66 protein-coding genes and 1 tRNA gene are annotated in these 54,199 nt (G+C 64.2%); 47 read left to right on the forward strand and 20 right to left on the reverse strand.

The features are described from left to right. From trpB to RT424_RS02540, 3 genes are all read left to right on the forward strand, one after another. A partial coding sequence (gene trpB, locus RT424_RS02530) for a tryptophan synthase subunit beta (RefSeq protein WP_313434292.1) occupies window positions 1-1,146 on the forward strand: 1,146 nt, incomplete at its 5' end. A gap of 4 nt (window positions 1,147-1,150) precedes the next feature. Beyond that, a complete protein-coding gene (gene trpA, locus RT424_RS02535) occupies window positions 1,151-1,945 on the forward strand; it encodes a tryptophan synthase subunit alpha (protein ID WP_313434293.1) in 795 nt (264 codons plus the stop codon). 103 nt (window positions 1,946-2,048) lie between these two features. Further along, window positions 2,049-3,344: a folylpolyglutamate synthase/dihydrofolate synthase family protein gene (locus RT424_RS02540; protein ID WP_313434295.1), complete on the forward strand. Its 1,296-nt coding sequence runs from the start codon at window positions 2,049-2,051 to the stop codon at window positions 3,342-3,344. Here the strand turns inward: RT424_RS02540 and RT424_RS02545 are convergent. After that, window positions 3,341-5,008: an AmpG family muropeptide MFS transporter gene (locus tag RT424_RS02545; RefSeq protein WP_409521428.1), complete on the reverse strand. Its 1,668-nt coding sequence runs from the start codon at window positions 5,006-5,008 to the stop codon at window positions 3,341-3,343. The two genes, RT424_RS02540 and RT424_RS02545, sit on opposite strands and share 4 nt — an antisense overlap. 109 nt (window positions 5,009-5,117) lie before the next feature. On the opposite strand from RT424_RS02545, the gene RT424_RS02555 reads away from it, so the two are divergent. Both RT424_RS02555 and rsmD read left to right on the forward strand, forming a co-directional pair. Continuing rightward, complete coding sequence (locus RT424_RS02555) at window positions 5,118-6,560, forward strand: pseudouridine synthase (RefSeq protein ID WP_409521429.1); 1,443 nt, start codon at window positions 5,118-5,120, stop codon at window positions 6,558-6,560. Further along, entirely contained in the window at window positions 6,557-7,132 is a 576-nt protein-coding gene (gene rsmD, locus RT424_RS02560) for a 16S rRNA (guanine(966)-N(2))-methyltransferase RsmD (RefSeq protein ID WP_313434301.1), read from the forward strand. Before RT424_RS02555 ends, rsmD begins: the two co-directional genes overlap by 4 nt. Before the next feature lie 60 nt (window positions 7,133-7,192). On the opposite strand, the gene RT424_RS02565 is transcribed toward rsmD, so the two are convergent. Continuing rightward, complete coding sequence (locus RT424_RS02565; RefSeq protein WP_313434303.1) at window positions 7,193-7,852, reverse strand: hypothetical protein; 660 nt, start codon at window positions 7,850-7,852, stop codon at window positions 7,193-7,195. 127 nt (window positions 7,853-7,979) lie between these two features. Here RT424_RS02565 and RT424_RS02570 point away from each other — a divergent pair, with 127 nt between their 5' ends. Next, window positions 7,980-10,277 (forward strand): UvrD-helicase domain-containing protein, encoded by a 2,298-nt coding sequence (locus tag RT424_RS02570; RefSeq protein ID WP_313434305.1) that lies wholly within the window; start codon window positions 7,980-7,982, stop codon window positions 10,275-10,277. Window positions 10,278-10,283: 6 nt separating this feature from the next. Here RT424_RS02570 and RT424_RS02575 read toward each other — a convergent pair whose 3' ends face one another. The 3 genes from RT424_RS02575 to RT424_RS02585 form a co-directional block, all read right to left on the reverse strand. Then, entirely contained in the window at window positions 10,284-11,693 is a 1,410-nt protein-coding gene (locus tag RT424_RS02575; RefSeq protein WP_313434399.1) for a carboxylesterase family protein, read from the reverse strand. Window positions 11,694-11,881: 188 nt separating this feature from the next. Further along, entirely contained in the window at window positions 11,882-13,270 is a 1,389-nt protein-coding gene (locus tag RT424_RS02580) for a DEAD/DEAH box helicase (RefSeq protein ID WP_313434307.1), read from the reverse strand. Window positions 13,271-13,527: 257 nt separating this feature from the next. Continuing rightward, window positions 13,528-14,139: a hypothetical protein gene (locus RT424_RS02585; RefSeq protein ID WP_313434308.1), complete on the reverse strand. Its 612-nt coding sequence runs from the start codon at window positions 14,137-14,139 to the stop codon at window positions 13,528-13,530. Between the two features lie 147 nt (window positions 14,140-14,286). Here RT424_RS02585 and RT424_RS02590 point away from each other — a divergent pair, with 147 nt between their 5' ends. Next, entirely contained in the window at window positions 14,287-15,708 is a 1,422-nt protein-coding gene (locus tag RT424_RS02590) for an FAD-binding oxidoreductase (RefSeq protein ID WP_313434309.1), read from the forward strand. A gap of 164 nt (window positions 15,709-15,872) precedes the next feature. Next, window positions 15,873-16,643: a SapC family protein gene (locus RT424_RS02595; protein ID WP_313434311.1), complete on the forward strand. Its 771-nt coding sequence runs from the start codon at window positions 15,873-15,875 to the stop codon at window positions 16,641-16,643. Between the two features lie 311 nt (window positions 16,644-16,954). On the opposite strand, the gene RT424_RS02600 is transcribed toward RT424_RS02595, so the two are convergent. After that, window positions 16,955-17,908, reverse strand: a complete 954-nt coding sequence (locus RT424_RS02600) for an N-formylglutamate amidohydrolase (protein WP_313434313.1) — start codon at window positions 17,906-17,908, stop codon at window positions 16,955-16,957. A gap of 167 nt (window positions 17,909-18,075) precedes the next feature. Between RT424_RS02600 and cpdR the strand changes: the two genes are divergently transcribed. Together cpdR and RT424_RS02610 are read left to right on the forward strand one after the other, a co-directional pair. Next, window positions 18,076-18,450, forward strand: a complete 375-nt coding sequence (cpdR, locus tag RT424_RS02605; RefSeq protein ID WP_313434314.1) for a cell cycle two-component system response regulator CpdR — start codon at window positions 18,076-18,078, stop codon at window positions 18,448-18,450. Between the two features lie 136 nt (window positions 18,451-18,586). Further along, window positions 18,587-18,661: transfer RNA gene (locus RT424_RS02610), tRNA-Val, on the forward strand. Between the two features lie 40 nt (window positions 18,662-18,701). On the opposite strand, the gene RT424_RS02615 is transcribed toward RT424_RS02610, so the two are convergent. The 8 genes from RT424_RS02615 to RT424_RS02650 all read right to left on the reverse strand — a co-directional run bounded on the left by RT424_RS02615 (window position 18,702) and on the right by RT424_RS02650 (window position 24,007). Further along, the gene (locus RT424_RS02615; protein WP_313434316.1) at window positions 18,702-20,021 is read right to left on the reverse strand and encodes a tyrosine-type recombinase/integrase; all 1,320 of its coding nucleotides are present in this window, start codon (window positions 20,019-20,021) and stop codon (window positions 18,702-18,704) included. A 213-nt stretch (window positions 20,022-20,234) separates the two neighbouring features. Continuing rightward, complete coding sequence (locus RT424_RS02620) at window positions 20,235-20,462, reverse strand: hypothetical protein (protein WP_313434317.1); 228 nt, start codon at window positions 20,460-20,462, stop codon at window positions 20,235-20,237. After that, the gene (locus RT424_RS02625) at window positions 20,459-21,091 is read right to left on the reverse strand and encodes a hypothetical protein (protein WP_313434318.1); all 633 of its coding nucleotides are present in this window, start codon (window positions 21,089-21,091) and stop codon (window positions 20,459-20,461) included. The genes RT424_RS02620 and RT424_RS02625 overlap by 4 nt, the downstream gene beginning before the upstream one ends. After that, window positions 21,088-21,606: a hypothetical protein gene (locus RT424_RS02630; RefSeq protein ID WP_313434320.1), complete on the reverse strand. Its 519-nt coding sequence runs from the start codon at window positions 21,604-21,606 to the stop codon at window positions 21,088-21,090. Before RT424_RS02630 ends, RT424_RS02625 begins: the two co-directional genes overlap by 4 nt. Further along, on the reverse strand, window positions 21,603-22,139 hold the full coding sequence (locus tag RT424_RS02635) for a hypothetical protein (protein WP_313434321.1): 537 nt from the start codon (window positions 22,137-22,139) through the stop codon (window positions 21,603-21,605). Before RT424_RS02635 ends, RT424_RS02630 begins: the two co-directional genes overlap by 4 nt. After that, window positions 22,132-22,293: a hypothetical protein gene (locus RT424_RS02640; RefSeq protein ID WP_313434322.1), complete on the reverse strand. Its 162-nt coding sequence runs from the start codon at window positions 22,291-22,293 to the stop codon at window positions 22,132-22,134. The genes RT424_RS02635 and RT424_RS02640 overlap by 8 nt, the downstream gene beginning before the upstream one ends. Next, the gene (locus tag RT424_RS02645; RefSeq protein ID WP_313434323.1) at window positions 22,290-23,498 is read right to left on the reverse strand and encodes a hypothetical protein; all 1,209 of its coding nucleotides are present in this window, start codon (window positions 23,496-23,498) and stop codon (window positions 22,290-22,292) included. Before RT424_RS02645 ends, RT424_RS02640 begins: the two co-directional genes overlap by 4 nt. Next, on the reverse strand, window positions 23,495-24,007 hold the full coding sequence (locus tag RT424_RS02650) for a hypothetical protein (RefSeq protein ID WP_313434324.1): 513 nt from the start codon (window positions 24,005-24,007) through the stop codon (window positions 23,495-23,497). The genes RT424_RS02645 and RT424_RS02650 overlap by 4 nt, the downstream gene beginning before the upstream one ends. A 194-nt stretch (window positions 24,008-24,201) precedes the next feature. Between RT424_RS02650 and RT424_RS02655 the strand changes: the two genes are divergently transcribed. Continuing rightward, window positions 24,202-24,486 (forward strand): hypothetical protein, encoded by a 285-nt coding sequence (locus tag RT424_RS02655; RefSeq protein WP_313434326.1) that lies wholly within the window; start codon window positions 24,202-24,204, stop codon window positions 24,484-24,486. 29 nt (window positions 24,487-24,515) lie between these two features. On the opposite strand, the gene RT424_RS02660 is transcribed toward RT424_RS02655, so the two are convergent. From RT424_RS02660 to RT424_RS02670, 3 genes are all read right to left on the reverse strand, one after another. Beyond that, window positions 24,516-24,911 (reverse strand): hypothetical protein, encoded by a 396-nt coding sequence (locus tag RT424_RS02660; protein WP_313434327.1) that lies wholly within the window; start codon window positions 24,909-24,911, stop codon window positions 24,516-24,518. A 216-nt stretch (window positions 24,912-25,127) separates the two neighbouring features. Next, on the reverse strand, window positions 25,128-25,373 hold the full coding sequence (locus RT424_RS02665) for a hypothetical protein (RefSeq protein WP_313434328.1): 246 nt from the start codon (window positions 25,371-25,373) through the stop codon (window positions 25,128-25,130). A 476-nt stretch (window positions 25,374-25,849) separates the two neighbouring features. Then, window positions 25,850-26,566 (reverse strand): S24 family peptidase, encoded by a 717-nt coding sequence (locus RT424_RS02670; protein WP_313434329.1) that lies wholly within the window; start codon window positions 26,564-26,566, stop codon window positions 25,850-25,852. Between RT424_RS02670 and RT424_RS02675 the strand changes: the two genes are divergently transcribed. The 10 genes from RT424_RS02675 to RT424_RS02720 are packed head-to-tail and all read left to right on the forward strand — an operon-like array spanning window position 26,534 to window position 31,038. Next, a complete protein-coding gene (locus tag RT424_RS02675; RefSeq protein WP_313434331.1) occupies window positions 26,534-26,743 on the forward strand; it encodes a hypothetical protein in 210 nt (69 codons plus the stop codon). The two genes, RT424_RS02670 and RT424_RS02675, sit on opposite strands and share 33 nt — an antisense overlap. After that, window positions 26,740-27,045: a hypothetical protein gene (locus RT424_RS02680; RefSeq protein WP_313434332.1), complete on the forward strand. Its 306-nt coding sequence runs from the start codon at window positions 26,740-26,742 to the stop codon at window positions 27,043-27,045. Before RT424_RS02675 ends, RT424_RS02680 begins: the two co-directional genes overlap by 4 nt. Next, window positions 27,042-27,398: a hypothetical protein gene (locus RT424_RS02685; protein WP_313434333.1), complete on the forward strand. Its 357-nt coding sequence runs from the start codon at window positions 27,042-27,044 to the stop codon at window positions 27,396-27,398. Before RT424_RS02680 ends, RT424_RS02685 begins: the two co-directional genes overlap by 4 nt. Beyond that, entirely contained in the window at window positions 27,391-27,828 is a 438-nt protein-coding gene (locus tag RT424_RS02690; protein ID WP_313434334.1) for a hypothetical protein, read from the forward strand. Before RT424_RS02685 ends, RT424_RS02690 begins: the two co-directional genes overlap by 8 nt. Continuing rightward, the gene (locus tag RT424_RS02695; RefSeq protein ID WP_313434336.1) at window positions 27,818-28,048 is read left to right on the forward strand and encodes a hypothetical protein; all 231 of its coding nucleotides are present in this window, start codon (window positions 27,818-27,820) and stop codon (window positions 28,046-28,048) included. The genes RT424_RS02690 and RT424_RS02695 overlap by 11 nt, the downstream gene beginning before the upstream one ends. 9 nt (window positions 28,049-28,057) lie before the next feature. Beyond that, window positions 28,058-28,816, forward strand: coding sequence for a helix-turn-helix domain-containing protein (locus tag RT424_RS02700; RefSeq protein WP_313434338.1), 759 nt, complete (start codon window positions 28,058-28,060; stop codon window positions 28,814-28,816). Next, the gene (locus RT424_RS02705) at window positions 28,813-29,205 is read left to right on the forward strand and encodes a DUF1064 domain-containing protein (protein ID WP_313434339.1); all 393 of its coding nucleotides are present in this window, start codon (window positions 28,813-28,815) and stop codon (window positions 29,203-29,205) included. The genes RT424_RS02700 and RT424_RS02705 overlap by 4 nt, the downstream gene beginning before the upstream one ends. Then, window positions 29,202-30,131 (forward strand): helix-turn-helix domain-containing protein, encoded by a 930-nt coding sequence (locus tag RT424_RS02710; RefSeq protein WP_313434340.1) that lies wholly within the window; start codon window positions 29,202-29,204, stop codon window positions 30,129-30,131. The genes RT424_RS02705 and RT424_RS02710 overlap by 4 nt, the downstream gene beginning before the upstream one ends. Continuing rightward, entirely contained in the window at window positions 30,128-30,358 is a 231-nt protein-coding gene (locus tag RT424_RS02715; protein WP_313434342.1) for a hypothetical protein, read from the forward strand. The genes RT424_RS02710 and RT424_RS02715 overlap by 4 nt, the downstream gene beginning before the upstream one ends. Next, the gene (locus RT424_RS02720; protein WP_313434343.1) at window positions 30,358-31,038 is read left to right on the forward strand and encodes a hypothetical protein; all 681 of its coding nucleotides are present in this window, start codon (window positions 30,358-30,360) and stop codon (window positions 31,036-31,038) included. The genes RT424_RS02715 and RT424_RS02720 overlap by 1 nt, the downstream gene beginning before the upstream one ends. Here RT424_RS02720 and RT424_RS02725 read toward each other — a convergent pair. Continuing rightward, window positions 31,016-31,357: a helix-turn-helix transcriptional regulator gene (locus RT424_RS02725; RefSeq protein WP_313434344.1), complete on the reverse strand. Its 342-nt coding sequence runs from the start codon at window positions 31,355-31,357 to the stop codon at window positions 31,016-31,018. The two genes, RT424_RS02720 and RT424_RS02725, sit on opposite strands and share 23 nt — an antisense overlap. Window positions 31,358-31,368: 11 nt before the next feature. Beyond that, window positions 31,369-31,617, reverse strand: coding sequence for a type II toxin-antitoxin system RelE/ParE family toxin (locus RT424_RS02730; protein ID WP_313434346.1), 249 nt, complete (start codon window positions 31,615-31,617; stop codon window positions 31,369-31,371). Window positions 31,618-31,903: 286 nt separating this feature from the next. On the opposite strand from RT424_RS02730, the gene RT424_RS02735 reads away from it, so the two are divergent. Next, on the forward strand, window positions 31,904-32,119 hold the full coding sequence (locus tag RT424_RS02735) for an HNH endonuclease signature motif containing protein (RefSeq protein ID WP_313434401.1): 216 nt from the start codon (window positions 31,904-31,906) through the stop codon (window positions 32,117-32,119). Here RT424_RS02735 and RT424_RS02740 read toward each other — a convergent pair. After that, window positions 32,106-32,660 carry a hypothetical protein gene (locus tag RT424_RS02740; protein WP_313434347.1) on the reverse strand — a complete coding sequence of 185 codons (555 nt, stop codon included), beginning with the start codon at window positions 32,658-32,660 and terminating at the stop codon, window positions 32,106-32,108. The genes RT424_RS02735 and RT424_RS02740 overlap by 14 nt on opposite strands. A 166-nt stretch (window positions 32,661-32,826) precedes the next feature. On the opposite strand from RT424_RS02740, the gene RT424_RS02745 reads away from it, so the two are divergent. From RT424_RS02745 to RT424_RS02865, 25 genes are all read left to right on the forward strand, one after another. Then, window positions 32,827-33,252 (forward strand): hypothetical protein, encoded by a 426-nt coding sequence (locus tag RT424_RS02745; protein ID WP_313434348.1) that lies wholly within the window; start codon window positions 32,827-32,829, stop codon window positions 33,250-33,252. Continuing rightward, the gene (locus tag RT424_RS02750; protein ID WP_313434349.1) at window positions 33,197-35,059 is read left to right on the forward strand and encodes a terminase large subunit domain-containing protein; all 1,863 of its coding nucleotides are present in this window, start codon (window positions 33,197-33,199) and stop codon (window positions 35,057-35,059) included. The genes RT424_RS02745 and RT424_RS02750 overlap by 56 nt, the downstream gene beginning before the upstream one ends. Next, window positions 35,059-36,429 carry a phage portal protein gene (locus RT424_RS02755; protein ID WP_313434350.1) on the forward strand — a complete coding sequence of 457 codons (1,371 nt, stop codon included), beginning with the start codon at window positions 35,059-35,061 and terminating at the stop codon, window positions 36,427-36,429. Before RT424_RS02750 ends, RT424_RS02755 begins: the two co-directional genes overlap by 1 nt. Window position 36,430: 1 nt before the next feature. Next, a complete protein-coding gene (locus RT424_RS02760; protein WP_313434351.1) occupies window positions 36,431-37,144 on the forward strand; it encodes an HK97 family phage prohead protease in 714 nt (237 codons plus the stop codon). A gap of 13 nt (window positions 37,145-37,157) precedes the next feature. Next, window positions 37,158-38,438, forward strand: coding sequence for a phage major capsid protein (locus tag RT424_RS02765; protein ID WP_313434353.1), 1,281 nt, complete (start codon window positions 37,158-37,160; stop codon window positions 38,436-38,438). Between the two features lie 86 nt (window positions 38,439-38,524). After that, window positions 38,525-38,770 carry a hypothetical protein gene (locus RT424_RS02770; protein WP_313434355.1) on the forward strand — a complete coding sequence of 82 codons (246 nt, stop codon included), beginning with the start codon at window positions 38,525-38,527 and terminating at the stop codon, window positions 38,768-38,770. Further along, complete coding sequence (locus RT424_RS02775; RefSeq protein WP_313434356.1) at window positions 38,770-39,060, forward strand: hypothetical protein; 291 nt, start codon at window positions 38,770-38,772, stop codon at window positions 39,058-39,060. Before RT424_RS02770 ends, RT424_RS02775 begins: the two co-directional genes overlap by 1 nt. After that, window positions 39,060-39,623: a head-tail connector protein gene (locus RT424_RS02780; RefSeq protein ID WP_313434357.1), complete on the forward strand. Its 564-nt coding sequence runs from the start codon at window positions 39,060-39,062 to the stop codon at window positions 39,621-39,623. The genes RT424_RS02775 and RT424_RS02780 overlap by 1 nt, the downstream gene beginning before the upstream one ends. 2 nt (window positions 39,624-39,625) lie before the next feature. Further along, on the forward strand, window positions 39,626-39,979 hold the full coding sequence (locus tag RT424_RS02785; RefSeq protein ID WP_313434359.1) for a phage head closure protein: 354 nt from the start codon (window positions 39,626-39,628) through the stop codon (window positions 39,977-39,979). Continuing rightward, window positions 39,976-40,293, forward strand: coding sequence for a hypothetical protein (locus RT424_RS02790; RefSeq protein ID WP_313434360.1), 318 nt, complete (start codon window positions 39,976-39,978; stop codon window positions 40,291-40,293). Before RT424_RS02785 ends, RT424_RS02790 begins: the two co-directional genes overlap by 4 nt. A gap of 160 nt (window positions 40,294-40,453) precedes the next feature. Further along, on the forward strand, window positions 40,454-40,858 hold the full coding sequence (locus RT424_RS02795; protein ID WP_313434362.1) for a hypothetical protein: 405 nt from the start codon (window positions 40,454-40,456) through the stop codon (window positions 40,856-40,858). Next, on the forward strand, window positions 40,858-41,265 hold the full coding sequence (locus tag RT424_RS02800) for a hypothetical protein (RefSeq protein WP_313434363.1): 408 nt from the start codon (window positions 40,858-40,860) through the stop codon (window positions 41,263-41,265). The genes RT424_RS02795 and RT424_RS02800 overlap by 1 nt, the downstream gene beginning before the upstream one ends. Next, entirely contained in the window at window positions 41,265-41,459 is a 195-nt protein-coding gene (locus RT424_RS02805; protein WP_313434365.1) for a hypothetical protein, read from the forward strand. Before RT424_RS02800 ends, RT424_RS02805 begins: the two co-directional genes overlap by 1 nt. Window positions 41,460-41,524: 65 nt before the next feature. Next, complete coding sequence (locus RT424_RS02810) at window positions 41,525-42,001, forward strand: hypothetical protein (RefSeq protein WP_313434367.1); 477 nt, start codon at window positions 41,525-41,527, stop codon at window positions 41,999-42,001. A gap of 104 nt (window positions 42,002-42,105) precedes the next feature. Then, the gene (locus RT424_RS02815; RefSeq protein ID WP_313434368.1) at window positions 42,106-42,570 is read left to right on the forward strand and encodes a hypothetical protein; all 465 of its coding nucleotides are present in this window, start codon (window positions 42,106-42,108) and stop codon (window positions 42,568-42,570) included. A 426-nt stretch (window positions 42,571-42,996) separates the two neighbouring features. Continuing rightward, a complete protein-coding gene (locus tag RT424_RS02820; RefSeq protein ID WP_313434370.1) occupies window positions 42,997-43,413 on the forward strand; it encodes a hypothetical protein in 417 nt (138 codons plus the stop codon). A gap of 159 nt (window positions 43,414-43,572) precedes the next feature. After that, window positions 43,573-46,626: a hypothetical protein gene (locus RT424_RS02825; RefSeq protein WP_313434372.1), complete on the forward strand. Its 3,054-nt coding sequence runs from the start codon at window positions 43,573-43,575 to the stop codon at window positions 46,624-46,626. Next, window positions 46,623-50,249 carry a carbohydrate-binding protein gene (locus RT424_RS02830; protein WP_313434373.1) on the forward strand — a complete coding sequence of 1,209 codons (3,627 nt, stop codon included), beginning with the start codon at window positions 46,623-46,625 and terminating at the stop codon, window positions 50,247-50,249. Before RT424_RS02825 ends, RT424_RS02830 begins: the two co-directional genes overlap by 4 nt. A gap of 1 nt (window position 50,250) precedes the next feature. After that, window positions 50,251-50,559 (forward strand): hypothetical protein, encoded by a 309-nt coding sequence (locus RT424_RS02835; RefSeq protein WP_313434375.1) that lies wholly within the window; start codon window positions 50,251-50,253, stop codon window positions 50,557-50,559. Window positions 50,560-50,576: 17 nt separating this feature from the next. Continuing rightward, window positions 50,577-51,326 carry a hypothetical protein gene (locus RT424_RS02840; RefSeq protein WP_313434377.1) on the forward strand — a complete coding sequence of 250 codons (750 nt, stop codon included), beginning with the start codon at window positions 50,577-50,579 and terminating at the stop codon, window positions 51,324-51,326. Between the two features lie 12 nt (window positions 51,327-51,338). After that, the gene (locus tag RT424_RS02845) at window positions 51,339-52,019 is read left to right on the forward strand and encodes a DUF4376 domain-containing protein (RefSeq protein ID WP_313434378.1); all 681 of its coding nucleotides are present in this window, start codon (window positions 51,339-51,341) and stop codon (window positions 52,017-52,019) included. Between the two features lie 125 nt (window positions 52,020-52,144). Then, window positions 52,145-52,684: a glycosyl hydrolase 108 family protein gene (locus RT424_RS02850; RefSeq protein WP_313434380.1), complete on the forward strand. Its 540-nt coding sequence runs from the start codon at window positions 52,145-52,147 to the stop codon at window positions 52,682-52,684. A 22-nt stretch (window positions 52,685-52,706) separates the two neighbouring features. Beyond that, a complete protein-coding gene (locus RT424_RS02855) occupies window positions 52,707-53,072 on the forward strand; it encodes a phage holin family protein (protein WP_313434382.1) in 366 nt (121 codons plus the stop codon). After that, window positions 53,069-53,458 (forward strand): hypothetical protein, encoded by a 390-nt coding sequence (locus RT424_RS02860; RefSeq protein WP_313434384.1) that lies wholly within the window; start codon window positions 53,069-53,071, stop codon window positions 53,456-53,458. The genes RT424_RS02855 and RT424_RS02860 overlap by 4 nt, the downstream gene beginning before the upstream one ends. Before the next feature lie 64 nt (window positions 53,459-53,522). Beyond that, on the forward strand, window positions 53,523-53,669 hold the full coding sequence (locus RT424_RS02865; RefSeq protein ID WP_313434386.1) for a hypothetical protein: 147 nt from the start codon (window positions 53,523-53,525) through the stop codon (window positions 53,667-53,669). Window positions 53,670-54,199: the final 530 nt, after the last annotated feature.

The raw sequence follows: 54,199 nt of genomic DNA on the forward strand, positions 1-54,199 counted from the left end.
ATGCCGCTGATCCTCGATCTCGAGAAGGAATATCGCAAGGCGCAGCAGGATCCCGCGTTCTGGGCGGAATTCGATGCGCTGATGAAGGATTTCGTCGGTCGCCCCAGCCCGCTCTACTTCGCGCCGCGCATGACGGACTATTTCCGGGCGCTCGCTCCCGCCGGCAAGGGCCCGAAGATCTACTTCAAGCGCGAAGAGCTGAACCACACCGGCGCGCACAAGATCAATAACTGCATCGGCCAGATCCTGCTCGCGATCCGCATGGGCAAGACCAAGATCATCGCCGAAACCGGTGCGGGCCAGCACGGCGTCGCCACCGCCACCGTCGCCGCGCGCTTCGGCCTGCCCTGCAAGATCTTCATGGGCGCCAAGGACATCGAGCGCCAGAAGCCCAACGTGTTCCGCATGAAGCTGCTGGGCGCCGAAGTCGTCTCCTGCGAAAGCGGATCGCAGTCGCTGAAGGACTCGATGAACGACGCGCTGCGCTATTGGGTCGCGAACGTCCACGACACTTTCTACATCATCGGCACCGCCGCCGGCCCGCACCCCTACCCGGAACTGGTGCGCGATTTCCAGTCGATCATCGGCAAGGAAGCCCGCGAACAGATGCTGGAAAAGGAAGGCCGCCTGCCCGACATGCTGGTGGCGGCCGTGGGCGGCGGATCGAACGCGATCGGCCTGTTCCACCCCTTCCTCGACGATCCCGAAGTCCAGATGACCGGCATCGAGGCAGCGGGCCACGGCATCGACACCGACAAGCATGCCGCCTCGCTCACCGGCGGCAAGCCCGGCATCCTCCACGGCAACAAGACCTACCTGCTTCAGGACGATGACGGCCAGATCACCGAAGCGCACTCGATCTCGGCCGGGCTCGACTATCCGGGCCTCGGCCCGGAGCACTCCTGGCTGCACGAGAGCGGCCGCGTGAACTACGTGCCGATCACCGATACCCAGGCCCTGGAAGCGTTCCAGCTCTGCTGCGAACTGGAAGGCATCATCCCGGCGCTGGAAAGCGCGCACGCGCTGGCCGCGCTGCCGCAGCTGACGGCGGAAATGGACGAGGACAAGCTGCTCGTCGTCAACGTCTCGGGCCGAGGCGACAAGGACATCTTCACCGTCGCCGAAGCACTGGGCGTGGAGCTTTAAACCGATGACCCGCTTCGAAACCGCATTCGCCAAAGAAGTTAACGGAAAGAACCGGGCGGCACTCGTCTGCTTCATCACCGGGGGTGACGGCGACACGGCCGCCAATCTCGACGCGCTGGTCGAAGGCGGCGCCGACGTGATCGAGCTGGGCATGCCGTTCACCGATCCCATGGCCGACGGCCCGGCGATCCAGGAAGCGAACATCCGCAGCCTCGATTCCGGCACGAAGACCGCCGACATTTTCCGCATGGCCGGCGAATTCCGCGCCCGTCATCCGCAAGTGCCGCTGGTGCTGATGGGCTATGCCAACCCGATGATCGCGCGCGGTGCCGACTGGTTCGCGGATGAATGCGCGAAAGCCGGTGTCGACGGCGTGATCTGCGTGGATATCCCGCCCGAGGAAGACGCCGAACTCGGCCCGGCCTTGCGCGAAAAGAGCGTCTCGCTGATCCGCCTCGCCACGCCCACCACCGATGCAGCCCGTCTTCCGGCCGTGCTCGAAGGTTCCTCGGGTTTCCTCTACTACGTTTCGGTGGCCGGCGTCACCGGCATGCAGCAGGCGGCGCAGGGCTCGATCGAGGATGCCGTGGCCAGGCTCAAGGCCGCCAGTTCTATCCCGGTCGCGGTCGGCTTCGGCGTGCGCACGCCAGAGCAGGCCAGCGCGATCGCCAAAGTGGCGGACGGCGTGGTGGTCGGCTCGGCGCTGGTCGATCTGGTCAAGCAGCACGGCACCAGCGCGCCGGCGCATCTGCGCGCGCTGACTTCGGCGCTGGCGGAAGCGGTTCACGCCGCGCGCTGATCTCCCGAACATTCGCCATTGCGCAACGCGTGGCGACACAGCAATCCCGTGCATCGCGGCGGCCATTCCGGCTTGCCGCGATGTGCCTGTCCGGACGGTTGCCATGAAAGACTTCGCCACTTCCGAAGACCCGCGCGTTCAGGCCCAGCTCGACCGGCTAGCCGCGCTCTCGATCCCGCAGGGCCGCCTCGGCCTTGAGACGATCCAGGCGCTGCTCGAACGGCTGGGCGATCCGCACAAGCGCCTGCCGCCCACGTTCCACGTCGCCGGCACCAACGGCAAAGGATCGACCTGCACCTACTTGCGCTTCATGCTCGAAGCGCAGGGCCTGAAGGTCCACTCGGCCACCAAGCCGCATCTTGTGCGCTACAACGAACGCATCCGCCTCGGCGGCAAGCTGATCTCCGACGACATGCTGGCGGACCTCCTGGCCGAGGTTCTCGATGCAGGCGAGGATCTTTGCCCCAGCTTCTTCGAGGTGACGACGGCCGCGATCTTCCTCGCTTTCGCGCGCGAGCCTGCCGATGCCTGCGTGATCGAAGTGGGCCTTGGCGGACGTCTCGACGCCACCAACGTCATCGACCATCCGGCCGCCTGCGGCATCGTCACCCTCGGCATCGACCACGAAGCCTTCCTGCTGCGCCCCGAAGACGGCGCGCCCAAAGAACCGCTGGCCCGCATCGCCTTCGAGAAAGCGGGAATCGTTCGCGGCCCGGCGCCGATCGTCACACTGGCCTATCCGGAAAGCGCCATGCTCGAAATCGAGCGCGCCGCCCTTACGGCCGGAGCTTCGCTCCACGTGCGCGGGCGCGACTGGGACGCTGCGGTTGGTGATGTGATCGAATATTCGGACCGCCACGGCGAACTCGCGCTGCCGCTACCCCACCTGCCGGGCTTGCACCAGGCGGAGAACGCCGCGCTCGCCGTTGCCATCCTGCGCCATCAGGACCGGGTAGCGGTCTCTCCAGAAGCCATGGCCGAGGGAATCGGCGCTGCTCGATGGCCCGCGCGGCTCCAGCACCTTTCGGAAGGTCCGCTGACCCGCCGCGCAGGTGCGCGCGAGGTCTGGCTGGACGGCGGCCACAATCCCGACGCGGGCCTCGCTATCGCTCGCCATTTCAGTGGCCGGCGGCTTCACCTGGTGATCGGGATGCTGGCCAACAAGGATCCGCGCGCCCTTACCGCGCCTCTGGCACAAAGCATCGCCAGCATCCACGCCGTGCCGGTGCCAGGGCATGAGAGCCATGGCCCGGCCAGCTTCGGCCCGCAGGCACTGGCCGCCCAGAGTGTCGAAAGCGCGCTGGCCGCCCTTCCCGACGACGGCCTGCCCGTGCTTGTCGCCGGGTCGCTCTATCTTTCGGGCGTGGTTCTCCAGGCGAACGGCGAAGTTCCGGATTAGGCCTTCCTGCGCGCCACCCGCCACCATTCGAGCAGGCAGAGGACGATCGCGACCGTACCGATCCAGGTGACGAGCACGAACATCCGGTAGTACCCCTGCTCCTGGATGAACTGACCCAACGCGCCGCGTCCCAGCGTTCCGACCAGCAGCGTCAGCGACGACAGCAGGGCATATTGCACCGCGCTGTAACCCTTCGAGACGATGGACGAGAGCCAGGCGATATAGGCAGCCCCGGCGATGCCGGTGGCGAGGTTCTCCATGCCGATGGTGACCATCAACGTGCCGAGGCGGGGCTCGGCACCCATTCGTTCGACCAGCCAGGTTACGCCGAGCATGTCGCTGACCACGGCCATGCGGGCGCCGCCCAGGGCCAGGTCGGCATAGAGCAGGTTGGTGGCGGCGGCGAGAACGGCGCCCAGGGTAAGCGTCGCCATCCGCCCGATCATCGTGAGCAACGTGCCGCCCAGCGCCAGGCCGAGCACGATGGCGCCAACGCCGAAGAACTTCGAGGCGATGGCCACCTCGTCCTTGGTATACTTCAACTCGCCGAGATAGAACGGATAGGCGAATGTGCCCCAGATCGAATCGCAGATGCGGTAGGTCAGCACCAGCGCCAGGGCCAGCACGAGGCCCCAGCCCATGCGCCCGACCAGTTCGGTGAGCGGCAGGATCAGTGCGCGATAGAGGTGGTCCGCCGCGCGGGAGCCCGTGCCCTCGTGCGGTGCCGCTTCGACCAGAAGGTGCCGCCCGCTGCGTTGCAGATAGACGAGCACGGCGGCGATCGCGGCGGGCAGGATGATCGTGGCAATGACGATCAGCGGCCCGGTTTTCGCCACGAAGTCCACCGCATCCGGGCGCGCGCCGGGATCGCTGCCCAGCGAGCGCACCATGAACACGCCCACCGTCACCAGGGCCCAGCCCCATAGCAGGCCCACCAGCGCCAGCGCGATCGTGCGTACGCGCGGGCTGATCTGCCCTGCTTCCCGCAGTTCGAGCAGTTCGTCGCGATCTTCGGCGCTGGGTGCGGAAGCGTCGGCATCGGGTGCGAACAGGCAGATCACTCCGGCCACCACCAGGATGAGGCCCATGACCAGGAACACCGAAGTCCAGCCGATGCGCTCCGCCAGGATCAGCGCCAGCGCTCCGCCGACCAGCGCGGCGATGCGATAGCCCATCTGGAATACGGTGGAGAGCATGTCGATGGTCGCCACCTCGTCCGCGACGTCCACGCGCCAGGCGTCGATGGCGATGTCCTGCGTGGCCGATGCGAAAGCGCCGATCCCGGCGAGCAGCGAGAACAGCCCCAGCGCCGCGACCGGATCGAGCTGCGACAAAGTCACCAGAATGACGCCCAGCAGGACTTGCGCGGTGACGATCCACTGCTTGCGCCGGCCGAGGCGGCGCAGGCCGGGCAGGTCGATCCGGTCGAGCGCGGGCGACCAGAGGAACTTGAACGCATAGGCCAGCCCGATCAACGAGAACACGCCCATCGTCTCCAGGTCGACATGCGCGTCGGACAGCCAGGCGTAGAGCGTACCCAGAAGCAGCGAGTAAGGCAGACCCGCCGCGAATCCGAATACGGCCATGAAACCGGTCTTTCGATTGCCCAAAGCGCGAATCACCGTCCCCAAGCCGGGCTTCGGGGCAGCAGAGGCTTCAGACATCCAGTTTTCTCCAACGGTGACAGCTTCAGACAGACCGGGGCGACCGTAACGCGTGGTTTCCCGAAGGGAAGGCTGGATGAAGCGGCGATCAACAGGTATGGGCGGGCGAATGTCCAAACCTCCTTTCAAATCCGGCGGCCCGAAGCGGGGCGGCTCTTCCCGCGATGGCGGCTCCTCCCGTGGCCCGTCGCGCACCGGCTCCGGCACCGGTTCACGCTACGACTCAGGCGCTGGAGGTCGGCGCGGTGCCGATAAAACCGGGCGCGACGATCGCCGAGCCGAAGGCCCCGAACGTGGACGCGCCCCTCGCGACGGCCTGTCCCGCGATGCGCGTCCCGCGCGGGACGATCGCCCCACGCGCGCAGGCCGTGACGATCGACCCGCTCGCGGCGGGCGCGGTGATCGCGGCGAAATCTTCGGCCGAAACGAACGTCCCGTACGCGGCGAACGCCCCGTGCGTGGCGAACGTCCTGTGCGCGGTGAACGTGCCCGTGACGATGACCGACGCACGCGCGGCGAACGGCCCGTGCACGGCGAACGTACCCGTGACGAGCGACCCGCACGCGGCGAAGGTCCTGCACGCTCGGGCCCTGTACGCTCGGGCGGTGCAACGCGGGATCGCACGACTCGCCGGGGGCCCGGAGAATTTTCACCGCGTGGAGGCGACTATGCTCCTCGCGGCCCCCGCTCGCCGGACGCACGCCGATCGGAAGGGCGTTCCTTCGATGGCGATCGCCCCCGCCGCAAGCCGCCCCGCGCCGCGCCACAGGCCGCCGCTCCCACCCCCAAGACGCCGGGCATGCCCGAGCGCGAGGGCGAACGCATCGCCAAGCTGCTTGCGCGAGCGGGCGTGGCCAGCCGTCGCGAGGCCGAGCGCCTGATCATCGAAGGCCGCGTCAAGCTGGGCGAGGACGTTATCGAGACGCCCTCTACCGTGCTGCCCAACCTCAGGGGCGTGACCGTGGACGGCAATCCGGTGCGCGACGCGGAGGAAACCCGGCTCTTCATCTTCCACAAGCCGTCGGGGCTTCTGACTGCGGAACGTGACCCGGCCGGCCGGCCGACGATCTACACCGCCTTGCGCAATGCCCTGCCCGAAGGCAGCGGCCGGGTGATGCCGATCGGCCGTCTCGACCTCAATACCGAGGGACTGCTGCTCCTGACCAACGACGGCGAGTTCAAGCGTCAGCTCGAACTTCCCGCCACCGGCGTTCCTCGGACCTATCGTGCGCGCACCTTCGGCGACATCACGCAGGCCCAGCTTGAGGATCTGATCGAAGGCATCGAGATCGAGGGCGTGGTCTACGGCAAGATCGATGCCAATATGGAGCGCCGCACCGGGCGCAACCAGTGGATCGAAATGACCCTGACCGAAGGCAAGAACCGCGAAGTCCGCCGAGTGCTGGAACACCTGGGCCTTCAGGTCAGCCGCCTGATCCGCGTCTCCTACGGACCGTTCCGCCTGCTGGACCTGCCCAAGGGCATGGCCGTCGAAGTCTCCCCGCGCGAGCTGGACAACTTCCGTCGCACCCTGCCGGACGCGCAATCGTGAAGGGAGCGCCCACGAAGGCCGGTTTGCGTATCGTCGCCGGAGAATGGCGCGGTCGCAAGCTGGCCGCCCCCGAAGGCGAAACAACCCGCCCAACCGCCGATCGCACGCGCGAGACATTGTTCTCGATGCTGGCGAGCCGGCTGGGGAGTTTCGAGGGGCTGAAGGTCGCCGATCTCTTCGCTGGGTCTGGCGCGCTCGGGCTGGAAGCGCTGTCGCGCGGCGCCGCACATTGCCTTTTCGTGGATCAGGATCCGGCGGCGATCCGCGCAATCCGTGCGAACATCGCGAATTTGCACGCCCAGCCTGTCAGCGACGTCCGCGCCGGTTCGGTCCTGTCACTTGGCCCGGCAAAAGCCGTGCTGGACCTGGTGCTGCTCGACCCGCCCTATGATACCGGCGCGGGGTCGGTGGCGATCGACAAGCTCGCGCGTCTTGGCTGGATCGGCGAGCAGACCTGGGTCTGCCTGGAAACAGGACGTACCGAATCAGTCTCTATCCGCGGCTTCGAAGTGGAAAGCTCGCGAGACATCGGCAAGGCCCGCCTGCACATTCTTCGCCGCACGGCCGAATAAGCGGATCAGGATGGACGGAACGTCGTCCCGGACGCGGTCCGGAACGACGTTCCGTTCGAACTATTTGCCGCCACGGTTGCGGCAGTTGTCCTTCACCGTCTTACTGCAAACCGGATAGTCCTTGTTCATCGCGGTTGCCGGGGGCGGTGTCATGGCACCCTTGTAGGGGCCGCCCTGGTAGGTCTGATCGGCGGGAATTGCCGGGCGAACCGCCTGATCGGCCGATTGCGGATCCGGAACGCCCGTCGTCGGCATGCCTTCGCCCGGAGGATTGGCCTGGGTCGATGGGGTCGTGGGCGTCTTGCCGGCCATTTGCTGGGCGATCGAATTCCAGGCGATCGCCTGTTGCTCCGGCGTCATCTTGTAGATCTGGCCGCGCTGGTCGGGGGTGAGTGCCCAATAGCCTTTCTGCTGCGGTGCCGAGAGGCTCCAGTAATAGGCCTGATATTCGGGCGTCCACGAATCGTAGTCCGCTTTCTGCGCGGCAGGCCAGGTATCGTACTGCGCCTTCTGATCGGGCGTCATCGATGCCGGCGTCATCGGCCTGGCAGGCGGCGGCGGCGGTTCGGGTGGCGCGCCGGGCGGTGGAGGAGCCGGCATTTCGGCGGCGGGTGGCTCAGCGGCGGGCGGCGGGGCACCCATGGAGTCTTGTGCCTGGATGACGGACGGCAATCCGATCAGGCAAAAGGCCGCCGCGCCCGTAAGGAGATATTTGCGCATGTCACACTCTCCTGTCTTTTATCTTTTGTTTTCTCCGTGACAACGCGACTCCCAGACCGGGAGATTGTTCCGGGGCTGCGACGAACCGGCCTTGCGCCGCGACGCTCCGTTCCCTAGATGTTCGCGGGTGAACGATCTGCAATCCTCCCTGCCCGACGACCCCCAGGACCCTCTGCTGGAAGGGCTGAATCCGCCCCAGCGCGAGGCGGTCCTGACCACCGAAGGGCCGGTGCTGATGCTGGCGGGCGCCGGCACGGGGAAGACGGCGGCGCTCACGCGCAGGCTGGCCCATCTGGTGCGCAGCCGACGGGCCTGGCCCAGCGAAATCCTTTGCGTAACTTTCACCAACAAGGCCGCGCGGGAGATGCGCGAGCGCGTGGGACACCTGATCGGTCCGGCCGTAGAGGGCATGCCCTGGCTCGGCACGTTCCACGCCATCGCCGCCAAGATGCTGCGGCGGCATGCCGAACTGGTGGGTCTCCAGCCCAACTATACGATCATCGACACGGACGATCAGTTGCGCCTGCTCAAGCAGCTTATCCAGGCCGAAGGGCTGGACGAGAAGCGCTGGCCCGCCCGCCAGCTTGCGGGTTGCATAGACCGCTGGAAGAACCGCGGCCTCAACCCCGCCGACCTCGATGCCGGTGAGAACGAGGCCTATGCCAATGGGCGGGGGCAGAAGTTCTACCAGCTCTACCAGGATCGCCTGAAAGCCGTGAACGCCTGCGATTTCGGTGATCTCCTGCTGCACATGCTGAATATCCTGCGCAACCATCGGGAAGTGCTCGAACAGTACCAGCAGCGCTTTAAATACGTCATGGTGGACGAATATCAGGACACCAACCAGGTCCAGTACCTGTGGCTGCGGCTGATCGCGCAGGAGCGCAAGAACATCTGCGTGGTGGGAGACGACGACCAGTCGATCTATTCCTGGCGCGGGGCCGAAGTGGCCAACATCCTCAAGTTCGAAAAGGACTTCCCCGGCGCCAAGGTGATCCGGCTGGAGCAGAACTATCGATCCACGCCGCAGATTCTGGCCGCCGCCTCCGGGCTGATCGGGGAGAACACGCAGCGCCTCGGCAAGACGCTGTGGACCGAGCGTCACCCCGGTGACAAAGTCCGCGTCATCGGCGTCTGGGACGCGCCTGAAGAGGCGCGCCGCGTGGGCGACGACATAGAGCGGCTGGAACGCGAAGGCGCCCCGCTCGACCAGATCGCCATTCTCGTGCGCGCCCAGTACCAGACCCGCGAGTTCGAAGACCGTTTCATCTCGATCGGCATGAAGTACCGCATCGTCGGCGGCTTCCGCTTCTACGAGCGGGCCGAAATCCGCGACGCCCTCGCCTACTTGCGCGTGATCGCACAACCGGCGGACGATCTCGCGTTCGAGCGTATCTACAATGCCCCCAAGCGCGGTCTGGGCGCCAAGGCGCTGGAAGCACTGCATACGCTTGCCCGGCGGCGCGGCATTCCCCTCGCCATGGCCGCGATCGAGATCGCCGACACCGACGAACTGCCTGCCCGCGCCCGCAACACCTTCCTGGCGCTGATGCGCGATTTCGCGCGCTGGCGTGACCTGTCGGGCACGGAAAACCCGGCGGACCTTCTGCGCACCGTGCTCGACGAGAGCGGCTATACCGATGCGCTCCAGGCCGAAAAGACGCCCGAGGCGAGCGGTCGGCTGGAAAACCTGGTCGAGCTTGCGCGCGCCATGGAGGAATACGAAACGCTGGGCGACTTCCTCGAACATGTCAGCCTGGTCATGGACAACGACGCGGCATCCGACGAGGAAAAGGTCACGATCATGACCATGCACGCGGCCAAGGGGCTGGAGTTCGAACACGTGTTCCTGCCGGGCTGGGAGGAAGGCGTGTTTCCCTCGCAGCGAGCAATGGACGAAGGCGGGCTCGCCAGCCTGGAGGAAGAACGCCGGCTCGCCTATGTCGCCATCACGCGGGCGCGGCGCAAGTGCACGATCCTCCACGCCGCCAACCGCCGCATCTACGGCCAATGGACCAGCTCCATCCCCTCGCGCTTCATCGCCGAACTTCCGGACGATCACGTGGAGAGCGAAACTACGCTCTCGGGCGGCGCCTCGTTGTGGCGGGCGCAGTGGACCGAAATGGCCGATCCTTTCGCCGAAGTCGCCCGCGCCCAGCCGGCACGCACGGTCACGCGCGGTCCGGGTTGGCAACGCGCCGCCGCGCGTGAATTCGATCCGACTCCGCGCAAGATCGCCGAATCGACCCGCAGCGCCGCCAGCTTCGCCGCCAAGCCCCGCACCGATGTGGAGATCGGCAGCCGCGTCTTCCACGAGAAGTTCGGCTACGGCGCCGTGCTTTCGCAGGAGGGGAACAAGCTGGAGATCGACTTCGAACAGGCCGGGCGCAAGCGGGTGCTCGACAGTTTCGTCAAGCCGGCCTGACGCCCGCTATAGTCCTGCCTTGGCCGGAGCGGCCCTGATCTGCCCGATCCAAGGATCAGGCCCGAACCTCGCCATTCCATCCGGCGCAAAGTCCAGGATCTCTTCGCCATCGCCGGAGCGCGCCTGCCATGCGGGCAGCTTGCCGCCATTCGGATTCCCGGTGCGGGCGAAGTTCACGAGATAGGCGCTGATCGTGCGGCCCATCGCATTGTCGCGATCGCTGGTTTTGGCCGCGTACTTCACGGCCTGCGTGTCGAAGAAAAACGGTATGTCGGTGGCGTGCCCCGCTCCCTTGCCCCTTCCCGTGCCCGATGCGAGCGCCGAAGCCACGTAGGAAAAGCGATACTCGTAGACCGGTACACCGGCCTCCGCGATCAGAGCGGCAAGCTGGCGTGCTCCGGCGACCATGCCGCCGCTCACCCCGCCGATATCGTCGCTGGTGGCGCCGATCATTATCGGAACGCGATGAAAGTGCTTCGTTTCATAGGCTTTCCGCTGATCCACCGCCACGCGTCCATCGGCAAACGGGCTGGCGAAGTTGCGGGGCTGGCCGGTTGGCGTGAAAAGAGCCGCGAGATTGAGCCCATCGGTAACCTGCTCAGGCGTCAGCGCGCGCAACTTGGCCAGGGCCTGCGGATCATCGCAAGCGATGCCTTTGCCGTCGGCAAACCGAACGCCGATCGCTTCGGCAGCCGCCAGGTCGGGATCGCCAAGGCTCGTCCCGTTCCCGCCCGACATCACCACCGCCTTGGCGAACAGGCCATCCGCTTCGGGCGAGGTCACCAGGTTGTGCACGGACATGCCGCCCGCGCTTTCGCCGATGATCGTGACATTGTCCGGATCGCCTCCGAACGCAGCGATGTTGCGCTTCACCCAGCGCAAGGCGGCAAGCTGGTCCATGTAACCGTAGTTTCCGGTCAATCCGCCATCCTCGGCGGCGCGCGTCAGGGCCGGGTGTGCGAAAGTGCCGAAGCGGCCGACCCGGTAATTGAAGCTGACGAAAAGCACGCCCTGCCGCGCCAGTTCCGCGCCCGAATAAGTCGGCGGCGAAGCGCCTCCATTCACGAAGCCCCCGCCATAGATCCACGCCACGACCGGCAGCTTCGCCTTTGCCCCGGCCGGGCGCCAGACATTGGCATAGAGACAGTCCTCGGCGGGCGGGGTGCCCAGCGGTGCGGCATCGCCGTCGAAGGGTTTCTGCATGCAGTCATGCCCGTAGGCCGTGGCCGCCTTCGTTCCCTGCCAGGACACGACGGGCTGAGGCGCCCGCCAGCGCAGGGCACCAACCGGCGGGGCGGCGAAGGGAATGCCCTTCCAGCTTGCCACGCCGTTTTCAACCGAACCCGCAAGTTGCCCGCCTTCGACGCGCACTTGCGTTCCTGCATCAGCCACGACGGCGCAGGAAGCGGTAAGCATGCCGCCTAGAGCCAGTATGTGCATGATCTTCATGGAAACCCCGCTGTCGATACGCTTCGAGCGGCGGTTCTGGCACGCCGCCACGCGCATAGGCAAGCGGCATCATGCGCCGGACGATCGGCGCGATTTTCCGAAAAATGAAGGTGGAGCCGAGCCAGCGATGGAGCGCTGGGCTCGGCGGCCGGTCGTCAGGCCAGCGCCGAAACGTGCAGGAACTCGGGAACGGGGCCATTCCAGCCATCGTCGGCAGGTTCCGGCTCGCGGCGGCGGGAACGGCTGCCTTCGGAACGACGCTCGCGCCGCTGTTCCTCACCCCGGCTTTCACGACGAGGTGCCCGCTTCTCGGCGACGGCCTCGGCAACGGCGGGCTGCTCTTCGCGAGTTGCCGGCTCCGCACGGGTACGCTCGCGCTTTTCGCGGCGCGGTTTTTCTTCCCTGGCCGGCGCCTCGACAGCGCCTTCGCTCGGCATCTGATAGACGGGAATCTTGCCGCCGGTCAGCTTCTCGACATTATCGATCGCCTCGGCATCTTCCGGCGCGACGAACGTAAAGGCCCGGCCGGAAGCGCCGCCACGGCCGGTACGACCGATGCGGTGCACGTAATCGTCCGGGTGCCAGGGCGTGTCGAAGTTGAAGACGTGGCTCACGCCCTTCACGTCGAGCCCGCGGGCGGCAACGTCAGACGCGACCAGGATGTTGATCGAACCGTCCTTGAAGCGCTGCAATTCGGCCAGGCGGGCGGGCTGGTCCATGTCGCCATGGATTTCCCCGGCGGCAAAACCATGCTGCTTCAGGCTCTTGGCCAGTTCGCGAACGGTGGTCTTGCGGTTGGCGAAGACGATCGCGGTCGAAACCTCGTCGTTACGCAGCAGGTGGCGCAGAACTTCGCGCTTCTTGCGGCTTTGCACCGCGACCTTGTGCTGGACGATGTTGGTGTTCGTGGTCGCCGGGCGCGCAACCTCGAGATATTTCGGATTCGACAGGAACCGATCCGCCAGCTTCTTGATCACCGGCGGCATCGTCGCGGAGAACAGCAGCGTCTGCCGATTGGTGGGCAGCTTCGCGCAGATCGTCTCGATATCGGGAATGAAGCCCATGTCGAGCATGCGGTCCGCCTCGTCGATGACGAGCAGTTCGCAGCCGGTCAGCAGGATCTTGCCGCGTTCGAACAAGTCCATCAGGCGACCCGGCGTGGCGATCAATACGTCCACGCCTTCCTGCAAGGCCTTGACCTGATCGCCCATCTGCACGCCGCCGATCAGCAGCGCCATCTTCAGGTCGTGGTTCTTGCCGTACTTCTCGAAGTTCTCGGCGACCTGCGCCGCAAGTTCGCGCGTCGGTTCGAGAATGAGGGAGCGCGGCATCAGCGCGCGGCGGCGGCCATGCGCCAGAATGTCGATCATCGGCAGCACGAAGCTGGCCGTCTTGCCGGTGCCGGTCTGGGCGATGCCGATCAGATCCTTCATCATCAGGACCGGCGGGATGGCTTGTGCCTGGATGGGAGTCGGCTCGCTGTAGCCAGCGGTTTCCACCGCTTGCAGCAATTCGTCAGACAGGCCGAGATCGGCAAAGTTCATAGACAGACAGGTCTCATAGGCAGGAAGCTTGCGAAAATGCGCGGGTACTTCGATAATCCGGGGTACTTCGATTACGTCGCGGCGCGGCAGCGAACTTCCGAATCAACGGATTCGCGCGCATGCCGATAGTACACCTGCGCGCCGCCTAGGCGGGAACTGCCGCAGAAGTCAAGGAAATCCACCCAAGACGGCCCGAAACCCAGGTTTGAGCATGATCCTCAAGGCGCGCGGAGTGATAAAACCGTTCTTGCGCCTACCTAACGGCCGGCCGCCACGAGCTGACGTATGCGCGTGAGCTTGCAACTCGTTCCGCTTCGCGACAGCAGTTCGTCGCGATCGATGCAAAGCTGTCCGTCTGCGGTACGGGAAAGCAGAAATCCCGAATAGAAGGCCCCTGCCCGGCAGCCCCGCTCCAGCTCGGCGCCGACGACGCGCCGATCGCGCATGAACAGCAAGAGCCTTGCCTGGCCGTCGGGTTGGACACCGGCGATCCCCGACATGGGCAGGCATTTGCCGATCTTGCGCTCTGAATAGCGTGGCCTTTCACCCCCGCCGCCCGGCATTCCGACCAGCATGTCCGGCGGCGCGGGCATCTGCGCGCGCGGACTGATCCGGATCGTCATGCGCTGCTCGATCCTCACCTGCCATGCAGCATCCGGCTCCACATGCTCGAAAGCCTGGACGGCAAACGGCCAGGCACTTGGTGAGGCAGGCACTTCGTCGGGCCAGGCATAGCCCTGCACCTCGACGGCCGGGGAAGCCACCTGTGCTTCCGCGCGGTCCTGCTGCTTCGTGCGAGCGCCGTCCCCCAGGCCCACCGCGGGTAGCAGCAGCGTGAAAGGATAGAGCAGTACGGAAGCGAGATTCATGAAAAGGACCGGTCCTCGGGCGCGCGCGTCAGGCCGCCATAGAGCAAGAGCTTGAACCAGCGCTTAACTCGACGCAACGCAAGACCTGATCGATATCTTCCGAAGAGTGCTGGTGAATCCTTCTCGCGCCTGTGTCATATCGCGGCGATGACCAATACCGACACCTTTCTCGCCGAAGCCGCGGACCTGCTCGGCCCGCGTGGATTGACGACCGATGCGGACCTGCTGGCGCCCTGGCTCACCGACTGGCGCGGTCGCTATACGGGGCGCGCCCTGGCCTTGGCATCGCCCGCCGATGTGACGGAAGCTTCGGAGATCGTGCGGCTCTGCGCGAAGCACGGCGTGCCGATCGTTCCGCAAGGCGGCAACAGCGGCATGTCCGGAGGCGCGACGCCGGACGTCAGCGGAGCGGCAATCCTGCTTTCGCTGCGGCGCATGAATGCGATTCGCGCCCTCGATGAAGAGGCCCGGCAGGTCACTTGCGAGGCCGGAGTGGTGCTCCAGACCCTCCATGACGCGGCGGAAGCCAGGAATTTGCGCTTCCCGCTCTCGCTCGGAGGCAAAGGCTCCGCCACGGTGGGAGGACTGATCTCCACCAATGCGGGGGGCACGCAAGTCCTGCGTCACGGCTCGATGCGGGCACTGGTCCTTGGGCTGGAAGCGGTTCTGGCCGACGGCCAGGTCTTCTCGATGCTCACCCCGCTGAAGAAAGACAATCGCGGCTTCGACCTCAAGCAGTTGCTGATCGGATCCGAAGGCACCATGGGCGTGATCACCGCGGCCACGCTGGCACTGCTGCCGGCGGTCGCGGAGCGCGTCGTGATCTGGGCCGGCGTGCCGTCGCTTGGCGCGGCGCGCAAACTGCTCCTCCACTGCGAGGCCTTGGCCGGAGAAGCGCTGGAAGGTTTCGAAGTTCTCCCTCAGGCATGCCTCGAAGCCGTGCTCGATCACCTGCCGGACGCCCGGGCGCCGCTGGCCGATGCGCATGCCTGGCATGTGCTGATCGAAGTGGTTGCGGACCGTTCGACGGCATCGACGTTGCGCGATCGCTGCGAGGCGATGATGGCCGAGGCCTTCGAGGCCGAACTGGTCGAGGACGCCGCGATGTCCGCCAGCGAAAGCCAGGCAGAGGCCATGTGGCTGCTGCGCGAATCGATCTCCCCCGCCGAACGCGCCCGCGGCCCCGCCGTGCAGCACGACATTTCGGTTCCGGTCGAGAAAATGCCGGACTTCGTGGAAACGACGATCCCGATGATCGAGGCGAAATGGCCCGGCACCGAAGCCATCGCCTTCGGCCATCTCGGCGACGGCAACGTGCACTACCATGTCATTGCCCCCAGCGTGAGCGATGGCCCGGCCTGGCAGGCGAGCGAAGGCAAGGCGATCAGCCGCTACGTGCACGACCTCGTGACCGAATGGGGCGGCTCGATCTCGGCCGAACATGGCATCGGCCAGCTGAAGCGGGACGAACTGGCGCGACTGGGAGATCCGGTGGCACTGTCGATGTTGCGGGCCGTGAAGAATGCGCTCGATCCCCAAGGCATCTTCAATCCCGGCAAGCTCGTCTGAGCGCGCATTTCGGCGCGCCGCAGCGTGCCGAAACAGGATCGGACGGCTGGACAAGCCCGACTCGCCCGATATCCCCGTTTCGGCAGGGCAGCGTGCTTGCTTCCGCCGCACGCAGCCCTTAAAGCGGCGCCTTCGAAAATTCCTGTCTTGCGGAGAGTATCGCAATGGCCACCGCGCCGCAGAATCCTGCCCTTCCCCTGTTCTACAAGGATCTCGTGCCGCTGAATTCGCAGCAGCATGCAACTTGGAAGACCCGCTCCACCGACAAGGCGACCTGGCTCGTCGGCGTGAATTCGATTCCGCTGACGGTCGAGGAATTCCCGCAGGCCCAGCGCAATTTCCCGATCATCTTCACCGCTGGCGAGAACCCGGTCCCGCTCGTGCTCATGGGCATGAACGAAGGCGTGAACGTCTACGTCGACGAGGACGGCACCGTGAACACGCCGGTCTATATCCCGGCTTACGCCCGTCGTTATCCCTTCATGCTGGCGCGCCTGCGTCCGGATGCCGAGGAACTGTCGCTCTGCATCGACCCCACCAGCGACCTCGTTGGTGAAGGCGATGACGGCCAAGCCCTGTTCGACGGCACCGAGCCTACCGAGGCCACCACGAACATGCTCAAGTTCTGCGAGAACTTCGAGATCGCCGGCACCAAGACCGCCAACTTCATGGCGGAACTGGCCAAGCACAACCTGCTGATGGACGGCGAACTGAACATCGACATCGGCACCGGCCAGCCCTTCACCTACCGTGGCTTCCAGATGGTCGACGAGACCAAGCTGCGCGAAGTGCGCGGCGATGTCCTGCGCCAGTGGAACCAGAACGGCATGCTGCCCCTGATCTACGCGCACCTCTTCTCGCTCGATCTGGTTCGCGAGATTTTCGGCCGCCAGGTTTCCCAGGGCAAGGGCCCGCAGGTTCTTCCCGCAGCCTGATCAGATGACTCATGGAGCGGGTGTTTATGACATATTTGTCACATGCCCGCTCCATTATGCAGCAGCACTCGAACGCGCTCTTGCAAAACATATGTTGTCTGCCCCATTCTAGGGGTTGAATGTGCGATCAGGCTTGCTATGTTAGGGCTACCTGATCGGCGCTACCCTCATGGCCCGGTTGGGTTTGGTGCACATCGTGCACCTCCTCCCTGAACCTTGGCCACCTCGCGCATTGCGCGAGGTGGTTTTTTAATGCCTCCCCGGCACGCCGATCTCTGTGAGACGAGCCACCGGCAAGGCAGTCCCAAAAGCTATTCGGCGGCTTGCGCCCAGCCCTTCCCGCCAGGTTCCTGGGCGAGTTCGCAAACGGTCGCGGCCAGGCGGCGGACAAGGCCGGCCAGAAGATCCACGATCGCCTCCATCCCCGGCCCCGGTTCGACGAGACGCGAATCGAGGTAGCTGCTGCGGTCGATCTCCAATTGCATCGCATGGATCGATTCGGCCGGATTGCCATGCCTGTCGAGCACATATCCTCCTGCGTAGGGACGGTTATGGGCCGCCTCCCAACCATTGGCCGTGAAATGCGAAAAGGCGCCCGCCACCAGGCTGCCGCGGCAACTCGCACCGAACCGATCGCCCACGACGAATCTGGCAGGCTCGCATCCCGGACGGGCTGCCAGCGGCGGCATCGAATGGAGATCGAGCAGCAATGCTGCTCCCCAGCGTTCACGCAGGACGCCAAGGGCCTGGGCAAGCGCGGCGTGATACGGCTCGTGCACATTGTCGAGCCTGGCCTGGAGATCAACACGCTCCAGGCGCCCCCGCCAGATCTCGCCGACACCCGGAAGGCGGCGCGGAACGAGCCCCAATCCGCTGCGCACCCGGCGGCTCGGCAATGCACGCTGGCCCTCCGGCCGGGAGGCACGACTGAACATCTCCCAATCGATGTCGTCCGGCGATCGATTGAGGTCGATCATGGCACGCGGAGCCTGCGCGAACAGCAAGGGCGCCCCCGTTTCCCTGGCAACCCCCTTCGCGACGCGATCGACAAAGCGATCCTCCAGCCGCAAGGCCGTCGTCTCCGGTTGCTTCATTGTCTGGAGCAAAGCCGGCGGATAGGCACGCCCGGCATGAGGAGCCGCGATCAGGACGGGTATGGCGGACGGCGCGGAAGCCGAAAGGACGAAGGCGGGAATGCCGGCAGAGCCCGGAATCAGCCCCCCGGCGCCTTGTTGCGAATCACTATCGCCGCTCGGATCGATCATGAGGCGAAGCTGGCCGTTTCCCCAATCGCTGTCAAAGCGTCCCGTTCCCGGTCAGTCGCTATTCCAGACGAGAATTTTAACCAGACACGGGTTAAAACTTGGCGCATGAGAGCGTGCTACACGCCCGAGCATACGAATATGGTCATGAATCTGGATATGAAAACGCGATGATCCGCATCCTGCTTGCCGAAGACGACCAGGCCATGCGCACTTATCTTGCCCGCGCCCTCGAAAACGCGGGCTATGACGTGCTGGCCGTCGATCGCGGAACCGAGGCCCTACCCTATCTGGAAGCGCAGCATTTCGATCTGCTGCTTTCGGACATCGTCATGCCCGAGATGGACGGCATCGAGCTGGCTCAGCGCTGCGCCGAAATTTCGCCCGCAACCAAAGTCATGTTCATCACCGGCTTTGCCGCCGTCTCCCTGCGCGCAAGCAGGGAAGCCCCCCATGCCAAGGTTCTGTCGAAACCTTTCCATCTGCGGGATATCGTTTTGGAAGTTCAGCGCGTTTTCGGACTTTCGGAGCATGCGCGGCTCTGAAATCGCTATCCACAGAGCTGCCCACAGCCATGTGAAACTTTTTTGAAAAAACCGGTTGCCAATATCCGGCCTCACCGTTAGAGGCCCACTCCACCGAGCGGCACTACGGCGCCGCAACGGACCGACCGAATGGTGTGGGCGTATAGCTCAGTGGTAGAGCACTATGTTGACATCGTAGGGGTCGCAAGTTCAATCCTTGCTACGCCCACCATTCGGAAGTCCTCCTAAAAGCTGGATTTCACCTGCCTCGCCTAAGCGCGAAGCACAGCGACATTCTCATGTTTTTGCGTGAGTTTTGCGTGAAGCGCCGGACCAGCCATCCTCGTCAGATCTGAAACCACGTCGTTGATCCCGTCTCGCACCGTCGCGAGATAGTCTGGGTCGAACACGATGTAGTGCCCCGAGGTCTTCTTGATGGCCCGGTGTCCCAGCGCGATTTCCAACTCGACCAGATCCACGCGGCGGTTCGCCAAGATGCTCGCCATGGAGTGGCGCAGCAGCTTCGGCCCCCACCCTGCCGGGATACCAATCTGCTCCCGCGCCGAGTCCCAAGCCGAGCGTACCGCCGCGACCTTGTACTGAGTCGTGACGTCCTTCTGCAGCTTGGCGTCGAACGCGGTTCGCTCGTTGCAGACGAACCAGTCATCCGTTGCCAGCAGCCACGAGTGCATCAGATCCACCACGGGGAGGATCGGACGGACCTTACGCGTCTGAATGCGGCCAGCCTGGTTGAGGAACAACCGTCGCTCATCCTGCATCCATTGCTCCCGCTCCGGCTGGACGCTCAGGTCGAAAATCGCGTCTGGCCGCGCGAGAGTGCAAATCGCCGCGATCAGGTACCTGCGGAGGGGTAGGAGCCTGTCGGCGTGCCCGGCGTAGTTCCCAGCCCCCTGCATCGTGTAGTCGAGCAGCTCGCCGATCGCTTCCACCGACAGGCGGAACGTCCGCGGCGAAGTGACCTGCTCGCGCGTCTTGTGCCGCAGGGGCGGGACATACCGGGTCCGGCGCTCCTTGAAGGCATAGTTCAGCGCCGCCTTGAGCTTGATGACGCTCTCCTCGACCGTAGACGCTGACCGAGGCCGCGACTTGCCGTCGATCCAGTTGCCCTTGGCATCCTTCTTCTTCGCGACAATCGGATCGGCGACGCCCCATTTGCGGAAGCGCGTCAGCAGCTTGTCGTCCAAGTGATCCGGCATAATCGGCGCCGCCAGGCGGCCAGCCGTCTGCTCGATCTCGAAGAATCGGGTCAGCAGCTTGAACTGGGCCTTCGTGGCGGGCGCGCTCGGCAGGTGCTGGCCGTGCTCGATCCAGTAATCCGCGATAGCGTCCTCGACGCCGTAAGCTTCTTGCTCGGCGACGGTCGGGCGATGGCTGGCGAGGAAATGCTCATCGAGCTTGTCGCAGGCTAGCCGAACATCCGACGTGCGCGTGCTGCGCCGCTGCTGGCGCCCTGCGGCGGTGTCGTACCACCAGATGTAGAACCGGTCGCTGGCCGGCTTCCCATCCGCCCCGCGGACGTAGTCGAGCCAGAAGGGCCCTCGTTGGTAGACACCACCTTTAACCGTCGACACCGCGCCTGTTCCTCCAATGCTTGTGCCTTCGCCTTCGCCACGTTGCTGAGCATCCCCAGCGTGGCGAGAAGGTCGAGATCGTCTGCGGAGAGCTTCACCCCTCCCCTGTTGCTCACTGCCCGCGAGAGCTTCCGGTCGAGCTTGACCAGCGATTCGCAGGACGTTTCCTCATGCTGGATCATGCCGCCTCTTTCGCCTCGATGATGTGGATGGTCATTCGCTCACCTTCCGGAAGCGCGGCGCCCCATCCTCGTTGGTCGAGGTCCATGACTTGGGGTCATCCCGGAGCTGACGGGTGAAAAGGCCGAATTCGCAGGGGTAGAGCGGGCGATAGACAACATCGAGCTTGTCGGTGATCGCATTCCAGGCCCCGCCCTCGATGAGGTACTGCCTCCCGGAGGTGGTGTGCTCCCAAGTCTCACCTTTCACAGGGATCTTCATGCCGCCTTCTCCTGGGCCCGTTGTTCTCGGTGCGCGAGCCAGTGCGGACGTAGGACGTCCTCGCAGAACGGGCGCCACACCTCATCCCAGAAGCGGACCATGCCCGGATGGTCCCGCATGACGGACGGGTCAGAGCAGTCCAGGCGAGCACTCCAAGCGCTGTCGCGGTAGAGATCGCGCACCAGGCCATCACAGTCGTTGTCTGCTTCCGCTTCCACCAGCGCGTCCCAAAGCTCGCGGGCCTCCTCGTCATCAATGGCTCGGCAGCGCCTATCGCTGAGGACCTCTCGCTTCAGAGACAGCACTGTCGCGTCGAAATCCGCGATTCGGTACGGCTGGCGAGCGGCCTTCCCCATGAAATAGTCGAAGTGCAAGTCGTAGAGGAAAGCATGAAGGCTTTCCTTGCCGCGCCCGTAGGCGGGCCAGCCGTAGCTGAACGTACCGAACCCGCCTTCGATCATCAGGTGCCCGGTGCGCTCATCGATCAGTATGAAGTGATAATCGGGCCAGCTGCGGATCTCGCCGTCCTCCAGGCTTTGGAGGTGGCGATCCCCGGAGCGAACCTCGTAGGCCTTCGGGCCCTCCACCGATTGGCAAGTGGTGTGCAGTCCAAGCGCAAGCCCGCTCATGCGAGTTCGCCTTCCAGATCTGCAATGTGGTCGTAGACGTTGACCATCGAGGCGGGGTCGATCGGGGCGTATTCCTCGCGCTCCTCGTCCCAGTCGCCGCAAAACGGGTTCTCCGCGACACTGGTCCACCAGAAGCCGAGAGCCGGCACGTCCGGCTGGAAGTGCAGCAGCGCCACGAGGCGCGCCCAGTGGTGCGGCGGAGTCCCGCCAAATGCCTCCGTGATGTCGTCCGCCAAGCGAGGGAAATCGCCTGACTTCACGTAAAACCGCGTGAAGGTCAGGCAGAACACGACGCGCTCCGCGCGAGACAGCCGGGGGTCGTGCTGCAGATCCCAAAGGCGCCCGCCCTCCGCGCCGTTCAACATCGCGACATCGTATTCGTGACGCTTCTCGCCATATCGATCCCACACAAGGTCCCAGGCATACATTCCCCCGAGCCAGCTATTCCCGAGCTCCAGAAGGCATTCGGCAGCTCCGGTCTCGGGAGATACGGAGAGGATGGTAAAAACGGTCATGAGTTGAAGGCCTTCCGGCAGGCGTGGAACTTGTCGTCGAGCTTCGGGAACAGCGTATCGACGTCGCCGTCCTGCTCTTCGATGCGGGTCAGGACCGGCTGGCCGTCGAAGAGGTCCGCCGAGATCGCGTCGATCTTGCTGGCCGCCTGCGCCATGGCCGCGCGGGCCGTGACCGCCGAGACGCGGACGCTGTACGCCTCGACCACGTAGACCTTGCCTTGGGGCATGCCGAGGTCGTGCCTGACGCAGAGGCCTACCGCCTCCTTGCCCTGATACAGCTCCCAGCCCTTCTTCGCCTTGCGCCACACCAGCTCGACCGGCGGCGACAGAGGGTCGAAGTCTTCGAACTCGATCCCGAATCGGTATGCGAGCGCGCGGGCGGCGCGGCTGGACATGCGGGTCCGGTCCTGGAATTCTGCCAGCGTCCAGCCTTCCAACTTCGCGCTCTGCATGTAGACGGCGGCCTGAGCCTCCGGGAGGGCGATGCCCGCGCGGGCGCGCACCTGATCGGCCGAAATCGCATTATCAAGCATATCCGAACCTCCTCATGATGGTCTCGACCTGCTGGAGAGGCAGGCCGTAGGAGCGGGAGAGGCTGGCCGCGACCACGCCCACGGGGCGGCTGGCCAGATAGGTGTTGAGCGCACTCTCGCGCTGGCGGAGCAGGGCAGCTTCCTTGCGAGTCATGCTGCCCTCCGCGATTCTTGGAACGTCGGCTCAAGGTGCCCCCGACCGAGCGCGGCGGTGATGTTGAGCTTGCCCGCCTCGACGAGAGCGAGCTGCTCCTCGAAGGACTTCGGGCGCCGGGCCTCGGCCTTCTCCGCATCGCCGATGCGCTTGCGCCAGATGGCCTTTGCATCGTCGAAGCCGTGCTCGCGCAGCAGCTCGCGGAACTCGAACATCGCGGCCTTGCCCTGCGGCGGCCAGTGCGGCTGGACGAAGCGACCGGCGCGGACACGACCAGGCCGTTCTGGCGGAGGGAGGGTCTCGCCCTGATCTCGCAGCTCAGCCGCTATCGCGTCGCGCAGCTTGTAGGCGCTGCATGTTCCGATCGCGACCATGCCAGCCGCTCGCGCCACCGGGACGCGGTCCAGCACGAGATGCCGGAAGGCCTCCCGCTGCTCCGGGGTGATGAAACGGCTGCTCTCGGCCTGGGTGCGCCGGGCGCCCGAGGCGTCGCAGCCGGGCAAGACCTCGCACTTGCGCTTCAGTCGCTTGATGAGACGATTGCGGATGCGGGTGCAGCTCGTCTTCGAGACCCCGCTGCGCTCTGAGACCTTGAGCGTCCCCAGCCCCTTTAAGAACAGAGCCTCGACCTCGGCGCGCTTGGCCTTGCCCAGCTTCGCACCGGGATAGGCCTCGCCGCCTCCCGGCGGCGGGAGCATTGCCTTGCCGCGCGCCAGCAGATCCGCGTTGTACCGGCGGCGCTGTTCCGCGACGCATGCCGCAGACACGCCGAGGCGCAGCTGGATATCGACGCCCTTGAGGCCCTTCTTCAGGGCATAGCGCACCCGCTCCTTGCCCTGATCGGTGAGGCGACCATGCGCGTCCCGCTCGGCTGGGGTGTAGCCGCGCCGGGTGCAAAGAGCGATGAGCACCGCATTGCATGCGCTGGCCTCGGCCACGCCGAACTGCGCACCGATACGAGCGAATGACCAGCCCTCGACCTCGCGGAGCCGAATCGCTTCTTCCAGAGCGGCGCCTGAAAGGCGGGGCTTGGGTGCATCGGCGGCATTGCCGGACCGGAGACCCAGCTTGCTCGCCTTGACGTAAATCGAATGCCAGGACCGGCCCGGCAGGGCGTCAGCGACCTCGATCCCGCGTTCCGGGTACTGCCCGCGCAGGATCGCCAGCTCCGACGCCGTCCAGCGCGGGGTGCGATGCGCGCTCATGCCAGCACCTGGCGCGGCTGGCCCGTGGCCGTGACGGGTGACAGGGCGCCGTGCTCGCCGCACCCGGCGCCGGTGCGCGTGCCGTCCGCGCTGGTGAAGTCCTGCCAGTGGACCCAGCCGTGCTCACAGGCGAATCCCCACTCGCGGACCTTCAGCCCAGTTATGAAGAGGGAGATCGCCTCCTCGCCGGGGATCACCTCCAGTCGGTGCAGCGCGTCAGCCGGGCGTGAGACGACGTCCCCAGCCTTGCGGAGGAACTTGCCCTCGGGGGTATGCTCCCAATAGCTGCCGAACAGGAGATAGCTCATGTTCGACCAGGGATGATCGTGCATCGCGCGATCGTCGTCGCTCTTGAGGATGCGGTGCAGGTAGACGTTCGCGTTCTCGTTGCGCGGGACGACCCACCAGCGGCGCATGTAGTCCTCGCCGATGGTGACGTCCTGCTGCCGCGCCATGATGGTTTGCGCCCAGGCCTGCATGTCTGGGAGTGAAGCGTAATCGAGCTTCATGCCACGGCCTCCCCACCCGCAGTACCGGTGGCGATGACCTTGGTGCGAGCACAGGAGTCAATGACAACTTTGTAAGATTGTGCTGCTGTTGATCTACTATAATTACTGCTTAACTTCTGCGGGCTTAGCCTCATCGAAAATAAACGTGGTCGCAAATGCACACTATTGTTCAGACACACGGAGAGGCCGGCACCATGGATATCGAAATTAAAGGACGGGTAGAGAACCTGGAGCGCGCCGCCCTCGAATTCGAAGGCGCGGGGTTCGCAGTTCGGCATCTTCTTGCACATCTGCTCTCGCGGCTCGACCGCGACGAGGCTGAAGAGTGCCTTCGCGAAATGCAAAGCACGGGCCGGAAGCATGGTTTGGAGCTGGGTGAAAGTAGATTGACCGGATACCTGGATGAGTTGGACGCGATCAAGGCAGCTTCGACGATCGACGGAAGTAAGGCGCTGCCGCCCCTGCGGGCAGTAGGCTGAGAGAGCAATCGAACGGGTGGAGTTGACGATCATGCCGATATCTCCCCGCTGACCGCACCGGCGGGGATCATTTCCTCGTTGCGCGACCAAGCGAAGGCGGTGGGGCTGCGAAACGTGCTGATGTGCTTTGAGAGCCATCCGTCGAGGAGCTGCTGCAACTCGGCGTCGGCCGCCTCGCTGCCGGCGCACCGGTCAGCCCCATCGCCGTCGTACCAGAGGTCTTCGTCCTCGAAATACTGACGCTCGATGACGGCAGTAGCGCTGAGCTTAATCTCGTGGAGGCCAGCCTCGACGATGTAGAAGGCATCGCCCTCGAATTCAGAAGCTGCCTCCTTGAGGGCCTGCTCGCGGGTCTCCAGTGGTCCCACGTTATAGAACTCACCGTTGCGGCTGGCCCACCAGCCGCCTTTCCTCGTGTCAGTCATCGATCGTCTCCGGCTGGGAGGGGTGGCCCACGGCGGCACCGTCACCGTGGGCAGGTTGTGCAAACCGGGCGGGGGGCATTTGTCCGGTCGGTGCTGCGGAAAGAGGGCGCCAGGTCGTGAGCATTGCCCAGAGCGCGCCGGCGCCAGCCGCGCCGCATAGGGCGCAGACCATGGCAAGAATGATGAGGGCTTCCCGAAGGGGCGAGCGGGCGGGCATTATTCGCCCTCCCCGCTCGCCATGCGACCCGACGGGCGGGGAAGCAGCATTTGGGCCAGCGCGAAGAACGCCGCGAGAGAGACCACCGTGCCGCCGAGGATGGCGAAAACGCCGAAGGCGGGGGTCAGGGCGAAGTCACGGACCGCTCCGTTGGTTTCCGTGAGGTGGGAGCACCAGGCGTCCATCCCCAACAGGGCTGCAAGGCCGCCGGCGACGACCGCAGAGTAGGTTAGGGCGGCCTTCACAGAACCTGCCCCAACAGAGCGAGGTGCGGGAACACGGACGCGACCGCACTGGCGGTCAGGCCTACGCCGCGCCAGCCGGTAGTCGTGAAGTGGTAGAAGGTGGGCGCGGCCATCGCGGGTCTCCAACCAGGCGGTGTGCCTGTCGAAGACTTGTATGCGATAGTCGCAGACTAGCCGTCAAGAACTTTTTCTGCGACATTCGCAGACAGCATTGGCTGGGTCCAAAAGTCTGCGGACTTCACATGCCGGCCGGAGAATGACATAGGGAGAACAGATAGGGAACAATTGATTCTGGAAAGGACCCCATATGTCGTTGTGCTTCCGAGTTCGCGTGTTTGGCCGCCCTAAGGGCCCCTGGCGCCGAGTGCGGCAACAGGCGCAGCAAGACGCGATCCAGCTGGGAATCGGCCAGTTCGACGAATGGGGCAAATTCTTCGTCTCAGTTCCTGGAGAGATCGAAGAGCTGCACGAGCGATTTATTGAGCAGACCGCCTAGGCAGGTCGTTGTCGCGCATCGTGTAGGACCAGACCCGACCCAGCACCAAGATGGGCTCACTGCCCAACATGATCTCCTGGTGGATGTCATCGGTCGAACAAGGCACCAATCGCGCTGGGTCGGCCTGGAACTCCTTAAACGTGGTCTCTCCGCCTTCAGTTTGAACGACATAGCGGCGGCCCGGCCATAGCGACTTGTCGTCGGGATCAATCGTGAGCGTCGTTCCGTCAGGCACGATGAGATCCATGGAGTTACCCCGCACAGTGAGAGCGTAGGCGTTCTTTGGCGTCTCCGGATCGGACACTGGAATGCGGCGACCACCCACCTGCTCCGCCGCGGTAAACTTCCCTGCGGGCACCGTGCCTAGGAGCGGGATGGTGCGAATTCGGCCAGCCAGGTCTTCCGGCTCGAAGATCTTTTCGATGGCGCGCATCTCATCTGCAGTTATGCGCCGCGCCTGCTTCCCTAGCGATTTCGAAAGATGGTTCTCGTTGATGCCCGTCGCTTCCGCGAGGTCGCGAATGGACATGTTCCTAGCATCGAGTTCCGCACGAATCTGAATTGGGGTCATAAGACCTGTCTGCCGCTGTCTGCGACTATCGCAACTGCTAATGTCGCATACTTTGCGCTTGAACTCCGTCTGCGAATATCGCAGAATAGGCGCATGAGCATCGTAGCGAACGCCGTGTTGGATCATCTCGGGGGCACCTCTGCCGTCGCGAAATTGATCGAAGCCCCCGTCTCGACCGTCCATAGCTGGCGCTCAATCGGGATTCCCAAGTCGCGGATGGCGCATTTGCGCCTGATCGGTAAGACGATTGGCAAGCCGCTCCCCGACAATCTGGACCAGCTCGTGCAGCGTGACGCCGCATGAGCGCCCGCTGCCCACATTGCGCCGGTAACATCGAGGAAGGCGCCCCCGTCACGCGCGGCAACTGGCGGGTTAGCCCGGCCGTCGTCTATCGCGACGGTGAGCAGCTCGCCCTCCCCCGGCACCTGGCGCGGGCCCTCTACGCAATCGCCTTCGCCAACGGCGAGCCGGTCACCCATCGCGCCCTGCCGGGCATCACGCAGCAGACCCTCGCCAATCACGTCACCACCCTCCGCCGCCTATTCGGTGACCGAACCCCCGTGCGCGCCACGCGCCAAGGCTTCATCTGGGATGCCCGCCCATGATCGCGATTACGAAGCGTCAGCGCGCCCTGCTCGACTTCATCCAAAAGTTCATGGCGGAGAATGACGGACTTGCCCCGTCCGTCATGGAGATGACCCGCGGCCTCGACCTGAGCAGCACCAGCAATGTTCACTCCATGCTCAACCGGCTGGAGCAGCGCGGCGTGATCCGCCGTCTCAAGTTCCACGCTCGCGCCATCCAAATCGTCGATCCGAATGACCCAGTCGCCCGCGCGAGCGATCGTGACCTGGTCGCCGAGCTGACCCAGCGCGGCTGGACCGTCACCCCGCCTTTCAATCTCCGTGTTCCTCATGGGGGCAATCCTATTCCGCAGGTGCAGCAGGATCATGGCTGACAATTCCAACATCGTCCGCGCCATGCGCGAGCGCCAGCAGACCATCCGCCGTCAGCTCGACCAGCGGAGTATCTCGCTCAAAGCGCTCAGCATGGACAGCGGTATCGGGTATTCCACCCTGCTCTCCTACTTCCCGAACCCAGACGGCGCTGCCGAACCGGCGCAGATGCCCGTCTCGGCGGTCTACATGCTCTGTGGGCACGTGCCGAACGATCTCCTGTCTCTGCTCCTGCCGGACGGAAACATGATCGTGTCGGTGCCGGAGGGCGTCGATCACGACGCCCTGGAGGCATGGTGCATCGAGTTCCTTCGCATCAAGGGCGAGGCTCACCGGCCGAACAGTCCGGCTGGCCGCGATCTCTCCGGTTGCGAAGACGAAAGGCTGGATCGGCACGTCGCCACGCTGCGCGGCATTTCCGATGCCGCTTGATCACGAAGCGATCATCGCCGGGATCACCCCGGCGCCGCCGGACCTCGCGCGTCTGGAGACGCTCGTGTCCCTCGCTGAAGAGCGCGACCGCCGCGCCGATACCAAGCTGACGATTGCTCAGACTGAGAAGACCGCAGCGACCGAAGCCCTGAAACGGGCCCGCAATGCCCGCGCCGACTGGATCAGGAGCAATCCCGATCCGCAGATGATGCTCCTTTGAGTACCCGACATGGCAACAGCTTACCGAGCAACCTATGGACCACGAATCGAGTGGTTCGGCACATCGGGCTTTCCTGACCGAGAGCCCAGCGATGCGCGCGCCTACGCAAAGCGCCTCGTCACCTACATAGCGGACGCCTCCACGGTGCGCGCTCATACAATGAACCGGTTTGGCAGGTCGCCGACCAAGGAACAGATCCGCAACTGGCGGGCCCTGCACGTCGCCGAAACCGAAGCGGCTCGCACCAGCCGCGCGCCGGTTGTCGAGATTACCCCGGGGAGCGAGGTCGATGACCTGTGCGCAACGATCGCGGCGCGGCTGGTCCACGGCGGCCACCTAAACGGGAGCGACGCGGCGGATCTGGAGATCGATCCCGATCCTGTGATGGAAGTCGTCGAAGCGCTGGAGCCGGGCGAGAAGCCTACCCGTCAGCGCCCGCTGACCACGGACGAAGTGATTCGCGACTGCGCCGAGCGTGTCGGCTCATCGCCTGCCGAGATCCTCGGCACCAGCCGCAAGGCCGTGTCCGTTCGGGCGCGACAGTTCGTCGTGGCGGTGCTGCGCGCCAGGGGGAATAGCTATCCGGCCACGGGGCGCTTCCTCGGGGGGCGCGACCACGCCACCATGGTCCATTCCGTAAAAGCGTTCTTCGCCGTCGGCATGAAAGACCCGCTCTACGTGAACGCCTGGATGGCAGCGGCGCCGTGCGCGACGAAGTTCGCGCGCTCCCCGGCCGAGCTGGATATGCTGCTGGGAGCCAGCCGATGAAGGGATGGACCACCAAGAAGCGCTTGGGCCCGGCGGCTGGTCCGTTCGGCAAGGCCGGAAACAAGTACGGCGCGAAGAAGTGCGAGTGCCGAGCCGGCCACGTTCACGACAGCAAGGCCGAGGCAAGGCGCTGCAACGAGCTCCAGCTCATGGAGCGCGCAGGTGCGATCATCGGCCTGGAGCAGCAGCCCGTCTTCCGGTTCGAGGTCGATGGGCGTCCCGTGATGCTCGACAATGGTCAACAGGCCCGGCTCAAGGCGGACTTCTCCTACATCGAGAACGGCCGGAAGGTGGTCGAGGATCGCAAGGGCGTCATCGTCCGTGACTTCCCCCTCCGCTGGGCGCTGGCGCGCACCATGTGGCCCGACATCGAGTGGAGGGTCGTTTGAGCAACCACCTGACATCCGAGGTCGACAAGCGGCAGGTGGGCAGCATGGCCCGCACTGCCGTGATGCGCCTCATGGCCGACAAGGCCAGCGACGACGGATCGGGGATCTGGGCGTCGAAGCAGCGCATGGCGGAGGAAATCGGAACTACGCGCCAGACGATCATTACGACCATCAAAAGCCTGATTGAAGACGGCCTCATCGGCGAGTGCGGGCAACGTGCGTGCGAGAATGGGTATACGGTCGAGTACCTGATCAACGTCCAGGCACTTCGGTCGCTTCCTCTGGTTCCGTGCCACGAGAAGGACCATCTGGAAGCATCGACCCGTAAAGCAGCTTTACCCGTCAAGCAGCTTTACGCCGCCCGTCAAGCTCCTTTACCCCACCCGTCAAGCAGCTTTACACAAACCCCCCTTGAACCTTTAAAACAAACACAAGGCGCGTGCGCTGGCTTGATTTCGGATGATTGGATGCCTGCCGAACTGCCGGTCGGCTCAAAGGGCCGCGAGGTGGTCGACGCCTTCTCGGCTGGTGAGCTCGCTGCCACGGTCCAGCACTTCCGTGCCCATCACCGGTCCAAGGCTACCCAGAGCGCCGACTGGCAGGAGACGTGGACGGCTTGGGTGCTGAACGGCCATCGGATGAGCGCTGGTCGCAGCCGGAAGCGCGCTGCTCGCCCTGCCCCAGCCGAAATACCCACCCTGACCCCAGCCGCACGGGAACAGCGACGGGCGGACGCGGCGGCACAGCGCGAGCGCCAGGCCAAGTTCGACGACGCCATGGGCAAGCTGTCCCGCGGCGAAAGCGACCAGGCGGAGATCGATGCCCTTCCCGATTACTGGAAGCAGGTCGGGGAGACGCGCGGCTACCTGAGGCGGCACGCCAACGGCACCTACAGCGCCAGAGTTCAGGGAGGATTGGCAGCATGAAGAGAATCATCCCGTGCCAGCTTGGCAGCAGGATCGAGACCGGCCCTGTCCAGATAGGGCCGGATCAGGACGGCTTCTTCATTCGCGCCGACGAAGCGGCCGCGCTCGCGGAGGCCCTCCGGGGCGTCATGCGCCACTCGAACGCCCAGAGATATCACATGGTCCCCGTCGCCGACCTGCAACGGCAGTTGCAGGCCTGCGCTCCCCGAACTGGATACCGCTCCTAATGCCGAAGTCCGATACCCTCGCCGCAATGGCGGCGCAGGCGACGCGCCGCGCCAGCCGCGCCACATCTCCCAAACCCGTGAAGGCAGATCCCTTTGCGCCTACCCCCGAGCAACGTGAACACGCCGTCTATGTCGAACAGGACATCGTGGACGTGAAGACGAAAGGCCGCGTGACCATTGGCAAAGCATTTCGCAAGCAGCCGCGCTTCGAGACGATGGAAGGCATCGGCACTGAGCAGATGAAGGCGCTGCGCTGCTACCGCGCGGCGTTCGACGCCAGCGAGATGTCTGAGACCAAGTGCGCCCTAGACGTGCGGCCGCGCGGTGCGGCTGGCTCACATGGCGCGATCTCTGCCATCGAGGCACGCGCATTCGGCGCGAGCACTTTGCGCGGGATCGAATGTCAGCTGGGCGCCCTGGTACACACGCTGCGCGACGTGGCGCTGATGGATCTGACATTCTCCGAGGCCGCGATGAAGCGGTTCGGTAGCCGCGAAGTCGACTGGATCGACATCGGCAAGGGCAAGCGTAGGCCGCGCTCGATCGTCAAACTGGTCCCGAAGTCTGGCGCTCACCGGCAGATCATCAGAGACGAGTTCTTTACCGGCCTTCTGCTGCTTGCCGAGGCTGTCGGCCCCTACCTATCCCGTGCGGGGATCAGATCAGATCGTCAACCGTAATGCCCAGTTGGTCGGCCAGGCTCTTGAGGGTCTGGACCGACCCGCCGCGTTTGCCGCCTTCGATCTGCGCGATCTGAGCGCGGCTCACGCCAGCTGCTTCCGATAGCGCAAGCTGGGTTAGCCCGCGATACTCACGCCAGACCCGTAGCGGGGTGTCGCCGGCGAGGATGCGGTTGACCAGCTCGGCCGGAACGTATTCGTCATCGCCTCGCTCCACGGCAGCCTTCACGCGCTCGGAAGCACGAATGTCCGCGAGGTCTTCCGCTGCCTCCTGGAGCGCCTGGTACTCTTCGATCGGTATCGTAACCATCTCACCCATGTGAGCCTCCATCATTCGTAGATGCTGCCGCGAGGGCCAATCTTCGTCACGGTCAGCACGACGCCATCGTTCATGATGACCCGCCAGTCGCCGACCCGAAGGCGGATGTCGTCGCTGCCCTTGAGGGCCTTGACGTTGTTCGCCTGCGAAGCCGGATCTGCAGCGTATGCCTCGACCTTCGAGACGATGCGGGCCGACATATTGGCGGGCATCGAGCGGAGCGTCTTGAGGGCTGAGCGGGCGTAACGGATCGGCTTCATGACAACGGATGTAACTCTAGGTAACATTGATGTCAACGAGAATGTTACGGATAGTTACATGAAATATGCCTCTTGCACTGGGCACGGAAACGAGGCAAATAGATACGGTACAGAATACGTGCGCCCGCAGCCTCAAGGTGAGCGGGCGTTTTGATTCATGGTCTTGCGCTTGGGAGGTTCTATGCCCAGCCGCCCTCCCCGGATCAACAAGCGCCCTCGTGCCAAGGCATGGCGCACCACACGAAAGAGCAGGCAAGCGCGCGGCTACGGCAGGCAGCATGAGGTCATGCGTGAGATCGTCTTGCGCGAAGAGCCTCTCTGCCGCCCTTGCCAAGACGAGGGACGCGTCTCCGCCTCCACCATCGCCGACCACATCCAGCCGCTGGCGGAAGGCGGGACTGGCGACCGGTCGAACTATCAGGGCATCTGCCAGCCGTGCCACCACATCAAGACAGCGGCCGAGGCAAAACGGGCCAAGGGTAGACGACTTAGTCGTCGTTAGGGTCGCTAGGGTATACGGGCTTACGGCGCCAATTCACTTTGATGCTGCCTTTGCAGGTATCGCAACCGTACGTGCTCTCGTCGCCATTTCCGCCAGACCGCGACTTGTCCTGCCCTTTGAAAGAAAGATAGGACTTCTTGCCGTGATCGAAGCAGTTTGTGCAAAGCCAATGTGCGGGTTGGCCCTTCTCCATACCTGGCTTCGGCATGTAGGCGAAGGAGCCACGGCAGACGTTTACAAGATGATAGCGTTCGCGCTCTGCCGACCAGTCTTTCAGGCGCACAATCTCTTGTTCAAGATCTGCTATGCGTCGGGCCGACGCCGATTGCGCCTCTTGAGCAGCAAAGAGCCCTTCTTGCGCTTCCAGAATGTGGCCCTGGAGGCTGATCTTGATCTCATTGAGGTCCGCGCCAGCTTGAATAGCGTGCAAGGCCTTCACGATGTCCTTCGCGGCCTTCAGGCTATTCAATCCCGCCGAAATTTCAGTGATCCCAACCATGCCGCCCCCGATTCGATGAAAAGGTATCAGAAGGATAGCCACGTCCCTCCTTGGCCGCATCATCAATCAGTCGGGACACCCGGGGGTGGGTCGAAACTTCGGGGCTGACCGGCACAGGACCGACACCCGACCACTTTTTTTGCGCGTGCGGATTAAACTTCTGGGTGTGAATTAAATTTTCGCTGCACATTAAATTTCGGAGGTGCCCGTGAAGCGAGGGCCGAAGGCTGAAACGCCGTCCGCCAAACTGGCTCGCGGCACATTCCAACCCTCCCGCGATGGTGGGAAGACCGAACTGCTGGCGCCCGGCGATCCGCCGCTGATGCCGGACTACATGACCGCCGCGGCGCAGGATGTCTGGATGGAGGTGCTTGGCCGCGTGATGTCGGCTGGCGTGACCGAGATCGATAGCGCCCTGCTCGCTCGGTACTGCTCGCTCGAAGCGCTTGTGCGCCAGGCGTTCAACGCCGGCGGCGACCCGCCCCCAGCCGCGTACCTCACGGTGCTGCGCCAGCATGAAGAACTGCTCCGCATCGCGGGGCCGAAGAGCCGCGTGGGCGGTGGCGGAGGTGCGGCGGATGTCACGAAGCCGGGCAACCCGTTCAAGCGCAACGGACACCGGTCACGCTCGTGACTACGCGGCCATTGCGCTCGACTATGCGAAGCGCGCGGCGGCGGACAAGAAACAGACCGCGCACTGCAAGTGGGTCCGGCTGGCCGCGCAGCGCCATCTGGATGACCTGAAGCGCTCGAAGAAGAAGGATTTCGGGTACTACTTCGACCCGTGGCACGGCAACGACGTCTGCGACTTCGCCGAGAAGCTGCCGCACGTCGAAGGCAACTGGTGCAAATGCGCGCGCGCCAAGGTGCTGGCAGGCGAGCACGACAAGCGCTGCGGCCTGATCGACCTGGAGCCGTTCCAGATATTCATTCTCGTCGTCGTGTTCGGGTGGCGAGACAGGGAAACCGGGCTGCGGCGGTTTACCGTCGTCTATGAGGAGCTGGCCCGCAAGAACGCAAAGTCCACGCTGACGGCGGTGGTCTCGCTCTACTGCCTCGCTTGCGAGGACGAGCCCGGCCCGCAGATTCTGACGGCAGCGACGACGTTCGACCAGGCCAAGAAGGTCTTCCACCCGGCGAAGCGGATGGTCGAGAAGACCCCGGCGCTTCAGGAAGCCTTCGGCCTGATCCCTTGGGCCAAGTCCATCACCTGCGCCGACAACGGCGGGTACATGCAGGCGATTCACAGCAAGTCGAAATCGCAGGACGGCCACAACCCGCACGTTGTCACGCTCGACGAGCTGCATGCCCACTCCGATCGCGGTCTGTACGACGTTATGGTTTCCGCCTTCGGTGCCAGATTGCAGCCCCTGCTATGGATCATCACGACGGCCGGGTTCAATACGCTCGGCATCTGCTATGAGCAGCGGACATTCGGGACCAAGGTGCTGGAGCGGTCGATCATCGCCGAGCACATGTTCGTCATCATCTACACCCTGGACGGACCGAAGGATTTCACGCCGGAGCGCAAGGAAGGGGACGACCCTTACGACGAGCGCACCTGGGTCAAGGCAAACCCGCTTGCAGCCGCGGCGCCGTCGCTGCTGAAGGAGATCCGGAAGCGTGCCATCGAGGCGAAGGCCAGCCCTTCCGCCGAAGGCAACTTCCGCACCAAGAACCTGAATCAGTGGCTCGGCGCGGCCTCGGCCTGGCTCAACGTCTCGCAGTGGATCGCGTGTGCCGATGACGGCCTGACCATCGACGACTTCATTGGGCTGGACTGCTACCTCGGTGGTGACCTTTCCAACGTCGATGACCTTTCGGCCCTGGTGCTGGCGGCGAAGACCGAAGATGGCCGCCTGCTCGTGAAATCGTGGTTCTTCTGCCCCGAGGCCCGGCTGGAGAGCCAGGATAACGCGCTCAAGCAGATTACCGACCTCTACAAGGAATGGGTCGGCTCAGGGCACCTGATCGCCACTGCCGGCAACTTCATCGATCACCGCGCCATCGAAGCTAAGATCCGAGAATTGGAAGATCGGCTGGCGATCCGCCGGATCACGTTCGACCAGTGGAACAGCGGTCTCGCCATGGCGTCCCGCCTCAACGAGGACTTCGGCGACGGCGACGATCCCTTCGCCGTCCAGCTTTCGAAGAACGCCAACAACTACACCGACCCGGCCAAGGAGGTCGAGGCGCGCGTAAAGGCAGGCTCTAGCCAGCTCGCGCACGACGGCAATCCAGTGATGACGTGGATGATCGGTAATGCCGTCGTCACCCGCGGCGTGAACGGCTCCATCCTTCCCAAGAAGGAAGCGGCCAACAGCCCGAACAAGATCGACGGAGTGGATGCCATGATAAACGCCGTCGAACCTATGGTGACGCCGAGTGATGAGGATGGGTCGATCGACGACTTCATCTCCCAGATGAAAGCAGTAGCCTGATGGGCCTGGGAACATGGGTCGGCTCGACGCTTCGCTGGTTCGGATCGGGCGAGAGCGGCAAACTCAGCGGCGCACCGGAAGAAGAGCCGACGCGCCGGAAGCTCGCCGCCACCGCCGCGATCGACAGCGCGGGCCAGACGGTCAACCAGAAGACCACTCTCGGCCTTCCGGCAGCTTGGGCGTGTGTCCGACTGAAGTCGGATGTGGTCGGCTCGATGGGCATGGGCGTTTTCGAGAAGTCGGCCGATGGCGGGCGGGTCTCCCGCAGCGACCACTGGCTTTATGACTTGGTCCACGAGGATCCAAACCGGGATCAAACCGCCGCGGAGTTCTGGGCGGGCCAGGTCGCTGCGATGGATCTCTGGGGTAATGCCTACGCGGAAAAGGAAACCCTTGGGGACCGCGTGACTGCGCTGACCCCGCTGGCCCCGCACCTCATGCAGGTGACGCGGAACCGAAATAACGAACGGGTCTACCTCTTCGCCGATCGCGGCAAGACCGAGGAGCTTCCGGCCGACAAGGTCTTCCACCTGCGCGGCCTCACGCTCGGCGGCGACGTCGGGCTCTCGGCAATCGAGTTCGGCCGCCGTACTCTCGGTGGCGCGATGGCGGCGAACAAGACCGCCTCGGACACGTTCCGGAGCGGCCTCCAGGCGGCCGGGTTCATGGAGACTGGCTCCACCAACTTGAAGCCCGATCAGCGCGCAGATCTGCTCGCCATCTTCGACAGCTTCGTGGGCGACGCCATGCGCGGCCGGATCGTGCCGCTGGAGAAGGACTTCAAGTTCTCGCCGCTCAAGATGAACCCAGCGGAAGTCCAGCTCCTGGAATCCCGCGCTTGGGACGTCGAGGAGATCTGCCGCTGGTTCGGCATGCTGCCCATGCTCATTGGTCATGCCGCCAAGGGGCAAACGATGTGGGGAAGCGGGATCGAGCAGCTCCTGCTCGGCTGGCAGACCCTGCTGCTCAACCCGCTTCTGACAAACATCCAGCAGGCGGTGAAGAAGCAGCTGCTGTCCCCGGCTGAGCGCAAGAAGGTCTACCCGGAGATCAACCGTGAGGCGCTCATGGCGGCGGACAGCGCGGCCCGAGCGGCCCTCTATTCCGCCTTCGGGCAAAACGGCGTGATGACCCGCGGCGAGATGCGAGCCCGCGAAAATCTCCCTGCTATGCCGGGGGACGACTTCCTGACCGTGCAGTCCAACCTTGTGCCCCTAGATCAGTTGGGCGCGGTCGCCGCCAGCGCCGACACCAAGGCAAGGGAAGCACTCGTCAGCTGGCTGGGTATCTCGTTGCCCAGCGGCAACCCCGATGCGGCCGAGCTCGAAAGGCGGACCGCCATCATCAACCACCTTTCGAAGGTGAACTGAAATGGTTCTGATTTCCCGGTTTGGCCGCAAACACAGCGGCGCCCTCAAGGTTCGCGACTTCGACTTCGAGGTGAAGGCTGTCACCGAGGATGGCAAGTTCAACGGTTACGGCTCGGTCTTCGGCGTCGTCGATAGCTATCAGGAAGTCGTCGCCAAGGGCGCCTTTGTCGATAGTCTGGCCGAGATCCAGGCAAAGGGCCGCCCGGTTCCTGTGCTCTGGCAGCATCGCGCCAGCGAGCCTATCGGCGCGTGGAGCAACCTGAAGGAAGACGATCACGGCCTGTTCGGCGACGGGCAGATCCTGCTCGATGCGGGCGAGATGGAGAAGCGCGCCTACGCGCACATGAAGGCACGCACCGTCACCGGCCTGTCGATCGGCTACTGGGTGCGCGAAAGCACTTACGACGAAAAGACGGGCATCCGTACCCTGACGAAGCTGGATCTCGTGGAGATCAGCTTGGTGACCTTCCCGGCCAACGATGAATCGCGGGTCGAGGCCGTCAAGTTCAAGCTCGCTCATGGCGAGCTGCCCACCGACCGAGAATTTGAGAAGTTCCTGCGGGAGGCAGGCTTCTCGAAGACCCGGGCCGCTGCCCTCGTCGGCAACGGCCTGAATGAACTGCGCCGGAGGGAGTCCGAGCGTGACCCGACGAGCAACCCGAGCCTCAAGGCTCTCTCGGACACCCTGGCCGGCTTCTCCCTGAAGTCCGCCTAACAAGGTTACCCACATGAACAAGATGACTTCGGCCGCGGCGCTCGCCGTGGCAGCGACCCCGCTTGTCCGCGAATTCGGGCAGAAGAAGGACGAAGGCGGCGCCAACGATGAGAATTCGCTGAAGGACCTCGAGCAGAAGCTGGGCGAGACGCTCGGCGAGGTGAAGGAGTTCGCCAAGGAATTCCGGTCCAAGAGCGCTGCTGGCGACAAGATCAACGAGGAAGCCAAGGAAAAGGCGGACAAGGCCCTTTCCGAGCTGACTGGCCTGCGCGGCGAAATCACCGAGCTTTCGCAGAAGCTGGCACAGGGCCGCCGTGGTGGCGGCGAGGAAAGCCCGATCCTCAAGAGCCTCGGACACGAGGTGGCCAATCACGCCGACGTGAAAAGCTACATCGAGGCGGGCTGCAAGGGCACCATCGGCTTCTCGGTCAAGGCTGTTACCAGCGCCAACGGATCGGCAGGCGCCCTCATCGTGCCCGATCGTCAGTCGGAAATCGTGACCATGCCCCGCATGGGTCTGCGGGTCCGCGACCTGCTCACCCCGGGCCGCACCGATGGCAACTCGATCGAGTATGCCTACCAGGCAACCCGCGAGAACAACGCGGCTGGCGTGGCGGAAGGCGATCTCAAGCCTGAATCGGACTACACCTGGGAGGTCGACAACGCCCCGGTGCGTACCATCGCGCACTGGACCCCGGTTTCCCGTCAGGCGATGGACGACATTCCGCAGCTGGAAAGCCTGATCGACGGTGAACTTCGCTACGGTCTCGACGACAAGGAAGACGCCGAGCTGCTCCTCGGCGATGGCACCGGCCAGCATCTGTCGGGTCTCTACACCCGCGCAACGCCGTATGCCCAGCCCGCCGGTATCGACGTCACCAACCCGACGATCATCGATCAGCTCCGCCTCGCCATTCTGCAGGTCGAGCTGGCCGATTACGCCCCTGATGCTCAGGTGCTGCACCCCACCGCCTGGGCCGGTATCGAGCTGACCAAGGACGCGAACGGCAGCTATCTGTTCGCCAATCCGCAGGGCATCGCAGGTCCGGTGCTCTGGGGCCGCCCGGTTGTGTCGACGAAGCGCATCGGCGCGGGCAACTTCCTGACCGGCAACTTCAAGCTTGCCGCCCAGATCTTCGATCGCATGGACACGGAAGTCCGGATCTCCGACCAGGACCGCGACAACTTCATCCGCAACATGCTGACGGTCCGCGCCGAGAAGCGCCTGGCGCTGGTGATCCGCCGCGCACAGGCCCTCGTCCGCGGCACGCTGGCGCCGCCGACCAACGGATAATCGGTCGCCGCAGCAATTGCGGCGAATTCCGCGGGGCGCTGCGCTCGCCGCGCCCCGCACCCTCCACAGCACCACAGGAGACGATGATGAAGAATGCATTCGTGCTCGTGGATCATCACGGCGATAACGGCACCGTTACCGAAGGTATGATCCTGAAGGATGTCGCCACCAAGCGCTTCGACGACCTGGTGAAGGCCAAGCTCGTACGCGAGGCCACGGCCGATGAAGTGAAGAAGGGCTTCGCCCCGGCGTTCACCAGCGAAGAAGGCGAAAAGCAAGCCGCGACCCCGGCCAACAAGGCCGCTCCCAAGCCTGCAAACAAGTCCGCCTGATGCGCATCTGCAACTTCGACGGCGCGCGTCCGCTCGGCGCGCCCAAGGACTGGGATCAGCATCTCGACGGCGCCTGCGGCGTCCTCCCGGTGCTAGACGCCGTCGATGAGCAGAGCGGACTCAACTTCATGTATTCGCTTTGGCGCCCGACCGCCGAGGACCTCGCTGCCTTGCAGGCCGGCGGAGCGCTCCGCCTCGGGATCATGGGTTCTTCGCACCCTGTAATCAATATGGCCGTGGTGGCGCCCGACGTCTGCCAGCAGGCCGGTGTCGTGGAGATACCAGACTGATGCGCGTCGTCGTCGCTACGCCGCCAGAGCCGGTGGTAACCCTTGCTGAAGCGAAGGCGCACCTGCGCGTGCGGCATAGCGTCGAGGACGCCTTGATCGAGGCATATGTCGCAGCGGCCACCGGCCATATCGACGGTCCGGACGGCTGGCTTGGCCGGGCGCTCGGCGATCAGGTCCTGGTGGCCTACGCCGACGTTTTCCGCGATTGCATGCGGTTGCCGTACGGTCCGGTGACGGAGATCATCAGCGTGAAGTACCTCTCGGGTACCGGCGATGAGGTGGCGTTGCTTCCCACCGAGTACGAGCTGCGCGGTTGGCTCCTGGGCTCCGCCTTCGGCAAGCGCTGGCCGTCTGTCCTTTCTCATCCCGAGGCGGTTCGGATCCAGTACCGCGCTGGCTACGCCGCGCTGCCGTCGCCAATCCGCGCTGCCATCCTGCTGATGGTCGGCGACATGTACGCGAACCGCGAGACGGTGACCGTAGGGACCGGTACCGGCGCGACGAAGATCCCGATGTCGGCCACAGTCGAAAAACTGCTCTCACCCTTTCAGGTCTTCGCCTGACCATGTCCGGCGGCAAGCGCGACACCTTCGTGATTTTCGAGGTTCGCCAGACCACGAAGGATCCCAACTACGGGACCACCGTCGAGGAAGACTGGGTCAAGGCCTCGGACGCTTGGGCGGAGGTGCAGGACGTGCTTCCGTCGCGCTCCGAGAGCATCGACGAAAGCCTGACGATTCAGCGCCGCCCGGCGCGGATCCGCATCGACTATTTCGACGGCATCGACGTCACCGCTGACATGCGCATCGACATCGATGGCCGCAAGCTCCGCATCGTTTCCGGCCCCGCCGAGAAGGGCCGCCGGAAGGAATGGGAGATGATGGCCGAGGAACTGAGCACGGAGGGCCACGAGCCGTGAGCGACAGCGAATACCACATGGTCGAGTTCCACCCTGCTGACGGCGGTCCGATGCAGCTGGTTCGAGGCCGGAAGAAGACTGAAGCCGAGATGCAGGCGGATGCCGAAGCGGCGACCGAGCAGGAAGAGCCGGCAGTGCTGCTGGTCCGGATCGTCGAGGGTTGCAGAGCGATCGGCGGCAAAGCCATCTTGCTGTGCGACCAGCACGGCAACAGATTGCCCGGGCAGGTGCGTGCATCGTTGGATCAGAACGTGGATCGCACGGAAATCACCGTGACCTTCCTCGTGGACGGCAATGAGGTCAGTTTCGCATGAGCCGGAACTCACCCGTTTCCGGCGGCCGGGCGCTCGAAGCGGCGCTGAACGCCGTTGGCAAGCGCGTCGCCACGCAGGCTATTCGATCCGGTCTCACGGCAGCGGCAAACCCCGTTCTCTCGCCGAAGCGAGGCTGCGAGCAAGCGGCTGGTCGCCCAAGGTGGCCGCCGCGATCACGAAGGGATCGTCGCGCAAGAATCAAGACGGCACCTTCTCGATCCGAATCTACGTCGATGAGCGCAAGCCCGATGGCTACCTCGGCTTTTTCGGCGAATACGGCGTCGCGCCACACCTCATCGCCCGCACCGGCGCGAAGCAGGGGCGCGTCGCGGTTCGCAAGGCTGCGGAAGGCTCCGGCAGTGTCACGCTGCGCCCGATGAAGATCGGCGACCGCTTCGTGTCCGGCATCATCCACCATCCCGGCCATGCCGCCCATCCGTTCATGCGCGTCGCGCTCGATACGACGGTTGACGCCGCCATCGCCGCCTTTCGGACCAAGGTTGTGTCGGTCATCGAGAACAGGACCGGCTTCAACGCCCTGGCGGGCATGGACGAGGCCGCCTGATGGACGGCGTGGTCGCGGTGCGATCGGTGCTGATCGTCGATGATCCGCTAGCACTGCTGGTCCCGGAAGATGACATCGCGGCCGGGGCCCGCCCTTTCGGTAGCAAGCTGCCTTCCGTGTCCCTTGCCAGCGTCTCGAAGGTGGATCGGAACATTCCGGCGCCGGGCGAGTGGCGGCACGTCCGCGAGCGGGTGCAGGCTACCATCCAGGCGCGCAACTACCCCGAGCAGAAGGCGATCCTGCGCGCCGTGCGCAAGGCCGCCGCCGACCGGCTCTATCCCGAGGTGCCGGGCATCCGCGACGTCACCATCCGCACCGAACCGGCCGGGCCGGACTTCCTGATCGAGACCGCTTCGATCTGGTGCGGGACCCAGGACTTCATCGTCACATATTCGGAGCCACGCTGATGATCGATACCACCGCCACCCGTCGCACGACTTTGAACGGCAAGACCTATGAGAAGGGCGACACCGTGCCGATGCCCGCGCAGCAGTTCAAGGATCTCGAGCCCACCGGCCGGTTCACGCGCTCGCCGGCTGCGAAGAAGGCGCCGTCCGTCTCCAAGGCCGACGAAACCAAGTCGAGCGCCCCCGCCGACTGACACGAGATTGCCGTCCCCGGCGATAGCCCGCCCCGGCTTAGGGGGCATTCCTCTGGAGAAATTAGATGACCGTCTTCACTTCGGCCGGGACGACTCTGGCCCTCACCAAAACCGCCCCGGCGACCTACAACAAGGCCGGTGTCGAAGCCCTTCTGGCGGCTGCCACCAAGATCGGCGAGGTCAGCGACCTGGGCGACATTCCGGCCAAGGCCTTCGACATCGTCACCTGGCGCAACATCGCCAGTCGCGGCGACAGCAAGGCCAAGGGCGGCTACACGCTCGGTACGCAGACGATCACCGTCGGTATCGACCCGAACGACGCTGGCCAAGCGCTCGTCGACACCGCGACCGATGACGATGACTTCTACACCGCCATCATCTCGCACCCGAAACTCGGCGTGATCTCCGGTCGCGCCCTGGTAATGGGCGGCCCGCGCAATTACGGCGACGCGAACACCATCGCCACCCGGCAGATCACCCTCGAATACTCGATCGTCTCCGAAGATGAAGACGGCCTGGTGATCTACACGCCGGAAGACTGATCCACCCGATACGCCCCTGAGATTAAACCCCGCTTCTGCGGGGTTTTTCATGTCGGTCGGTTGTTAGGGCATCCGACCGGCCCCCTCCCTGAAAGGTAATCCCCATGGCTCTCAAAGCTGCCAGCCTCCGCGTTGCGGACGTTTCCGACCTTCCCGTCAAGAACGCCGACGGGTCTCCGCTTCGCGATCCCGAGACCGGCGCCCCGATCACCGCCACCGTTTTCGGCCCCGGCACCAAGATCTGGCAAGCCGCCAACGCTACGAAGCAACGCAAGGCCGTCAAGCGGTCGCGCGAAGCGAACGGCAAGTTCGAGGCGGCGCTGGACTTCAAGGAAGAGGATACCATCGAGTTCCTCTGCGCGATCACCAAGCGCTTCAATGGCCTCGACGGCGAGGACGAGCAGGGCAACAAGATCCAGGACGAACGCGAAAACGTTCGTGCCGTCTACTCCGATCCGTTGCTCGGCTTCATCCGTGACCACATGCAGGATGATGCGAGCAGCTGGGAAAATTTTATGAAGGCATCGCAGTCGCTCTCGAGCTCTGGGTCCGTCAGCTCGCCTGGCTGAACACCGCCCCGAAACGGGAGCACACCGGCTCTGGGAAACCACCAGAGCCGGTAACTCGAGCGGAAGCGATGAAGGCGGAGGGCAGAGAGCCGCAACTCCCGATCAATCCGGCTCCCTACCTCACCGACTGGCTGCTTGAGATCGGGCCGGCCGCTCCTGCTGGAGAAAGCGCCGCTGCGATCAGCTTCTCAGAAATGGCCGAGTGGTCTCGCTTGATAGGAGTGGACCTTTCACCCTGGGAAGCGCGGACCTTGCGCAGGCTTTCCCGCGTGTTTGTCAGCCAGCGTGAAGACGCGCGAAGCCCGGCCTGCATCGAACCAATGAGCAAGGCGAATCCAGAGGCCGCGCGGAATCGTGTCGAAGCTCAATTCAGGTCAATGATGGAAAGCTTGAGAGCGCGGTAGTTTAGCCCTACTCATCGATGTCATGAAAATGGCTCTCGTTCTTTCCGCGCTCGTTGGCTTGCTGCCGACCGTCGCAATTGCAGCTCAATCAGAAGTGATCAATCTGGAGTGCAGGGGGCGCGCCGAAACCGTTGAATACGGAGACACCGATCTCGTTACCGGTCAGGAGGATGTCGTCCGCCTGCAACTGTCGGGCGCCGCTGGCGTGGCCGAACTTCCGCGCCTTATCGGCGGGAAGAAGCATAAGGCGCTAAGGATCGCTAGCGTCGTTGCAGATTCTCGGGAAATCAATGGAAAGGTCTGGTACGGTGGTATCGGCAACGCAAAGCTGCATATCGACCGTATTGCAGGCCTGATCTCAATTCGGGGTCCGCAAGGCAATTTCTCAGGCACTTGCACTAAATTCGACCCAAATGAACCGCCCAAACCGGCTTTTTAGAGCCGTAGGTCAATAGCTATGGCTGCTCAATAGCAGCCTTTAAGCTGACGCCAGGGCAATTCTTAAATAATCGGGCGGTCCAGTTTTTGGGCCGCCTTTTTTATGGAGGCGGCTCGTATGGCGGGTGGTATCCCAGCGGGTAGGCTGTCGATCGAGATCGTGGCCGATATCGCGCGGCTTCAGAATGACCTCGACCAGTGCAAGCGTGCCGTAAGGGATGCTTCCGGCGACATTGCCAAGTCCGCAAAGGCGGCGAATGACAACCTCGCGGGCCTCAGCTCCGGGATCAACCGGACTGCCAACACGTCCAAGCTGGCGGGGCACCACGTCCAGAACCTCGCCTTCCAGTTTCAGGATCTGGGCATACAGCTGGTGGGGGCGGCGCAGAGTTCGGCACCGCTAAAACTTGCCTTCACCGCCCTGTTGCAACAGGGCTCGCAGATCGGCGGCATCATGTCGCAGGCGGGGATCGGCGTCAAAGGCCTGATCGCGGCGGCGGCTGGCTTGGTCGCGCCCTTCCTGCCGTTCATTGCCGTCCTCGCGACTGCCGCTGGCGGCGTCGCTTTGCTCAGCTCAGAGATCAACAAGACGAGTAAGGTGCAAGTCACCTTCATGGACACGGCGCTGGGTCTGTGGGACGCTTGGGTTGCGGCAATCACGGGCGAGGTAGCAGGCGCTCTCGATTTCTTCGGCGTGAAGACCGGAGACGTCTGGAAGACGGTGCTGGACTGGGCGAAATGGGCGGCGAACAGGATCATCGGCCTTATGACGCTGGTCCCGCGAACCATCCTGGACAATTTCAAGCTCATCCCGGCCGGGGTGGCAGACATCTTCCTGAGCGCGGTCAATCTGGCGATCGATGCCATCAACAAGCTGCTCTCCACGGCGGTCAACGGCGTCAACGGCTTCGTCTCCGAGGCGAACCATATTCTGACGAAGGCGGGCCTGGCCCTTCCGACCCTCACGGCTCCGCAGATTGCCAAGGTCTCCAACAGCTACTCCGGCGCCGCGGCGAAGCTGGGTCACGGCTTCGTGAAGACGCTCACCGACACGATCCAGCAAGACTACATCGGCGATCTCGCGGACTGGGCCAGCCCGTTCGCGCAGAAGCGCGCAATCGAGCGCACAAAGAAGGACGCGAAAAAGGCTGGTAAGGCGGCTGGCGCGGCTGCGGCGAAGGCGGCCAAGGACGCTTTCGACTTGGACAAGTTCATGCAGGACGCCACCAGCCGCATGGTGCTCGATGTGGCGGAGCAGCTCGCCAAACGGCAGGAAGAGGACTGGGCTGAGTTCCAGAAGGAAGTGGACAACATGGCCCAGGCCCGCTGGGACGAGCGAATGGAGGATCTCGCAAAGGAGCGCGAGCACGTCGCCATGCTCAACGACCAGTATCGAGACCTGATAAACACGCTCGGAAACCTCGGCGGGGTCGGGGCTGGCCTGGGAGCTGTGTTCGGCCTGCTCACTGGCAACTCATCCGACATTGGCGGGAAGTTCGGCAACCTGCTCAACATCGGAGTGGGAACGGAAATTAACGACCAAGGGGAGGAGGTCGCAAAAACCATCGGCACCGAGGTGTCCAAGGTATTCAAAAAAGACGGGGAGTTTGTGAAGGCTTTGAGGCCTCTCCTGCAAGGCGCGGGCATCGGAGTGGTCGCAGGGTCTGCCCTGTTCGGGAAGCAGTCTGCGTCCGAGCAGGCAGGGTCGGCGATCGGCGGCGCCCTCGGCGGGAAGGCGGCAGAAAAGGTTCTAACCAAGACACTCAACGGGGTGATGAAGGGGTTAGGCGACTTCGCTGGCCCGCTTGGATCTATCGTCGGCGGGGTGCTTGGCAATGTGCTGGGCAGCGCATTCACAAAGGTGAAGTGGGGCCGGGTCGATCTGTCGGCGGCTGGTGTGTCCGGCACGTCCGGCAACAGCGGATCGTCGCAGAAGGCGGCGCTGGCAGCCGGCAACAGCATCTATGGCGGCCTTGCGGATCTCGCCTCGCAGTTCGGCGGCACCATCGGGAACTTCGGCAACATCAGCGTCGGCGTTCGCCACGGTGACTACCGCGTCAATGCCGGCGGCACCTCGCTCAAGGTCAAGAAGGGCGCCGTCGACTTCAACGACGATGCCGAGGCGGCGGTGGCCTATGCCATGAAGCTGGCGATCGAGCGCGGCGCGATCAACGGCATCCGCGCGTCCACGAACAATCTGCTCAAGGCGGGCGACGATCTGTCCGCGCAGATCGACAAGGCGCTGAGCTTCGAGGGCGTGTTCACCGAGCTGAAGACGTACCTGGATCCGGTCGGCGCTGAGCTGGACACGATCGACAAGGAATTCGCCAACCTGCGCTCCATCTTCGCCGAGGCGGGCGCCACCGCAGCGGAATACGCCCAGCTCGAGCAGCTTCTGTCCATCAAACGTCAGGAGGCTATGAACAAGGAGACCGACGCGCTCAACGACATCCGTTCGCGCATCGCCGAGGCTTCCGGGGACGAAGCCACCGCGACGGCCATCGCCCGCGCCAAGGAGCTGCGGGACGCCACCAGCGACGCGCAGCGCGCCTTGCTCCAGCAGCTCTATGCGATCGAGGATGCCAACGCCGCGCAGGATAAGCTCACCCAGGCGCAGGAAGCGGCGGCTACGGCAGCCGAGCAGCTGCGGCAGGCGTGGGAATCGGTCAGCGATAGCCTGGTGGACGAAGTGAACCGGATTCGCGGCCTCACCGGCGGAAGCGATGCTGCCAGCTTCGCTACCTTGCAGGGGCAGTTCAATGCCGCGGTGCTCGCTGCGCGGGGCGGCGATCAGGAGGCGGCGGCCAAGCTGGCAGACCTGAGCCAGTCGCTCCTCGAAGTCGCCGGTAATGTCGCCACGAGCCGCCAGGAGCTGGAGCGCATCAAGGCGGAGACGGCGGCAAGCCTCGAAGGCGTCATCGATGCCACTAAGGGCTATGCCGGCGGCACCTCCTCCTCTTCTGCCTCGGCTTCGACGTCGGCGGCGCTGGACGCGGCCACCACGGCCACGGCTGGTACGTCCTCGGCAAGCGGCAGCAACGATAACGCCGCTGAGCTGCGAGCCATGCGCGCGGAGCAGGCTCAGATGCGGGCGGACTTGAATAACGGCCTAGCGGCGATCGCCAGCGGCGTGAACCGCTCCGCGCGGGTTCTGGAAGACGTGAGCGCAGAAGCTGACGGGCGGGCTATCGTAGTGTCGGGAGTTGCGAAGTGAGGGTAGTTCTCGACAGCGGCGAGACGTTGAACCTCGGCGAGACCGAAGCCACGCCGACGCTCGGCATCGTCGACTATAGCCGCCGGGTAACCGACGACTATGGCGTGACGACCGTCGTCGAGCGTGGTTTCGCGCGGCGTATGTCCGTGCGCTTGGTAGTGCCGTTCGATCAGACCAACGCGCTCCAGGCGAGCCTCGCGGCCATCCGGGCCAAGCCCGCGCGCTGGATCGCCGATGAGGGTGTGGACTGGCTCGACTTCCGGGGGTTCTTCAAGGACTTCGAGATTGACCTGCCGGTGCCGCCGAAGGCCTACTGCACCCTCACCGTCGAGGCGCTGGCGGCGACGGAGGCGTTCGCGGATCCGGGCGGCGACCCCGCGCCGTTGGGGCAGGCCTCCACTTTGCAATTGCTCCAGCCCGCGACCATCGCGGGCGGCGCGCTGATCGCGAGCAGCGTTCCGGAAAACGACTATCCGGAGTGGTCGGCCGACACGACCTATCCGCTCGGCGCCCGCGTCATCAAAGCGGCGACGCACCGGATCTACGAAAGCGGCGCGATCGGAAACAAGGGCAACGACCCGACCGGCCCGTCCGGCAAGTGGCAAGACATCGGCCCCACGAACCGGTGGGCGATGTTCGACCAGGCGCTGGGCTCGACCACGACCGCCGCTGGCCAGATCCTTGTGACCCTTTCGGCGGGCACGATCAACGCCGCGGCGCTGCTCGATGTGAAGGCCACCACGGTGCGCGTCCAGGCCGCCGGCTACGATCGGACGTTCACCCCCAATGCAAGCGGCACAGTCACCTTCCTCGATATGCCGGAGACGGCCGGCCAGGTCTCGGTGACGATCACCGGACCCGGCACGGTGGAGGTCGGGACGCTGCTGGCGGGCAAACTGGTCGGGCTCGGCTCGACCACCGAAGACGCCAAGGCCGGGATCACGGATTTCAGCCGCAAGGAAGCGGACGAGTTCGGCGAGATCCAGATCGTGGAGCGCGCTTGGGCCAAGCGCATGACGCTGCCCGCCAAGCTGCGCCGCGATGCTGTGGACCTTGTCGCCGGGCGCATCGCCGCGGTGCGCGCGAAGCCCTCGCTGTGGATTGGCAAGGAAGGGATGGAAACCCTTACCGTCTACGGGTTCTTCAAGGACTTCTCGATTCAGGTCGACGCGACGATCTGCACGCTGTCGCTGTCGATCGAGGGTCTGAGCACGGCGGGCAAGGTCGAGCCGCTGACCGCGAGTGTCGCCTGGCCGGACATTACCGATCCGGACGGCACAAAGCCCGCCGACAACGCCACCCGCAACGTCAATCGGGGCGACTGGGCGCCTGGCGCCACCTATGAGGTGGGCGATTTCGTCCAGTACGGCGGATCGTCGTACACGGTCATCACCGCCCACGTCTCGACCGCTGGCTTGCCGCCGCCGAACCAGTTCGTATCGCTTTTGGCCTCGGCAGGCGAGCCGGGCGAACCTGGGGAACCCGGCGAGCCGGGACAGCCCGGCAGCCCTGGCGCGCCAGGCACGCCCGGCGAAGCCGCGATCACGCCCTCGCTGACGGCACCCGCGCGGCAGGTGTGGGCCTACGCGAACGGCGTGGTGAAGAGCTACGACGGCGTGACCACCACGTTCGTGCTGAAGCAGGGCGCCGTGGACGTGTCGGCGAATTTCAACGTCGTGATCGCCTCGAACCCGAACGGCCTCCAAGTGTCGCTGTCCGGGCGGACGGCCACTGTGGTCGGAGCGAACGGGAACGCGGGCGAGTTCGGCAACGCCGCCGTGCTCAGTGCAACGCTCACCCTGCGCGCTACCGGCACAGGTGCCTTCACCGGCAGGAACTTTGATTTGAGCTTCGCGCTCAGCAAGCTGACGGGCGGATACGAGATCGTGACGAGCCTGCCGACGACCGCCAACTTCGACGGACGCACGGTCTACTACAGCGGGTCCCTTTACGTCTACAAGGCCTCGACCGGCACCTACCTGGGCCTGGTCGACGCCGCGACGACGATCCCCGATAGCCAGATCAGCGGCATGAGCGCGACGAAACTGGTCGGCACCGTGCCAACAGCCAAGCTGGGCGTAGGCGTCGGAGGCAATCGCCTCATAGGGGCACTACCCGCTACGCGCCCCGATCTGTACATGTACATGGACAGCCAGCAGAATTCCGGCTCCATTTACCAGGTCAACGCTAACTACGGCAGCAGCCAGGTTCTCTCTCCGCTTCCAAATGGGGATTACCCTGATACTTCTTGGACCCTGCCGGATAACTCAGGCTTTGGCGTCCACCAGACGAACACAGTTAAAGGCACGGCCCCGGACTACTTTGGCTTTCGGTTCATACGAAACGCTAGTGGAGATTGGACCAATATATACGGGGGCGAGGACGGAAAGTCCTACGAGTTCACCCTGTACATGGGCACTCATCGCTGCGCCGCAGACCTGCTGTTGGTGGCAGTCAATTCTGCTGGCAACTGGGTGGCACAGAGTCCTATCAATGCCGCAGCAACGTGTCTCCCTTCTGAAAAGCAAGGTGGTACTTATCTGGCGGCCTTCAAGCGCTGCGTGGCGAGGATAACTATCCCAGCGGGGTCTGGGGCTGTTGGGCTGCGAGTATGGATGCGAAAGTGGGGCACAGACTCCGGGCAGTCCGATAGCTGGGTATTCATGTGCTATCCTCAGCTCGCTGAGACGACGCCAAGCGCGTCAGAGATGATCCCATACTCGCTCCCGGCGCAAGCTATCCTAGTTGCGCAGAACGTCCTGGCCAACTCACTCACGGCGGAGAACATCGCCGCCAATGCGATCGGCACTGAGGAACTCGCGGCTCGTTCGGTCACGGCGAAGAACATGACCATGATGGACTTCGAAAACCTCATCGTCGACGGAGATCTCGCGTCGGGTACTCTGTCAGCCTACTCACGGCGCTTTGCGCCAAGCCCCGGATACATAGAATGTCGAGATGGCGGCGCGGGAACATCATGGCCCTCTAGGTACGCGCTGTTTCTCAATCGAGCAGGCGCCACTGCGGGGGAGCTAAGCGTAGTCAATGGAGTCGAGAGTTTCGACAGCAACAGCAACATCTACGGCATAGCGGTAAAGCCGGGTGATGAGTTCGGCTTCGAGTGCATCTCCTGGGCAAGTGAGGGTCGTGTTTCCTTCGATATGGTTATGAGGAATACCGCCGGAAACTATGAGGTTCTATCGGCCCAAGCCGTTGAAAACGTAGCAGTCGAAGGGGGTGGGACAATTTATGCCTTCCCTGGACAGGTATACCGAGTTCTCAAGGGTATTTTCAAATACACGGGAGGAAGTCAGGGTAAAGCGTTCCTGCGTATTTGGGGGCCAGATGCCAGCACACCAAATGGCCATTGCTACTTCTGGAACATGAAGATGCGCCGCCGCAACGCCGCGATGTTCACAGTGGACGGCAGCATCATGACAAATCACCTCGGCGCGGGCCAGGTCACCGCCGCGAAGATCGCTGTCACCGAACTTTCCGCCATCACCGGTAACATCGGCCTCCTCCGCACAGCATCGTCGGGCCAACGGTCTGAGCTCGATAACAACGGCCTCCGGGCCTATCACCCCAACGGGGCGCTCGCAGGCCGAATGGGGGTGTGGTGACATGCCTGCGGGGATGGAGTTCTACTACCCCGACAGCAGGGTGAAGATCGCTTACACAGACTACTTCGCGGCGGTTCGCTCGTCGTTCACCACGACGGCGGGTGCCACGTCCGGCACGTTCACCGACACCTCGCTCATCGGCAAGGCGCTCGTCCATTTCGTGTCGTCGACGACCGGCAATTACGGCGGCCCGACGGTCACGCTGGACTCCAACACCGGGGTCATCTCCTGGTCGTTCAACGTGACGACGAGTGGCGGCGCAAGCGCTGGCGCTAGCCCTGCGACGACCATCTACTATGGGGGCTACTGATGCCAGCAGGCATTGAGATGAACACGCCCGATGGGCGCGTGCAGTTGCTCACCAGCCAGATCTACTTCCGACTTGAGCAGAAGATCGAGATACCCGCAGGCTCCACGGGCTGGCAGCAGTTCAGCAACAACTCAGGGCAGCGGGACGTGTTCGTGGCAGGGCTGTCGCCCTCAGACATCCCCATGCTGGCCATAGCCTCGCCGTCCTTCACCTGGGCGGACGTGGTCTCAACGGCGAACGGCGGCATAACCTGGCGCATCTACGCCACGTCCACCGGGTCGAACCCGATAACGCTCTACGTGTTCTCGCAGCGCCGGCCACCGGTCAGCGAGCACATGGCTGGTGCCGAGCTGTATGCCCCCGACGGCTCAATCGTCTGGTCGTCGGACTACCCAATTGCCCGGCCGCTCGGCATCCTGTCCAACCCTGCCCCCGGCACCTACTCCGGCGTCGGGCTGTCGGGCCGCAGTGTGGCGCACGTTCCGCAGAAGCAGGAGGTGAATTCCGCCATCAGCTTCACCTCGGCGGGCGAAGGGTCGTGCCGCATCGGTCCCTACAACGGGTGGCAGGTCTACCGGCGGGACCAGTGGTCCAGAACGGGCGTGTCGGCCTGGGGCAGCTCGGTGTCGGGCTCTGGGACGGCCTTCTTCCAGGACAGCGGCTCGTTTCAGTACATGTGCGCCTCATCGCCGTCGAGCATCCCCTTAAGCCAGCAAATCAGCACGGTGGGCTGGCGCAGCCTCATCCTCGACGTCACCAACATCTAAGGAAACCGATCCATGTACATCATCCAGGACATTCCTGGGGCGACCCCGCTGTTCCACAAGATCGGCGCGGTCACCATCAACGGGCCCGCAATCATGGTGGCAATCGACACCATTTCGGCCGAGCCGCAGCCCGTCCCCGGCGGCACCTCGACCACGTTCTTCGGCGGCCAGACCTTCACGCTGCCGGAAGGAACGATCCCAGAGGAGAACGTCTCGCAGCGCGCCGTCAGCGAGTGGATGGTCTCGCCCGCTGGTCCGTACCCCGGCTCGCAGCTCTCCAGCGATACCGACTTCATCTACGTCTCGAAGCGCGCGCTGCTTCTGGCCAAGGTGCGCAACAAGCGCGACCAGGTACGCGACGGCGGCTGCCTGGTGGAGATCCAGAGCGAGCTGCGCCGGGTCGAAACCGACGCCACGAGCCGCGTAAACATCTCCGGCTCCGTCGTCATGGCCATGCTTGCGCTCCAGAGCGGCGAAGAGTTCGCCACCGACTGGCGCATGGCGGACAACGCGATCGTCGCGCTCGATGCAGCCGACATGATCCAGCTCGGCAAGACCGTCGCCACCTTCGTCGAGGCGGGCCAGCGCCGGAAGAACGAGCTGGACGCGCTGATTGCCACGATCGCGCAGGGCACGACCGAGGAAGAGCTTGCCGCGATCGAGGCGCAGATCCTCGAGGGTTGGCCCGAGTAACTATCACTTAGCGGCAGACCACCGGAAGCCGCCCTCCCGACCATCAGCCTGAACAGGACGCCGCGCGGCCCCGCCGCTGCGGACGAAGGCTGCTGCCTGTCCTCCCCCTAACGCAGGAAACGTCTATGACCATTGACCAGATGATTGAAGCCACGATCGGCAAGGAAGGCGGCTACTCCAACAACCCTCACGACACCGGCGGCGAAACGATGTGGGGGATCACCGCGAAGGTCGCTCGCGCAAACGGCTACTCAGGGTCGATGCGCGACCTGCCGCGCGCCCACGCCGTTGCGATTTATCGGCAGGAATACGCAATCAAGCCCGGCTTCGCTGCTGTCGCGGAGATCATGCCGGCGGTCGGCGAAGAGCTGTTCGATACCGGCGTGAACATGGGCCAGACGCTTCCGGCGCTCTGGCTTCAGGAATGGCTCAACGTCTTCAACCGGCAGGGCAAGCTCTACGGCGACATCAAGGAAGACGGCCAGATCGGCCCGGCGACCCTGGCGGCGTTGCGCGGGTTGAAAATGAGCCGCGGCGCCGAAGCCGAAACCGTGCTCTTGCGCGCGCTGAATTGCTCGCAGGGCGAACGCTACAAGGTGCTCAACCAGAAGCGCCCCGCGAACGAAGAGTTCGCCTGGGGCTGGCTCCGCAACCGGGTGGCATGAATTCCAGATAATTGGGGGCGCAATGGAACACTTCTCGCTATCCGACTGGCTCACGTCGCTCGGCTACGTCCTCCTGTCAGCCGTCGCCGGCGGTCTGGGCTACGTCATGCGTGAGAACGACAAGGGCAACAAGCTGAACGGGTGGCGTGCACTCACCGAGATCGCAGGCTCCGGTCTCGTGGGCTTCCTGGTCATGCTCCTGTGCCGGGCGATGGAGGTTGATCCGCTTTGGATCGGATTCATCGTCGGCATTTTCGGTTGGCTTGGGGCGAACGTCTCGATCCGGCTGCTGGAGCGCATCGTCTACGAGCGCCTTGGGATCAAGCTACGCGCCAATACCGACAAGCGCGTGGAAGCGGCCAAGGCGCAAGAGGAGGAACAGCTGTGAAATGGATCTCTAACCTGATCACGCCATTCAAGTCCGAACTGCTCGCCATGATTGGCGTCTTGGCCATCTGCGGCATCGGCGCCGCAGTGGCGGCATATCTGCACATCCAGCGGCAGAACGACGAAATCGAAACGCTCGATACCCGCGTTGGCGATCTCGTCACCGCGAACAAGGGGTGGTCTGCGCGCGTCGCCGAGCAGGATCGCCTGCGGGCGCTGGAGCAGAAGAACGTCCTTCTGCTCCAGGACAAGCTCGCCCTCATCCAACAGCAGAACACAGACGCTGCCGCGCAGCTCAAGCAACTGGAGGCCGCCAATGCCGAGGTTAAGGAATATCTGTCTCGCCCTATCCCTGCTGACCTGCGCCGCCTGCTCCAGAAGCAATGAGGTCGCCTCCGCGCCGCTGCCGGCTGCCTATCAGGGCATTCCGGCCGGGCTGCTAGAGCGGTGTGTGGTGAAGGATGTGGCGCTCACGTCTACGGGCGACATCGTCACGAGCCGGGGGGTCTACAAGGAGGGGTTCGAGAAGTGCGCGGCCAAGATCGATGCTATTCGCCGCCACGATGCGGAGGCTCGCGCCGCAGCGCAACAGGATTAACGAATTGCAATTCGCTACCGCGTCATAATCAACGCACAAGGTGATCTGGCGTCATCAGGCACACCCTCCCCCTGATGCGACTCACGCGCGTTCTGGCGCGCTGCGACCCAAAAACTAGCCCCGGCCCGCGATCTCGAGCGCGAGCTGGGGCGTCCTTGTAAGAACGCCGGCTGTCACCAAAATACCTTGGGCTGTTATCCTTAAGACGCGTTTAACCTCTATATTGGTAGCGTTATGGTGTATCGACCGGTGCCCCCGGTTGATACGAGGCCGTCCCTTCTCGGGGGCGGCCTTTTCATGTCAGAGAGCCACAACGCCAACCAAGATCACGCAGCAACCGACAGCGGCCATTGCTCTGCGAGTGGATGAACGGAACCTTTCGTCCGCTAGTATCCCTGTACTCGCTAGGGAAATTCCCAAGACAAGGGCCGCGAGAAGAGCGCCGAAATGATTAACCCACATCAGGATTCTCCTCGCCGACTCTCTTTAGAGCGGCCGGATTACCACATTCGAAGCCCCACCCGACAAGA

Origin of the sequence: Novosphingobium sp. (assembly GCF_032093395.1) — a bacterium.
Lineage (GTDB): Bacteria > Pseudomonadota > Alphaproteobacteria > Sphingomonadales > Sphingomonadaceae > Novosphingobium.

Coding starts and splice junctions, on each gene's coding strand:
- RT424_RS02845 (WP_313434378.1), top strand. CDS start 51,339: ATGTACATCATCCAGGACATTCCTGGGGCGACCCCGCTGTTCCACAAG.
- RT424_RS02715 (WP_313434342.1), top strand. CDS start 30,128: ATGAAGAGAATCATCCCGTGCCAGCTTGGCAGCAGGATCGAGACCGGC.
- RT424_RS02630 (WP_313434320.1), bottom strand. CDS start 21,606: ATGACCGTTTTTACCATCCTCTCCGTATCTCCCGAGACCGGAGCTGCC.
- RT424_RS02815 (WP_313434368.1), top strand. CDS start 42,106: ATGGCTCTCAAAGCTGCCAGCCTCCGCGTTGCGGACGTTTCCGACCTT.
- RT424_RS02725 (WP_313434344.1), bottom strand. CDS start 31,357: ATGGGTGAGATGGTTACGATACCGATCGAAGAGTACCAGGCGCTCCAG.
- RT424_RS02805 (WP_313434365.1), top strand. CDS start 41,265: ATGATCGATACCACCGCCACCCGTCGCACGACTTTGAACGGCAAGACC.
- RT424_RS02540 (WP_313434295.1), top strand. CDS start 2,049: ATGAAAGACTTCGCCACTTCCGAAGACCCGCGCGTTCAGGCCCAGCTC.
- RT424_RS02595 (WP_313434311.1), top strand. CDS start 15,873: ATGGCCACCGCGCCGCAGAATCCTGCCCTTCCCCTGTTCTACAAGGAT.
- RT424_RS02730 (WP_313434346.1), bottom strand. CDS start 31,617: ATGAAGCCGATCCGTTACGCCCGCTCAGCCCTCAAGACGCTCCGCTCG.
- RT424_RS02800 (WP_313434363.1), top strand. CDS start 40,858: ATGGACGGCGTGGTCGCGGTGCGATCGGTGCTGATCGTCGATGATCCG.
- RT424_RS02655 (WP_313434326.1), top strand. CDS start 24,202: ATGGATATCGAAATTAAAGGACGGGTAGAGAACCTGGAGCGCGCCGCC.
- RT424_RS02820 (WP_313434370.1), top strand. CDS start 42,997: ATGAAAATGGCTCTCGTTCTTTCCGCGCTCGTTGGCTTGCTGCCGACC.
- RT424_RS02840 (WP_313434377.1), top strand. CDS start 50,577: ATGAACACGCCCGATGGGCGCGTGCAGTTGCTCACCAGCCAGATCTAC.
- RT424_RS02855 (WP_313434382.1), top strand. CDS start 52,707: ATGGAACACTTCTCGCTATCCGACTGGCTCACGTCGCTCGGCTACGTC.
- RT424_RS02565 (WP_313434303.1), bottom strand. CDS start 7,852: ATGCGCAAATATCTCCTTACGGGCGCGGCGGCCTTTTGCCTGATCGGA.
- RT424_RS02775 (WP_313434356.1), top strand. CDS start 38,770: ATGCGCATCTGCAACTTCGACGGCGCGCGTCCGCTCGGCGCGCCCAAG.
- RT424_RS02580 (WP_313434307.1), bottom strand. CDS start 13,270: ATGAACTTTGCCGATCTCGGCCTGTCTGACGAATTGCTGCAAGCGGTG.
- RT424_RS02750 (WP_313434349.1), top strand. CDS start 33,197: ATGTCACGAAGCCGGGCAACCCGTTCAAGCGCAACGGACACCGGTCAC.
- RT424_RS02770 (WP_313434355.1), top strand. CDS start 38,525: ATGAAGAATGCATTCGTGCTCGTGGATCATCACGGCGATAACGGCACC.
- RT424_RS02680 (WP_313434332.1), top strand. CDS start 26,740: ATGAGCGCCCGCTGCCCACATTGCGCCGGTAACATCGAGGAAGGCGCC.
- RT424_RS02685 (WP_313434333.1), top strand. CDS start 27,042: ATGATCGCGATTACGAAGCGTCAGCGCGCCCTGCTCGACTTCATCCAA.
- RT424_RS02705 (WP_313434339.1), top strand. CDS start 28,813: ATGAAGGGATGGACCACCAAGAAGCGCTTGGGCCCGGCGGCTGGTCCG.
- RT424_RS02670 (WP_313434329.1), bottom strand. CDS start 26,566: ATGATCCAACACGGCGTTCGCTACGATGCTCATGCGCCTATTCTGCGA.
- RT424_RS02720 (WP_313434343.1), top strand. CDS start 30,358: ATGCCGAAGTCCGATACCCTCGCCGCAATGGCGGCGCAGGCGACGCGC.
- RT424_RS02695 (WP_313434336.1), top strand. CDS start 27,818: ATGCCGCTTGATCACGAAGCGATCATCGCCGGGATCACCCCGGCGCCG.
- RT424_RS02600 (WP_313434313.1), bottom strand. CDS start 17,908: ATGATCGATCCGAGCGGCGATAGTGATTCGCAACAAGGCGCCGGGGGG.
- RT424_RS02850 (WP_313434380.1), top strand. CDS start 52,145: ATGACCATTGACCAGATGATTGAAGCCACGATCGGCAAGGAAGGCGGC.
- RT424_RS02765 (WP_313434353.1), top strand. CDS start 37,158: ATGAACAAGATGACTTCGGCCGCGGCGCTCGCCGTGGCAGCGACCCCG.
- RT424_RS02640 (WP_313434322.1), bottom strand. CDS start 22,293: ATGACTCGCAAGGAAGCTGCCCTGCTCCGCCAGCGCGAGAGTGCGCTC.
- RT424_RS02700 (WP_313434338.1), top strand. CDS start 28,058: ATGGCAACAGCTTACCGAGCAACCTATGGACCACGAATCGAGTGGTTC.
- RT424_RS02625 (WP_313434318.1), bottom strand. CDS start 21,091: ATGAGCGGGCTTGCGCTTGGACTGCACACCACTTGCCAATCGGTGGAG.
- RT424_RS02735 (WP_313434401.1), top strand. CDS start 31,904: ATGCGTGAGATCGTCTTGCGCGAAGAGCCTCTCTGCCGCCCTTGCCAA.
- RT424_RS02755 (WP_313434350.1), top strand. CDS start 35,059: ATGGGCCTGGGAACATGGGTCGGCTCGACGCTTCGCTGGTTCGGATCG.
- RT424_RS02645 (WP_313434323.1), bottom strand. CDS start 23,498: ATGAGCGCGCATCGCACCCCGCGCTGGACGGCGTCGGAGCTGGCGATC.
- RT424_RS02780 (WP_313434357.1), top strand. CDS start 39,060: ATGCGCGTCGTCGTCGCTACGCCGCCAGAGCCGGTGGTAACCCTTGCT.
- RT424_RS02675 (WP_313434331.1), top strand. CDS start 26,534: ATGAGCATCGTAGCGAACGCCGTGTTGGATCATCTCGGGGGCACCTCT.
- RT424_RS02635 (WP_313434321.1), bottom strand. CDS start 22,139: ATGCTTGATAATGCGATTTCGGCCGATCAGGTGCGCGCCCGCGCGGGC.
- trpA (WP_313434293.1), top strand. CDS start 1,151: ATGACCCGCTTCGAAACCGCATTCGCCAAAGAAGTTAACGGAAAGAAC.
- RT424_RS02575 (WP_313434399.1), bottom strand. CDS start 11,693: ATGCTTACCGCTTCCTGCGCCGTCGTGGCTGATGCAGGAACGCAAGTG.
- RT424_RS02545 (WP_409521428.1), bottom strand. CDS start 5,008: ATGTCTGAAGCCTCTGCTGCCCCGAAGCCCGGCTTGGGGACGGTGATT.
- RT424_RS02650 (WP_313434324.1), bottom strand. CDS start 24,007: ATGAAGCTCGATTACGCTTCACTCCCAGACATGCAGGCCTGGGCGCAA.
- RT424_RS02690 (WP_313434334.1), top strand. CDS start 27,391: ATGGCTGACAATTCCAACATCGTCCGCGCCATGCGCGAGCGCCAGCAG.
- RT424_RS02760 (WP_313434351.1), top strand. CDS start 36,431: ATGGTTCTGATTTCCCGGTTTGGCCGCAAACACAGCGGCGCCCTCAAG.
- RT424_RS02835 (WP_313434375.1), top strand. CDS start 50,251: ATGCCTGCGGGGATGGAGTTCTACTACCCCGACAGCAGGGTGAAGATC.
- cpdR (WP_313434314.1), top strand. CDS start 18,076: ATGATCCGCATCCTGCTTGCCGAAGACGACCAGGCCATGCGCACTTAT.
- RT424_RS02585 (WP_313434308.1), bottom strand. CDS start 14,139: ATGAATCTCGCTTCCGTACTGCTCTATCCTTTCACGCTGCTGCTACCC.
- RT424_RS02555 (WP_409521429.1), top strand. CDS start 5,118: ATGTCCAAACCTCCTTTCAAATCCGGCGGCCCGAAGCGGGGCGGCTCT.
- RT424_RS02620 (WP_313434317.1), bottom strand. CDS start 20,462: ATGAAGATCCCTGTGAAAGGTGAGACTTGGGAGCACACCACCTCCGGG.
- RT424_RS02660 (WP_313434327.1), bottom strand. CDS start 24,911: ATGACTGACACGAGGAAAGGCGGCTGGTGGGCCAGCCGCAACGGTGAG.
- RT424_RS02810 (WP_313434367.1), top strand. CDS start 41,525: ATGACCGTCTTCACTTCGGCCGGGACGACTCTGGCCCTCACCAAAACC.
- RT424_RS02590 (WP_313434309.1), top strand. CDS start 14,287: ATGACCAATACCGACACCTTTCTCGCCGAAGCCGCGGACCTGCTCGGC.
- RT424_RS02785 (WP_313434359.1), top strand. CDS start 39,626: ATGTCCGGCGGCAAGCGCGACACCTTCGTGATTTTCGAGGTTCGCCAG.